This is a genomic window from Siminovitchia fordii DSM 16014 = CIP 108821 (assembly GCF_000374565.1).
Taxonomy (GTDB): Bacteria; Bacillota; Bacilli; order Bacillales; family Bacillaceae_C; genus Siminovitchia; species Siminovitchia fordii.
In genome coordinates, this window is the sequence record NZ_KB894697.1 from 1 (window position 1) to 57,671 (window position 57,671).

The window sequence follows — 57,671 nt, forward strand, 5'->3', positions numbered from 1 at the left end:
TCCAGAGAGCAAGCTCTCTTTCATCCGCTCGACTTGCATGTATTAGGCACGCCGCCAGCGTTCGTCCTGAGCCAGGATCAAACTCTCGTATAAGAAGTTTGTCAGCTCAAAAGCTGGCAATGGATATTATCCATTGTTTTAATCAAAATTATTGACGTTTCGTTTCGTTCAGTTTTCAAAGATCAAACTTACTTCTGTTTCACTGTCGTTCTCTTGAGCGACTTTTATATCATATCAAACTATCGAAAAGGTGTCAACTGTTTTTTTGAAAAAGTATTTTTTTGAAGACAACCTGTTTGGACAGCGATTAATAATATATCACCTTTTATTGGTTCTGGCAATGCTTTTTAAAAACTTTTTTTGCAAAAAAAAAGAAGCGCCGATTATCTCGGCTCTTCTTAATTCTATGATTCATATAATTCTTCGCCTGTGATTTCCTCGTCACTAGGGGTAGTTGAAATTTCTTCGATACCTTCAGTTTTTTCTACTTTTGCCACAGTGGCGACAGATTCTTCTTCGTCCAGCCTGATCAAAATAACACCTTGAGTATTCCGGCCAAGGACCGAAATGTCTGCAACATCCATTCTGATAAGCACACCGCCTGCGGTAATAAGCATGAGATCTTCATCGCCCTTCACCGTTTCAAGGGCAACCACTGTTCCTGTTTTTTCTGTAATATGACATGTGATGATCCCTTTTCCGCCTCGAGACTGAATTCTATAGTCTGCGGCAGGTGTTCGTTTTCCATAACCATTTTTTGTTACAACGAGGACATCATGATCCTCTTCAAGGATTTCCATGCCAATGACTTCATCCTCATCCGATAAATTGATGCCTTTTACTCCTGTAGCCGTTCTTCCCATTGAGCGTACATCTTTTTCATGGAAACGGATAAGAAGGCCATTCTTTGTTCCTATCACGATATTTTTACTGTTGTCCGTCAATTTAACCGAGATCAACTCGTCATGTTCCCTGAGATTAAGGGCGATTAATCCATTCGTTCTAATATTGGCAAATGCCGAAACTGGCGTCCGCTTTACCACGCCCTGCTTTGTTGCAAAGAACAAATACCAATCTTCAAGAAATTCTTCGACACATATAATTGTATTGATCCATTCGCCTTTTTCTATACCAAGCAAGTTAATGATTGGCAGCCCTTTGGCAGTTCTGCTGAATTCAGGAATCTCATATCCTTTTGTCCGATACACTTTCCCTTTGTTCGTAAAAAATAAAATCGTATCGTGGGTCGATGTTGTGATCAAATGCTCAACAAAATCATCTTCATTCGTCCCCATTCCCTGTACGCCGCGGCCGCCGCGTCTTTGGCTCCTATATGTTGAGATCGGAAGCCGTTTAATATAGCCGTTATGCGTAAGCGTGACAACGATGTTTTCTCTTGGGATTAGGTCTTCGTCTTCCAAATGGCCGACTCCGCCGGAAACAATTTCAGTACGGCGGCCATCGTCAAAGCGCTCTTTGATTTCAAGAAGCTCTTCTCTGATAATTTCAAGAATTTTTTCCTCTTCAGCCAAAATTGCCTTCAGCTCGGTAATCAACTTCATAAGGTTCTGATATTCTTCTTCAATCTTTTCTCTTTCCAGTCCGGTCAAGCGCTGGAGTCTCATATCGAGAATAGCTTGGGCCTGTTTCTCACTCAGGCTGAATTGTTCCATCAATCCAGCTCTTGCGATATCTGTAGTCTTTGATCCTCTGATCAGACTGATGATCGCATCAATATGGTCCAAAGCGATCCGGAGACCTTCAAGAATATGAGCACGAGCTTCAGCCTTGCGCAGTTCGTATTCCGTCCGCCTTCTGATGATGACTTTCTGATGTTCCAAATAGTAGTAAAGGCATTGTTTTAAATTTAAAACCTTTGGCTGGCCATCCACTAGTGCAAGCATATTGATACCGAAGGTCGTTTGAAGGGCAGTCATTTTATACAAGTTGTTTAAAATGACATTGGCATTTGCATCCCTGCGAATTTCCATGACTATCCGCATTCCCACACGATCCGACTCGTCTCGGAGCTCAGTGATTCCATCGAGCTTTTTCTCACGCACAAGTTCGGCTATCCGTTCAATTAATCTTGCTTTATTAACTTGGTAAGGGAGTTCATTAACAATGATTGTCTCCCTTCCGTTCGCTTTTGTTTCAATTTCAACTTTACCGCGCATTATGATGGATCCGCGACCTGTTTCATAAGCTCTCCTGATCCCGCTTCTGCCGACAATCAAGCCAGCAGTCGGAAAATCAGGCCCATGAATATGCTCCATCAATTCCTGAATGGTGATATCAGGATCCTTACTCAAAGAAATGATGGCATCTATGACTTCCCCAAGCTGGTGAGGGGGGATATTTGTAGCCATTCCAACAGCGATTCCCGACGTACCATTGACAAGCAAGTTTGGAAAACGCGAAGGCAATACAGCAGGTTCTTTTTCCGATCCATCATAGTTATCTTTGTAATCAATCGTATCCTTATTCAGGTCTCTTACAAGCTCCATCGAGATTTTTGACATTCTCGCTTCGGTGTACCGCATGGCGGCCGCCGAGTCGCCGTCAATCGAACCGAAGTTACCGTGCCCGTCCACAAGCATATACCGGTAGCTAAAATCTTGAGCCATCCGGACCATTGTTTCATAAACGGCCGAGTCACCGTGTGGATGATACTTCCCGATTACCTCACCGACTATCCTTGCCGATTTTTTATATGCTTTTTCACTCGTCATTCCAAGATCATTCATTGCATATAAAATCCGGCGATGAACCGGTTTTAAACCGTCCCGGACATCGGGAAGGGCGCGAGAAACGATGACACTCATCGCATAGTCAAGGAACGATGAACGCATCTCCTGGCTTAAATTAATTTCCTTTACGTTATCAGGCTTGTCTGTCATAAAAGCTCACAACCTTCCTTCCTTAAAAAAGCGAGTGAAGCAGCAATCTATTTTACTGCATCACTTGCTTTCAACCGACTAGCTATATATCAAGATTCTTAACATTCAACGCATTTTCCTCAATAAACAAGCGCCGCGGCTCCACTTTTTCTCCCATCAGCATATCAAACGTTTCGTCCGCTTCGATAGCATCTTCAAGGCTCACCTGCAAAAGTGTTCTTGTTTCCGGGTTCATCGTTGTTCCCCACAGCTGTTCAGGGTTCATTTCCCCCAAACCTTTATAGCGCTGGATGCCCGGAACCGGCTGTTTTGGAAGCTCCGCCAAAGCGGCTTCCAATTCACGATCCGAATAGACATACTTGTCTTTTTTGCCCTGGCTGATTTTAAATAATGGTGGCTGGGCAACATATATATATCCTGCTTCAAGAAGCGGCCTCATATAACGGTAAAACAGTGTAAGAAGCAATGTCCGGATATGGGCGCCGTCTACATCTGCATCCGTCATGATAATCACTTTATGGTATCTCGCTTTTGATATATCAAACTCTTCACCAATTCCTGTTCCCAATGCCGTTATGATGGTCCGTACCTCAGCATTAGAGAAAATACGGTCCAACCTAGCCTTTTCAACGTTGATGATTTTACCTCTCAAAGGCAAAATCGCCTGAAAATGGCGGTCGCGTCCCTGCTTTGCTGAGCCTCCTGCCGAATCCCCCTCAACGATATATAATTCGCTGATCGATGCATCCCTTGAGGAACAATCCGCCAGCTTACCGGGAAGATGGGAAACTTCCAGGGCGTTTTTCCGGCGAGTCAATTCCCGTGCCTTCCTTGCCGCTATACGTGCTCTGGCCGCCATGGAGCCCTTTTCAACAATCTTTCTGGCCAAAGACGGATTTTCCAATAAAAACTTCTCAAAGTGTTCAGAGAAAAGAGCATCTGTTATGGCACGTGCTTCCGAGTTTCCGAGCTTTGTTTTCGTTTGCCCTTCAAATTGAGGGTCAGGATGTTTGATGGAGATAATGGCTGTCAATCCTTCACGGACATCTTCCCCCGACAAATTGCTGTCATTTTCTTTAAAAATTTGATTTTTACGCGCATAGTCATTGATGACCCTTGTCAAAGCAGCCTTAAATCCGGATTCATGCGTTCCACCTTCATACGTATGGATATTGTTTGCGAAAGAGTAAATGTTGCTCGCATACCCATCGTTATACTGCATGGCGATTTCGATGGAAATCTCTTCACGCTCTCCCTCAATGTAAATGGGATCTTCATGAAGAACTTCTTTGGACCTGTTCAAATGTTCAACATAAGAAATGAGTCCGCCTTCGTAATGGTACTCCTTTCTGACCGGCTCTTCCTCGCGCTTATCCTCTATTACCAATTTTAGGCCTTTGTTTAAAAAAGCCAGCTCCCGGGTACGGGAAGAAAGAGTTTCAAAATCATATATCACTGTTTCCGTAAAAATTTCAGGATCAGGTTTGAAATGAATCGTTGTTCCTGTCCGATCGGTATCCCCGATAACTTTCAAATCAAAAAGAGGGACTCCGCGTTCATATTTTTGATAATGGATTTTTCCATTCAAATGGACATATACTTCCAGTTCGCTGGACAGCGCGTTTACTACGGAAGCACCAACCCCGTGAAGGCCGCCGGACACTTTATAACCGCCGCCGCCAAATTTTCCGCCTGCATGAAGCACCGTCAGAATGACTTCTACAGCCGGACGGCCCATTTTTTCCTGGATGCCGACAGGAATTCCGCGTCCATTATCTTTGACAGTGATACTGTTGTCATTTTCGATGGATAGCACTATCTCATCACAATATCCCGCCATGGCTTCATCAATACTATTATCGACAATTTCCCATACAAGATGGTGAAGCCCTTTGACACTCGTGGAGCCAATATACATTCCAGGACGCTTACGGACCGCTTCAAGTCCTTCCAGCACCTGGATTTGATGTTCATCATACGTTTGTTCCTGCAATGCTTTTTGTTCCATTGACATTGAGGATTCACCTGCACTTTCCATCTATTTCATCATGAACCTTAACCGTTCATCGGTACGCCGTTTAGCGCTTTTTTCTTTAATGTGGCAATCGCAATGGGTGAGATATACATGTGGGTGGGGGTAATGACAAGAGACTTAAAGGTGCCGTTTGAAATATTCACTAATTCGGACTCTTTTCTTTCGAGCAGCTGTTGCATTTCTTTAGAATCCATGACCGTCTGCTTATCTAAAATAGTGATGATTTCACTGGAGCGGATCATCACATCATCCCCCAAATGGACATACATTGGTGTTCACCTCATTGCGCTTTTGTAATGGTCCCGTTTTGCACAAAAAAACTGTCCGCTTCTTTGATCGTCTGATGGTCAATTCCACTTGTCGTTGTAGTCGTGACAAAAGTCTGGACTTTCCCCTGAATCGTGTTCAGTAAATGCGATTGGCGGTAGTCATCCAGCTCCGAAAGCACATCATCCAATAGAAGAATCGGATATTCTCCAATCTCCGAATGTATCAGTTCAATTTCAGCCAATTTTACGGAAAGGGCGGTTGTCCGTTGTTGGCCCTGCGAACCGAACGTATGCACATTACGCCCGTTCACGAGAAAATTTACGTCGTCCCGATGGGGGCCGATTAGACTGATTCCACGGTCAATTTCCCTTTCTCTGATCGATGAAAGTTTTTCTTCAAATATAGTAATCATTTTGGACGAATCGAAAGTTTCTGATACGTCCAGAGAGGGTTTATATTGAATGCCCAACGTTTCCAACCCGCGGGAAATGCCGGAATGAATCGGTTCGGCCCACCCTTGCAGCAGATGGATGAATTCGAATCTTTTTTGGATGATTTTGATAGCTATATTAATAAATTGCTCATCTAAAATATCCAAGAACGTCTGATCTGTCTGCCGTTTTGTCTGCAGCTGCTTCAAATAGTGGTTTCGCTGTTGAAGGACCTTTTGATACTGTCCGATATCATAAAGATAAACCGGCGATACTTGGCCAATCTCCATATCAATAAAACGACGCCTTGTTTGAGGGCTCCCTTTGACAAGACGGAGATCTTCAGGCGCGAACATAACGACATTCATATTTCCTACATAATGGCTTAATTTTCTCTGTTCAATATGATTGAATTTTGCCTTTTTCCCTTTTTTGGAAATAATTAACTGTAAAGGGACAGATCCGTTTGTCTTTTGGACCCTACCCTCTATTTTAGCATATTCCTCATCCCAGCGTATCAAATCTTTATCATTGGACGTTCTGTGGGATTTTGCCATTCCCAGCACATAGATCGCTTCCATGACATTGGTTTTGCCCTGGGCGTTTTCTCCGACAAATACATTTACTTTATTTTCAAAAGATAGTGAGAGTTGTTTGTAATTCCGGTAATTTTCCAGTTCCAGCTCTACAATATACATTAGGTCAACATCCTCTAACGGATAACAAGGAAACTTCCAACTCCTATAATTTCAAGCAAATCGCCCTCTGCAAGTTTCCTTCCTCTTCTCTGCTCCTGCTCTCCATTTACCAGGACTGTATACTCGCTTAAAAACCACTTGGCCATTCCTCCGGATTGGATAAGGTCTGCAAGTTTTAAAAACTGTCCCAACGTAATGGTATCCGTCTCGATTTTAATTTTCGTTTCCACATTCTCACTCTTTTCATATAAAGTAATCTCTTAACTTTATTTTACTAAAGATTTGCCTGCATGACAAAGTTTAGAAGGGTTCTCAACAGGAAAAAACCTGCCGGAGAGGCAGGCTTAAGCAACATATAAAGAAAGTTTAACTTACTGCGGTATATTTTATCCGAAAATGATTTTTCTTTGTCCAGCTCCAGCGACTCCCAAACTATCCTTTCCTCGAAAAACCTTGGTGTGGCTGTTTATTCGAAAAGTTGCTCAGGGCACTATGATAAGCCAACGTCAACCAAGGCCTATGCTGATCGCTGCCAAAGCCAACTTTGCCTTATATTTTTCGGAGATGATCAAAGCGTCTTAGCCATTCTATTCAGTTTGTACGTCGCTAAGCGGGCGCTTGCTCTTTCCTTAAGCAGTACGAACAGGAAGAATTAACTGTAATATTGACGGATCTTCTTCTGAGCGGATGATAAACGGCCTCATGGCGCCTGTAAAACTGATCGTAATATCTGTCCCATCTATCGCTCTTAGAGCTTCCATCATGTATTTAGCGCTAAACGAAATAGTCAATTCTTCCCCTTGAAGTGATTCAATTGGAATTTCTTCTGAAACATTGCCGATTTCGGGGGTGTTAGATGATATTTCCAGCATGTTTTCCCCTTGGGAAGCAAGTTTAACAACATTATTTCTTTCTTCTCTTGCCAATAAAGAGGCACGTTCAATTGCATCATTGAATACTTTTCCATCAAGAGTGATATTTGTTTTGTAATCGCTAGGGATCAGTCGGGAAGTATCAGGGTAATTTCCTTCCAATCTCCTTGTGAAGAAATGAATATTCTTCGTTTTAAAAAGTATTTGATTCTCAGTAATCACAATATTAACCGGATGGTCACTGTCATCCAATATTTTACTCAGCTCGAGAAGACTTTTTCCCGGAATGACTGTTTGGTAGCTGACATCCCCAGGAACATCGATTGGCGATGATTTTTTCGCAAGCCGATGGCTGTCTGTTGCTACACATATAAGATTCCCATCTTCTATTTGCCAGTTGACACCTGTCAAGATGGGGCGTATTTCTGAGGTGGACACTGCAAAAACAGTTTGTTTAATCATCATTTTCAAAAGATCACCAGGAATTGAAAAGACATCTTCTTCTGATATTTGAGGCAGAAGCGGATATTCCGAAGGATCAAAACCGTTCAGGTTGAATTCCGCTTTTCCTGACTTGATAAGTACATGCTGGGTATCTTCCGCAAATATTTCCACTGTATCCATTGGAAGTTTCCTGACAATATCCCCGAAAAATCTTGCATTAAGGACGATACTTCCCGTTTGTTTCATTTCAATCAGTTGATCGCCATCTTCTTCAACAGGAATGAAAGATTCGATGGATATGTCGGAATCGCTCCCTGTGAATGTGATTCCATTACTGTCTGCAACAATTTTTATTCCGGTCAAAATGGGTATGGTCGTTCTTGAAGAAACGGCCCTCATGACATGTTGAACACTATTGATCAGCCGATTTCGCTGAATGATAAATTGCATGATTCCTTCCCTCGTTTCAGCCTTTATATATTTATCTTTTAAAAATAAAAATAGTAGTAATAGTAGTAGGGGTTGTGGATATGTTGATAAGTATGTGAATGAATGAAAATTGCTAGTTATTCACATGTGGACATCGTGTGCAACAAATAGGCTCACTTATACACATCGTCCCCATCATGGATTTTTTAAAGAATTGCGGATGCCATTAATAATGTTTTGAAAATCTGTATCTGATTCCATCATTTTTGAAATTTTATCATAGGCGTGAATGACTGTTGTATGGTCCCGCCCTCCAAATTCCTCCCCGATTTTTGGGAGAGAGAGGTCGGTCAGTTCCCTTGAAAGGAACATGGCAATCTGCCTTGGAAAAGCGATGGATTTTGTCCGCTTTTTCGCTTTAAAATCTTCCAGTTTGACGTTAAATTCGGCACCGACCGTTTTTTGGATATCTAAAACGGTAATGACCTTCGGTTTCGAACTAGGAATAATATCCTTTAATGCCTCGGCAGCAAGGTCTGCATTAATATCCTTATTGATCAGCGATGAATAGGCGACAACCCGGATTAAAGCTCCTTCCAGCTCTCTGATATTTGTATCGATCTGGTTGGCTATGTATAGCATGGCTTCATTGGGGATGTCCAGGCCGTCCGCTTTTGCCTTTTTCCGTAAAATGGCTATTCTTGTCTCCAAATCAGGAGGTGTAATATCTGTAATCAAGCCCCATTCAAAGCGTGATCTTAGCCTGTCTTCCAAAGTTGGTATCTCTTTTGGGGGCCTGTCGCTTGAAATAATAATTTGCTTACTTTCTTCATGTAGGGTGTTGAATGTATGGAAAAATTCTTCCTGTGTTTGTTCTTTTCCGGCTATAAATTGAATATCGTCTATTAAAAGTACATCTACATTTCTATATTTATCCCTAAAATCAACTGCTTTATTATCCCGGATCGAGTTAATGAACTCGTTGGTAAATTTTTCAGAAGATAAATAAACCACTTTTGCCGACGGATTGTGTTCGAGTACATAATGCCCGATCGCATGTAGTAGATGGGTTTTTCCCAAACCGACGCCTCCATAGATGAAAAGCGGATTATATGCGTTTGCGGGCGCTTCGGCGACCGCAAGTGACGCTGCATGGGCAAAGCGGTTACCCGCTCCGATGACAAAAGTGTCAAATGTATATTTTGGGTTAAGCATGCTCTGGTATGTTTCTTCCCTTTTTATTTCCTGGATGACGCTTGGGTTGGGAGCTTGTTCCTTTTTCAGCTCTTCTTCCGCATCAGGAGGAATAATGAACTTAATATTTAAGTTCTCTCCGACCAGTTCATATAGAATTTTGGAAATTAAATTTGTATAGCGGCCTTCAAGCCAGTCTCTGGCAAACTCGTTGGGAACAGCGATTGTCATTGTATCGCCATGGAGTTCATGTGCTTCAGTAGATTTCAACCATGTATCAAAACTTGGTTTACTAATCTTCTTTTCTATCTTTTCAAGCACTTTCTCCCAAAGATCAGACAGGTTTTCCAATACTTTACCTCCTTTGCTTCAACTGATATGGGACATTGGATTTCATTTTGAGGTTCTGGTAAATGTGGAAAAGTATATATATAGTAGAGATAGTCCTTTTCGACAATATCCACCAAATGTGGACAACGCTATTCATAACGAGTGTATAAACAATCCACATGTTATTCACAATCTGTGGATAACACAATGGATAAGAACGGCTTTCCACAGTAAAAACAATTTTATCATACCAAATAAAGTGTAGGACTGCAATGAACGGAAGGTATTATCCACATTATTAAATATTGCCATGAAATAAATTATCAACAACCGCAGAATATGTGAAAAACTTGTCGATAATTGCTGTGAATATGAATAAATGATTTCACAAATAATCCACAAGGGAAAATCAATCGATTTCGATGAAGGGGGACGGCGGAAAAAATAAAAATGAGAGGTTGACAATCATTGAATCGCATCTTTATAATTAGAAAGACTGTCTAACCTGTGATTGTTCAAATCCTCGAGGAGGTGTCATAAATTGAAAAGAACATTCCAACCAAATAGAAGAAAAAGAAGCAAAGTTCACGGCTTCCGCTCAAGAATGAGTTCAAAAACGGGCCGTAGAGTTTTGGCAGCGCGTCGTCGTAAAGGAAGAAAAGTATTGTCAGCGTAGACCACTGAAACGTCTCAGTGGTCTTTTTTCTAATGAAAATATTTTTTAGGATTAAAAAGTGTTTTTCGCTTTTCTCTGTTGAGGTGGATGTATGAAAAAAGCATTTAGGATCAAGGAAAATGCAGAGTTTCAAACAGTATTTAAAAAAGGGAGATCAGTGGCAAACAGGCAGTTTGTCATATATATACTGGAGAAGGAGGGACAGGTCCATTTCAGGATCGGTCTTTCTGTAAGCAAAAAGATTGGAAATGCGGTTACGAGAAATAGGATCAAACGCTATATCCGCCAAGTGTTTCATGAGTTCGAGGAGCAAGTGAGCCCTAATAAAGATTTTGTTATCATCGCCAGGAAACCGGCGGCCGAAATGGATTACCATTCAGTAAAAAAAAGCTTGGAACATGTCCTCCGGCTTGGGAAAAGTCTGAAAAAGACAAAACATGCGAAAAATAAACATGATTTTAATCAACAGGGACAATGAAAAGTGTTAAAATAACCGATAGACCATATCTAACTGCCCGTACAGGGTATTTTCATACACAGGGAGGATATGAAGTTTGAAAAAAAGAATTCTACTCGTGGCTGCATTGCTCGGATTTGTAGTAATCGCAGCAGGATGCTCGACAATCAATGACCCTGTGCCCATCACAGCTGAAAGCACTGGTTTTTGGAGCAAGTATATCGTATATCCTTTATCATGGCTCATCACAAGTACAGCTGAATTATTTGGGAACAGCTACGGCTTGGGAATTGTGATTGTTACATTACTGATACGTTTAGCGATCCTGCCACTTATGATCAAACAGACAAAGAACTCAAAAGCGATGCAGGTACTGCAGCCCGAAATGCAGAAACTGAGGGAAAAGTACAGTTCAAAAGATGCACAGACACAGCAAAAACTTCAGCAGGAAATGATGCAACTTTTTCAAAAGCATGGAGTTAACCCGCTTGCAGGTTGTTTTCCACTGCTGATTCAAATGCCGATCCTTATCGGTTTTTACCAAGCGATTATCAGGACAGAAGAAATTGCCACCCACACATTTCTATGGTTTGACTTGGGTGCACCTGATCCCTTCTACATATTACCAGTCGTTGCAGGGGTTACGACTTTCCTCCAGCAAAAGCTGATGATGGCAGGTACAGAGGGTGTCAATCCGCAGATGCAGATGATGCTTTACATCATGCCGGTTATGATTATGATTTTTGCAATCAATTTCCCAGCAGCGCTTTCTTTATACTGGGTAGTCGGTAATATTTTCATGATTGTTCAGACTTATTTTATTAAGCCACCGGTCGTTGAAGGTGAAAAGGCCAATGATGGAAAGGTGAGGGGAGCTAAAAAGTGAGACAAGTCACTGCAACCGGATCAACCGTGGAGGAAGCAGTACAATCGGCTTTGGCTCAACTAGAATCTACAGAAGAACAAGTGGAAGTCAAAATTATTGACGAGGGAAAAAAAGGATTATTCGGACTGTTTGGATCACGCCCGGTTGTCGTTGAAGTGACGGCAAAACCGGGCGCTGTCGAATCAGCGAAGAAATTTTTACAAAACATTGTAAAAAATATGGGCATTGATGCTGAAATTGACATTGACGAAAAAGACGGGCGTAACGTTATGTTCAATATTTCAGGAGAAAAAATGGGGTTGCTGATCGGAAAAAGAGGGCAAACGCTTAATGCGTTGCAATACTTGACACAACTTGTAGCCAACCGTCATTCTACCCATTACGTAAGAGTGATTCTGAATCCTGAGGATTACAGGGAAAGACGTAAAGAAACGCTCGTACGTCTTGCCGAAAGGCTGGCATCCAAAGCAAAGCAGCTCGGTGAGCCAGTTTCACTGGAGCCTATGCCTAATTACGAACGAAAAATTATACATACAGTACTTGCTGAAAACGAAGATATCGAAACGGTTTCCAAAGGGGAAGAGCCGAATCGATATGTCGTCATCCAGCCGAAATGACATCTCCCAAATGAGGAGATGTTTTTTTGTGGTTATTATGATGATTATGCGGCCAATCAATTGTCTAATGGGACAAATTGGGCTTTTAAAATGGTTTCAAGTGGATCCTGGTCCTGCAAAAGAGATTAATGCTTCCTTAATAGGACTCTTAACACGAAAAAGCTTCTGAAAAGAATTTAGGAACCTGGCCAAGTGGCGAAACCATAAATTCATAATCAAGACCAGCACGAGCAACATGTTGTTGATTGATCATCAGGATAGTCCCAATGACCTATCACGGCACTAAGAAAAGGCTGCTTGCGTCACATTTGCTAAAGGAAAAGAATGGGCTGTATCATCGCTCTGTGTTCTTTTTATTTTTTGGAAAAAACGTAATTGCACTGCGTTGTTATTCACATGTGGATAAGTTAAAATAAAGAGTACGGCTTTTCGCTTGTGGATAGAACCGGATGTTTAGGAATGAAAGGCTTTGTGGATTATTTAGATGTGGAATCAATTTAAATATATATTTTTTAAGAAGTGGTGAACATGATGGATTTTGATACAATAGCAGCAATATCCACGCCGCTTGGCGAAGGCGGAATCGCCATTGTACGGATCAGCGGGGAGGAAGCAGTTGATATAGCGGATAAAATCTTTCGAAGCGCAAGCGGAAAGAGGTTGAAAGAGGTCGCTTCCCATACGATTCATTATGGACGGCTTATCCGGCCTAAAACAGAGGAAATGATAGAGGAAGTAATGGTAAGCGTCATGAGGGCCCCCCGGACCTATACAAAAGAGGACGTAGTGGAAATCAATTGCCACGGAGGGATGGTATCCGTCAACCGAGTTCTACAGCTTGTTTTAAACAATGGGGCTGCACTTGCGGAACCTGGGGAATTTACGAAAAGGGCATTTCTTAATGGAAGAATTGATTTATCCCAGGCAGAAGCTGTAATGGATCTGATTCGTGCGAAAACGGATAAGGCGATGAATGTGGCTTTGGATCAAATGGAAGGGCGTCTTTCCAAATTAATTAATTCCTTGCGCCAGGAAATACTAGAAACCCTTGCGCATGTGGAAGTGAACATTGACTATCCTGAATATGATGATGTGGAAGAAATGACACACCGTATGTTGACAGAAAAAGCGGAACATATTCAAAAAGAGATAATCAAATTACTAAAAACGGCTGAACAAGGTAAAATATTGCGTGAAGGATTGTCGACGGCCATTATCGGCCGGCCGAATGTCGGCAAGTCATCATTGTTGAACAGCCTTGTTCAGGAAAATAAAGCGATCGTTACAGATATCCCGGGAACAACAAGGGATGTCATTGAAGAATATGTGAATGTCCGCGGAGTACCTTTGCATCTTGTAGACACAGCGGGCATAAGGGAAACGGAAGATATAGTGGAAAGAATCGGTGTCGAGAGGTCAAGAAAGGTTCTCAAGGAAGCGGATCTCATTTTACTTGTACTGAATTCGGCTGAACCGTTCACTCCGGAAGATGAACAGTTATTTGCGGCAGTGGAAGGTATGGAAGTAATCGTGATTGTCAATAAAGCAGATCTGCCAAGGAAAATAGATATGGAGCAGGTTAAGAAAGCAGCCGGCAAACATAAAGTTATTACCACTTCCTTGCGTCAGGAAGAAGGAATTGATGATCTGGAACAGGCGATTGCGGATATGTTCTTCCGTGGGGAATTGGAAGCCGGCGATATCACGTATGTATCTAACAGCCGTCATATTGCTCTTCTGTACCAGGCGCTTCAGGCCATCGAAGATGTACAGGAGGGTATTGCAGCAGGTACTCCGATTGATATAGTCCAAATCGATATGACGCGAACATGGGAACTGCTTGGAGAGATTATAGGAGACACGGTACAGGATAGTTTGATTGATCAGCTATTCTCCCAGTTTTGTTTAGGTAAATAAATTAAAGGAGGTTAATGACATGCAGCAATTTGAAGCAGGCCAATATGACGTCATCGTAGTGGGAGCGGGGCATGCGGGCTGTGAAGCGGGCCTGGCGGCCGCCAGAATGGGGGCCAAGGTGTTGATGATCACGATCAACCTGGATATGGTCGCTTTCATGCCGTGCAATCCGTCTATCGGAGGTCCGGCTAAAGGGGTTGTCGTCAGAGAAATTGATGCACTTGGCGGTGAAATGGGAAAAAACATCGACAAAACCGCTATTCAAATCAGGATGTTGAATACAGGAAAAGGGCCGGCAGTTCAGGCTTTGCGCGCTCAAGCCGACAAATTCCAGTACCAGCATGAAATGAAAAATACACTTGAAAATGAGCCGAACCTTACATTGCATCAGGGAATGGTCGACGAGCTGCTTGTGGAAGACGGAGTGTGCAAAGGTGTCATCACGATGACAGGAGCCATTTACCGTTCCAAAGCTGTCGTCATCACAACGGGGACATTTTTGCGCGGTGAAATCATTTTGGGTGAATTAAAATATTCTAGCGGTCCGAACAATCAGCAGCCATCCATCAAGCTGTCTGAACATCTTCAAGAGCTTGGATTTCAAATGGAGCGCTTCAAAACAGGGACTCCCCCGCGTATCAACAGCCAGACAATCGACTACAGCCTGACGGAAATCCAGCCGGGCGATGAAGAGCCAAGGGCATTCAGCTATGAAACAACAAAAATGATCACAGATCAGCTCCCTTGTTGGTTGACATATACAAATGAACATACTCACAGGCTGATCGATGAAAATTTGCACCGTTCCCCGATGTTTTCAGGGATGGTCAAAGGGACCGGCGCCCGTTACTGTCCTTCCATTGAAGACAAGGTCGTCCGTTTCAATGACAAGCCGCGTCATCAGATTTTTCTAGAGCCGGAAGGGCGGCATACGAATGAAGTTTATGTTCAGGGTCTTTCAACAAGTTTGCCGGAAGAAATCCAGCATGAACTGCTGAAAACAATCCCTGCGCTCGAAAATGCAAGGATGATGAGGCCGGGATATGCCATCGAATATGATGCGATTGTACCTACACAGCTATGGCCTACACTTGAAACGAAAAAGGTTAAAAATCTTTACACAGCAGGACAAATCAATGGAACATCCGGTTACGAAGAAGCTGCGGCCCAAGGATTGATGGCTGGGATAAACGCGGCTAGAAATATTCTTGGAAAAGAGGAAGTCATTCTAAGCCGTTCGGATGCGTATATTGGTGTTCTGATTGACGATCTAGTCACAAAGGGAACGAATGAGCCGTATCGTTTGCTGACTTCACGCGCAGAATACAGGCTATTGCTTCGCCAAGACAATTGCGATCTTCGTTTGACGGAACTAGGACATGAAATCGGATTAATTTCCCCGGAAAGATATGAGAAATTCACGGAGAAAAAAGCGGATATAGAAGCGGAAATCAAACGCCTCCAAAAGACCATCCTAAAACCGAACGAGCAAACACAGGCACTCATCCGGGAAGCAGGCGGCAGTGAATTGAAAGACGGGATCCGTGCATCTGACCTGTTGAAGCGTCCGGAAATGAAATACTCACATATCGTCCAGTTAATACCTGCGGAAAAAGAATTGTCAGAAGATGTGATCGAGCAAGTGGAAATTCAGATCAAGTATGAAGGTTATATCGAAAAATCTTTGCAGCAGGTCGAAAAACTTAAGAAGCTTGAGAATAAAAAGATCCCCGAAGATATTGATTATGATGCGATCAATGGAATTGCAACAGAAGCACGCCAGAAACTGAACAAAGTGCGCCCGCTGTCCATTGCTCAAGCATCCCGTATTTCGGGAGTCAATCCGGCGGATATTTCCATCCTTTTAGTGTATATTGAGCATGGAAAAATTGCCCGGGTATCGGGAGATGAATGATTTAAGAAAAGTGTAAGCTCCTACCCATCGATGTACAGACTGTCCGAAATGCAGAAATGTCCTAGCAAGATCCGGCAAACATAAGAATAAATTCTCGCGAGAAGGCAGTCTTTCATCTGCCATAGGGAATAGTAGGCTTTTAAGTTAGAAGGAGAGTCTCTGACGGGGTAGGAAACACAGCGACTGGGGCCGCCTCAGGTCGTATCCTGTCCGTCGGAGGCGATATTTCCTTATGGGGGGAAAATATCCTCATGTGTATTTTACATAAGTCGGTGTGATGAAACTTATCACAAGGTGATTGTTACAATCTCGGATAAGTTGCACTGCAGGAGTACATTTAGGCTCGAAGTTTGCCAGTCGATAGGAGCTGGAGTTAGACAATCATATCTATAAATATAAGTTTTCCAATGCTTAAGAAAGGATCAGCCGATGAATATAGAGCAATTTACGGAACAATTAAAGAACAAAGGAATCGAATTAAGCGCCCGACAGTTGGAGCAATTCGAACTGTACTACAAACTGCTTGTCGAGTGGAATGAAAAAATGAACCTGACAGCGATCACTGATCGTGATGAAGTCTATTTAAAGCATTTCTATGATTCAGTAACCACAGCTTTTTTTCTCGATTTACATCACCCTCTGTCGGTTTGTGATGTGGGAGCAGGCGCCGGATTTCCGAGTATTCCGCTTAAAATCTGTTTCCCGGAAATCAAGGTTGCCATCGTTGATTCGTTGAAAAAACGGATCACTTTTTTGAATGAGCTCGCAAAAGAATTGGAGCTTGAAGACACATTCTTTTACCATGACAGGGCGGAAACTTTTGCAAAAAAAGAAGAATTCCGGGAGCAGTTTGATATAGTGACGGCACGAGCTGTTGCTAGGATGTCCATTTTGACTGAACTTTGCCTGCCGCTCGTCAAGCAGGGTGGCCTGTTCGTTTCATTAAAAGCGGCCAACGCCAAGGAGGAGCTTGCTGCCAGTAAAAAGGCGATTACACTGCTTGGTGGGAAATTAGCGGATGTCCATTCTTTTCAACTGCCGATTGAAGAAAGCGAACGAAATATTGTCATTGTGGAAAAGGTGAAAAAAACACCTAATAAATATCCCCGTAAGCCGGGAACTCCAAATAAAATGCCGCTCGAATAATTGACGAACTAGGGCCAGTTTAAGTACTTAGTAGATTTGCACCTATCGGATTCAAGGCATGGCTTTTCGAGGACCAAAAGCTGTCGAAAAAGGATTCACACGATATTCTTGAAAACAGCACTTTTCCTATGATAAATCTACATGGGCCCCAACAGACAGGACGTCCCAGAGCAACTGACATACAGGAAGTACTAGTGAAAATTAAGCGATAGGGATGCTGTATTCACAAAATATGGTATGTTCAGATATCGGATAAAGGACAGGTCTGAAGGGTTCTTGTCCAGCTTGGCACTGATATAAAAGCACTCTCGTATTACCTATTTTTTATTTCATTTAAGCTATTCCAGTATGTACGTTGAAGGGCTGGCGCTTACGTTTTTTAAACAGAGCAAAAGTTCGGCAGGAAAAATAGAAGAAAAAATAGTATGATGTATAAAAGGGAGTTACTATTTCAAGGTGGTGTAGAAGGATGAAACATCCTTTCTCGCGTTTTTTTGGATTGGGTGATAAAGAGCTGCCGGTAGAGAATGAGATAGAGGCAGAAGCAGAGGTAGAGGACCTAGAAGAACGGGAAGAAGTAAGAACTATTTCTGTTTCCGCCATTTTTCCGAACCGGTTCCAGCCACGGACCATTTTTGATGATTCAAAGATAGAGGAATTGGCCCGTACGATCCATACACACGGAATCATCCAGCCGATTGTCGTCAGAGAAGCAGGGAATGAACAATTTGAAATTATAGCAGGCGAACGAAGGTTCCGCGCTGTAAAGATGCTTGGCTGGGAAGAAATACCCGCTATTATTAAAAATTTGAATGATACCGAGACAGCCTCCGTCGCACTGATTGAAAACCTGCAAAGGGAGGAATTGACTCCGATTGAGGAAGCCATAGCATATGGAAAGTTGTTGGAACTTCATAATTTGACCCAAGAAGCGTTGGCCCAGAGGCTTGGCAAAGGCCAATCCACTGTGGCAAACAAACTTCGACTTCTTAAGCTTCCGGAAGAAATACAGGAAGGACTCTTAAAAAAAGAAATTACCGAGCGCCATGCTCGTGCTCTAATTCCATTAAAAGAAGCGGATAAACAAATTAAATTGATGGAAATGATCATTGAAAAAAATTTAAATGTCAAACAGACAGAAGAGCAAGTAACCAAAATGCTTTCTGCTGAAAAGCCCAAGCCGGCAAAAAGACAGAAAGCCATCAGCAAAGATATGAGGATTGCCGTCAATACGATTCGCCAGTCCCTTTCAATGGTGGCTGACACTGGAATTAAGCTGGATTCCACGGAGGAAGATTTTGATCAATATTATCAAATCACTATTAAAATTCCAAAAAAATAAGAAGTTTGGGTTTATTTGCCCTCAGTTTTAATTAGGCTTAATTATTAAAGTAAATTTTAATATTTTGTATTCCTTTCGGATAGATTAGAATCCTGATAATGTATTTATCAGGATTCCTTAATTGTGTAAATGAAAACCATTCGTTAGGCGTATGGTTCCGGATAGCTTATAGCGAGTTATTAAAAAAGCCACTCCTGGTGTTACAATAAATTTTGGTTCGCCAACCAAATTATGTAACAAGGAGGGGCTTATTATCTCTTCTGGCGTAAGCAGTTAAGCACATACGAAATGGAATTGTAAGTATCACATAGTTTTTGCACCCAAACATAGAAGGCAGATTATTTATGGGAAACTAAAATAAGATATAGGACAAATATTACGGCAATTATGTGAAAGAAAAGGCGTAAAAATTATTGAAGCTACGGCATGTAAAGATCATATTCATATGTTGGTGAGATTCCGCTGAAAATAAGTGCCTCTTCTTTCGTGGGATATTTAAAGGGAAAAAGCAGCTTAATGATTTTTGACCGGCATGCCAATTTAAAATATCGGTATGGGGATAGGAAATTTTGGTGTATATGTTGATACAGTAGGAAGAAATAAGAAAGTAATTGAAGAGTACATTCAAAAACAAATACAAGAAGATAGAGGTCGCATAACAATTAAGTATGGCGAAATTCAGCGATCCGTTTACTGGTGAAGAAGTAAAGAGAAAAAATAAAAAGAAATAGGAGAACCCTTTAAGTGTTAGCCGGAAGAGTAGTGCGGTTGACGAACCTTTCAGTGCACTTTTAGGGCTGGCCAGCAGAGCAAACCATCCGTTCACACGGGTGGTTTTGATTTGTTTATAAGAGATGGGATACTGACTCTATTTTTAGAGGATGATTGATAGGAGTTTTTATACTTATGAACCTCCCATACATGAGCTTTTTTCTACGAAAAAAATGATACTTGAAATATTTTAGGATATGAGATTAAATGCGGAGTATTATTTGTTAAAATAGATTAGGTGCGAACAATTTTCGGAGGAAGTAAGGGGTAGGTGAAATTGTTGGGAAAGATCATTTCCATAGCCAACCAAAAAGGGGGCGTCGGCAAAACGACAACCTCTATAAATTTAGGGGCCTGTTTGGCTTACATCGGAAAAAAGGTACTAATTGTAGATATAGATCCGCAAGGAAATGCGACAAGCGGAGCGGGAATTGATAAAGGGGATGTCAATGAATGCGTGTATGACGTGCTCGTTGATGATACGGATATTAAAAAGGTGATCCAAGAGACTGCAGTGGAAAATCTGTCGGTAGTCCCGTCAACCATTCAACTGGCGGGTGCTGAAATTGAACTTGTTCCGACTATTTCAAGGGAAGTCCGTTTGAAACGGGCTTTGGACGAAGTAAAGGACCAATATGATTTTATTCTGATAGACTGCCCTCCTTCGCTCGGATTGCTGACAATCAATGCCTTGACGGCATCGGACTCAGTCTTGATCCCAGTACAATGTGAATATTATGCACTGGAAGGGCTAAGCCAGCTTTTAAATACGGTTCGGCTAGTACAAAAACATTTAAATCAAGATCTTATGATAGAAGGTGTACTCCTTACTATGCTGGATGCCCGGACAAATCTTGGTCTCCAAGTGATTCAGGAAGTGAAGAAATACTTTCAAAATAAGGTATATCAAACGGTGATTCCAAGAAATATACGTCTGAGTGAAGCGCCTAGTCACGGGCAGCCGATCATCATTTACGATCCAAGGTCAAGGGGAGCGGAAGTTTACTTAGAACTCGCAAAGGAAGTGGCTGAAGTTGGCTAAAGGACTGGGAAAAGGCATTAATGCTTTGTTTGCGAACATAGATGTGGATGTGGGGAAAGAGGAGACGGTGCGAGAAATTCAATTGAACGAAATTGTGCCTAATCCCTACCAGCCACGGAAGGTTTTTTCCGCCGAAGCAATTAATGAGCTGAAGGATTCTATTGAGGAACATGGTATTTTACAGCCGATCATCGTAAGAAAAAGCGGAAAAGGGTACGAAATTGTTGCGGGAGAAAGACGGTTTCGTGCAGCAAAAGCAGCTCATTTAAAAAGAATTCCTGCAGTGGTAAGAGAGTTTAATGATTCCCAAATGATGGAGCTTGCTGTCTTGGAAAACCTTCAGCGGGAAGATTTGACGCCAATGGAAGAAGCGGCTGCCTACCAAACATTGATGGACAAGCTCGGTGTTACGCAGGAAGATCTTGCCAAAAGGCTGGGCAAAAGCAGACCTTATATTGCCAATCATGTCAGGCTGCTTACACTGCCGCCAAAAATCCAAAAGCTCATTACAGAAGGAAAATTATCCATGGGTCATGGCAGGACATTGCTTGGGCTCAAACAGAAAAACAAGATGGTTTCTGTCGCTGAACAAGTGATAAAAGAAGGATTGAATGTTCGCCAGTTAGAAAGGCTGATCCAAAAAATAAATGAAAATGTTCCACGTGAAACAAAAAAGAAAACTATTAAAAAAGACGTTTTTATTAGGGAAAGAGAAGACCTTTTGAGAGAAAAGTTTGGAACCACCGTTACTATAAGTCAAACAAAGAAGAAGGGGAAGATTGAAATCGAATTCCTTTCTCCGGAAGATCTGGAACGTATTTTGGAAATAATGGAGTTAAGCGAGTAAACAGATGCTTCTTCATTATAGGAAGAGTCGGGTGAATTCATGGTTTTAATGGGCACGATTATCAATGGAATCTGTATTATCATCGGGACGCTTCTTGGAAGATTCCTCCAATCCATTCCGGAAAAAATGAAGGAAACGGTCATGTATGGAATAGGATTGGCAGTCATTGTTCTCGGGCTGCAAATGGGGTTTAAGAGTGATAACTTTTTAATTGTTATCATTAGTCTTGTTGTTGGTGCAGTACTGGGTGAATGGTGGGCGCTCGATGATAAGCTTGTTGCTGTGGGCAAATGGCTGGAAAAAAGGATAGGATCAGGTGGCACTGGGAGTATCGCTCAGGGATTTGTCACTGCCACGCTGATTTTTGTGATTGGAGCTATGGCAATTATTGGTGCGCTTGACAGCGGAATCCGGAATGATCACAATGTGTTGTATACGAAGGCAATCATTGATGGATTCACTGCCCTCATTTTATCGACGACACTTGGAATAGGAGTCATTTTTTCTGTCATCCCAGTCGTTCTTTATCAGGGGACGATCGCTTTGTTTGCGACTCAGATAAATCGGCTTGTACCCCAAGAATTAATGGATGTTTTTATACTGGAAATGACAGCAACCGGTGGAATCATGATTTTCGCAATCGGCCTGAATTTGGTTGGCTTGACGAAAATTCGCGTGGCAAACTTGCTGCCAAGCATTCTGGTAGTGGCAGTGATCGTAACAATAATGCATATATACCATGTGAAAATAATGTAAAAGAAACAGGAACGAAGGCACCTGTTTCTTTTTTATTTTATTAGGGGTCTAACCCCATTTTAACCCCTTTTCGCTATTTTGCCGATTTCCTTTTTACAAAATTGAAACTGATTGGCTGGAAGGTTCTTTTTTTGTCATATATCCTATCTGTTTCGACAAGGGCTGCAGAAATCTTTTTCGCCAGCTTCATAACAAGGTTCAGACGTGTATTTTGGAGTACGACAAACTCCATATGGCCGGCCATATTGACAATCCCGGTAATAAAAGCGTCCCCCACTTCAGGAAGCTTTTTATTTACCCCCGCTCCTGGCTTGACAGGCCCTATTCCGACCTTAATTTCACCGATGTTGGCAATCCTGCCCAGACAAGCGTCAATGCCGATGATGAACGGATTTTTGTATGTTTTTTTCACATGTTGTAAAATATCCTTCAAGTTCATGGCATGAACAGGGTTCTCCAATGTTCCGTAAACATGAAAAAAGTTCATTCCCGCTTCAGATAAGAAAGATCCGATTAACGGTCCAAGCGAGTCGCCAGTTGACCGATCTGTTCCAATACATACAATGACGACAGGCTGATTTTTCTGTGAGGGAAGAAGGTCCAAAAGAGCGTCGGATATTTTATGAACAGCGGTTTGATCCTCAAAATGTACAATCGTATTAGATAAATTTTGTTGCTCCACCCCAATCCCCCTTTGGCTCAGTCGTCTTATGTGAAAGACCGCTCAATTATTTTCTTATTTGATAATCAGTATACGAAGAACAACTGATTTCTATACATGGTGTTGGGAATAAGAGGGATTTTTAATGTGTCATTGGAAAGGGGCATGATTTATTGGTAAAATGAAAAATAATTCAAGAACTGGGTCAGGTGACAAAATGGACGAACAACTGAAAGAATTTAAAGATCTTGAAAAGAATACAAACATATTTTTAGATAAGCTGACCAACCCCGATTTATGGATTAAATATGGATTTATAGCCTTGAAAATCATCATCATAATAATTTTGTCTTCTATCATCATCCGAGTGGGAAAGGCAGCGATCGGAAGAATTTTTAAAAGAAGATCAAATGTACCGCTGCAATTTTCAGAGAGGCGTGAAGCGACTCTTATCAAACTTTTGCAGAACATCTTGACGTATACTGTTTATTTTATTGCTATCGTCATGATTCTTTCATCTTTGAATATCGATGTGACGGGAATATTGGCTGGTGCGGGTATTCTGGGACTTGCCGTCGGCTTTGGCGCTCAGAACCTTGTGAAAGATGTTATTGGCGGATTTTTCATCATCTTTGAAGACCAATTTTCCGTCGGTGACTATGTCCGAATCGGAGAATTTGAAGGAACTGTCAATGAAATCGGTCTCCGGACAACGAAGATATTGAATTGGACAGGTGAACTATACATTCTTCAAAACGGCAATATTACGGAAGTGACGAATTTTTCCTTACATAACAGTGTAGCTGTTGTGGATATTTACCTTGGCTATCAAGCGGATCTGAAGAAAGTGGAAAGCCTGATCGAAAATTTGCTTGAAACGATGCCGGAAAAATATGAACAAATCGTCGAGACACCCACTGTCCTGGGAATTCAGCAAATGGGTGCTTCAGAAATTGTACTCAGAGTAACAGCGGAGACATTGCCGCTTCAAAACTGGTTCATTGCAAGAGAACTGCGCAAGGCAATCAAGCTGGAATTAGATGCGCATCGGGTGGAAATCCCATATCAGCGAATTGTGATGATGAGAGGGGACGACCACCAACAGAACGATCATTTTGGTGACCGACAAGGGGGATAAGAATGGAGAAAAAGGATTTTAACCTTCATGACGTTGTTGAAATGAAAAAACCTCATCCATGCGGAACCAATCGTTGGCGGATTATCCGGATGGGGATGGATATCCGCATGAAATGTGAAGGATGCGGACATAGCGTCATGCTGCCAAGGCGGGAATTCACTAGAAAAATGAAAAAGATTTTGGAAAAGCATGAGGAGTAACTTCATGCTTTTCGTTTGGAAGAACAAGGTGCCTGCGCTTTATCTTCATGAACTAAATATGAAATTGGTTGCAAATGCTGCTGGGTGACCCAGTAATTCACCTTGCGCTTTTTTCACCCAGTCTCTATAATTATGAATGGATTGGGGGCAGAGTCTGCCCCGACGAAGAGGAGTGACCGAAATGGCCCTAACGGCAGGGATTGTTGGTTTGCCAAATGTAGGCAAATCGACCTTATTTAATGCAATTACAAAAGCAGGAGCGGAAGCGGCGAACTATCCATTTTGTACGATTGACCCAAATGTCGGAATTGTAGAAGTTCCGGACGACCGCCTCCAAAAATTGACCGAACTTGTCAAGCCGAAGAAGACTGTACCAACGGCTTTTGAATTCACTGATATTGCTGGAATTGTCAAAGGAGCAAGTAAAGGGGAAGGACTTGGGAATAAGTTCCTGTCCCATATCCGCCAAGTGGATGCTATTTGTCACGTTGTACGTTGTTTTGCAGATGGTGACATTACCCACGTATCTGGAAAAGTGGATCCCATTGATGATATTGAGACAATTAATCTCGAATTGATTTTGGCAGATTTGGAATCCGTTGAAAAACGTATTGGCCGAGTAGAAAAAATGGCGAAGCAAAAAGACAAGGATGCCATGGCAGAATTTGAAGTCTTGAGCAAATTGAAGAGTACATTTGAATCAGATCAGCCGGCAAGAGCAGTTGACTTTTCCGATGATCAGCTTAAAATTGTCAAACAGCTTCATCTGCTGACAAGCAAGCCTGTTTTATATGTGGCGAATGTCGGAGAAGACGATTTGACTGATCCATCAGGTAACGAATACGTAAAAAAGGTTATGGATTACGCGAAAAATGATAACGCGGAAGTCATCATCATCAGTGCCAGAATCGAAGAAGAGATTGCTGTCCTTGACGATGATGAAAAAGCGATGTTCCTTGAAGAATTAGGGATTGAAGAATCCGGATTGGATCAATTGATCCGTGCAGCTTATCATCTTTTGGGACTGGCCACTTATTTTACTGCAGGTGAACAGGAAGTCCGGGCTTGGACATTCAAAAAAGGGATGAAAGCCCCGCAATGTGCCGGAATCATTCATACTGATTTCGAAAAAGGTTTTATCCGCGCCGAAACAGTTTCTTACGACGATTTATGGGATGCCGGATCAATGGCTGCAGCCAAAGAGGCGGGAAAAGTCCGGTTGGAAGGAAAAGAATATTTGGTACAGGATGGCGATGTCATTCATTTCCGCTTTAATGTATAAGTAAGTGTACAAGAAAGTCTGTAAACAAACGTTTGCAGGCTTTTTTCTTTTTTATAAGGAGGAAAACGGAAGGAGTCCATCGAAATGAGGGAGTAAGCGCTTTCTAAAGGCTAAGGGGGAGAATTGTTTGAGGGAAGTTGTCATTGTTGAATCCGTAAGAACGCCAGTTGGAAAAAGAAACGGCTTATTAAGCCACATACGTCCGGATGAACTTCTTGCCATGGTTTTAAAGGAAGTTATAGAAAGGGTCGGAGTGGAAGCAACACACGTGGAGGATGTCATTGCCGGATGCGTGACACAGACAAGTGAACAGGCGAATGATATTGCAAGGCTTGCAGCTTTGATAGCGGGATTTCCGATGACGGTTCCAGGAGTCACGATTGACAGGCAGTGTGGTTCAAGCCAGCAGGCTGTCCATTTTGCATGCCAGGCCATTTTAAGTGGAGATATGGATGTGGTCATAGCTTGTGGAGTGGAAAGCATGTCCCGCGTACCCATGTTCTCGAATTTGCAGGGAGCGAAAAACAGCAGCCTGTTAACAGAGCGTTATGAAATGATCAATCAAGGTCTTTCAGCAGAACGGATTGCAGAACAATGGGGATTTTCAAGGGAAGAACTGGACCGCTTTTCCTTGGAGAGCCATGAAAAAGCTGTAAGAGCAATGAAGGAAGGGCGATTTGACCGTGAGATCATGGAAGTGAACACAGAAAATGGAACTATAAATAAAGATGAAGGCCCCCGTGAAAATACATCAATGGAGAAACTGGCAGCTTTGGAGCCTCCTTTTTTAAAAAACGGAAAAATTACTGCAGGCAATGCAAGCCAAATTAGCGATGGGGCTGCAGCCATATTGCTTATGTCCGGTGAAAAAGCGGAGGAGCTTGGATTAAAACCACGATTCCGGGTCAATTCAAGATCAGTGGTGGGGTCTGACCCCACCTTGATGCTGACGGGCCCGGTTGCCGCAACGGAACAAGCACTGAAGAAAGCTGAAATGGATCTTTTTGATATTGATTTATTTGAAGTGAACGAAGCCTTTGCTTCAGTCCCTCTTCATTGGTTGAAGGAAACAGGGGCGGACCCAGGAAAATTGAATGTGAATGGAGGTGCGATCGCATTAGGACACCCGCTAGGCGCAAGTGGAGCCAGAATTATGACTACGCTGCTCCATGAATTGGAAAGGCAGCAAAAAAATTTCGGACTTCAGGCGATTTGTGAAGGTTTCGGCATGGCAAACGCAACGATTATTGAAAGGTTGGAGCATCAATAATTTTCAATACGGGGAGTGGTATACATGGGAGGGCCTACACTCAGGGATGTGTTTGAGCAGACTGTTGCAAAGTTTCCCTTTAAAGAAGGGCTTGCAGATCGGCGACTGGGAAAAAGCTGGACTTACAGTGAATGGGATCGGGAGGTAAATCATCTTGCTAATGCATTCAGACAATCAGGAGTAAAAAAAGGGGACAGAGTATCCACAGTTTTATACAACACGGCTGAGTTTGCAACGGCTTTGTTTGCCTGCATGAAAATCGGTGCAGTTTTCAATCCGATCAATTTTCGCCTGATGGGAAAAGAAGTGGAGTTTATTTTACGTGATGCGTGCCCGAAAATCGTACTGTATGAAAAAGCAACAAGCGGTCCGGTTGCACATGCTGCCAAGTCAGTCTCAAACATACAGTTTTGGTGTATTGACGAACCTGATTCATTTGCTAAAAACTATTACGAAGAGACGTCTAAAGCTTCATCTGAGAGACCGGATTGTGAACTCGATGAAAATGATCCATACGCGATCATGTATACATCAGGGACAACGGGGATGCCAAAAGGTGTCATGCATTCCCATCGTAATATGGTGGATCAAAGCCTGATCATGTCAGCCGTCATGCGAGTGACAAAAAATGAAAGGGGCCTGTGTATAGCACCTATGTTTCACTGTGCCGAGCTCCATTGTGCCTTTCTTCCCCGCCTTATGATGGGTGGGACAAATATCATTATGCACCATTTTGATGCAAAAGAACTTGTACAGGCTATCAAAGAAGAGAAAATCACCCATTTTTTTGCTGCGCCAACGATGTGGAATATGATGTTGCGTGAAGATTTAACTGATGCCGATTTTTCCAGTTTGCGTGCGGGGCTGTATGGGGGTGCTCCCATGGCTCCGGCTCTTGTTAAAGAAGTCAACAATACCTTGGGTATCGATTTATTTCAAGCATATGGAATGACCGAAATGGGTCCCGCCATTTCAGTATTATATGATGATGAGCAATTAGCAAAGTCGGGAGCAGCAGGAAAAGCCTTGATAAATCATGAAATAAGGGTGATCAAGATAAGAGAAGGAACGCCATCCGATCCCGAAGATATTTGCGCTCCCGGAGAATTGGGAGAAATCATTGTGAGAGGACCAAGTACTATGCTTGAATACTTCAATCGTCCGGATGCCACAAAAGAAGCACTGTATAAAGGATGGTACCATTCCGGTGATGTTGGGTATTTGGACAAAGAGGGATTTCTGTGGGTGAGTGACCGCGTAAAAGATATGATCCTATCCGGTGGGGAAAACATCTATTCAAGGGAAGTCGAAGATGTCCTGTTCGAGCATCCCGGTGTTTTGGATGCGGCCGTAATCGGAGAGCCCGATGAATTATGGGGAGAAAGGGTGGTTGCTTTTGTGGTGAAAAAAGACTTTTCTTTGTCGGCCGAGGAACTTGATAAATTTTGTACGGAAAATGATCGGCTTGCACGGTATAAAAGACCGCGCCGTTATGAATTTATGGATGAACTTCCAAGGAATGCTAGTGGTAAGCTGCAAAAGTTTATATTGAGAGAGCAGGCTGCCACTCAAAAAAAAATAAAAGGTATTCTCCCGCTATATATTCAGTTTTCACCTGTTTAATGGTATAAAGCCCCTCATTTCTTCGAATAATAGAACAGAATCAATAGCAAAATATGCTGTTGGTCTTTCCTTTGAAGAAAAGGGGGTGTTCCGCATGAACACATTACGGAAGATTGCTTTGGCTCTGGTTATTGTCGGTGCAATTAACTGGGGATTGATTGGTTTATTCAGGTTCGACCTGGTGGCTGCCATATTTGGCGGACAAACTGCAGGATTGTCGCGGTTAATCTATACTTTAGTCGGATTGAGCGGTCTCATTTGCTTGTCATATTTCTTCGATCGGGAGACAGTCGATGAGAAGGAAGATTATACAAGCCCAATTCAAGATGAAAGAACTGCCATCCGGCCAAACTATGGTACGGAATTTGCTGAAGACCCGGATCTTGATCATGCATTCAATCCATCCAGGGATGCGTACGATAAAGAGGAAGAATAATTTATAAGCCATGCAAGCCATAAAGGCGAGCATGGCTTTTTATTTTGAAAACCCATTAATAAGTTGATTTATGGGAACTAATGTTCTATAATGGAAGAAAGATCTGAGAATGATTCTTGACAGCGTCCGATACACTAAAATGATATTTGTTTTATTCGGTCCTTTATGTTATAATTTTTCTCTGTGAGTAATGAAAGTTGCTCCTTGCCCTCTATTTTTTTGAGGGCCGCACAGACCATAAGGAGGTGGATCATTGATGAGAAAGTACGAAATCATGTACATCATTCGCCCTAATATTGAGGAAGAAGCGAAGCAATCTGTAGTAGAGCGTTTCGATAATATTCTTGCTTCCCAAGGGGCTGAAATCATCGAATCAAAGGATTGGGGCAAACGTCGTTTGGCATACGAGATTGAGGATTTCCGCGAAGGTTACTATCGCTTAATCAACGTAAATGCAAACGCTGAAGCAGTTCAGGAATTCGAACGTCTTGCTAAGATTAACGATGATATCATCCGTCACATTGTGATTAAAGAAGAAGAAAAATAAACAGAAAAATTGTTCCACGTGGAACAGTATAAGAATAGTAAATCGGGAAGAGGTTGATTCTGATGATGAACCGAGTAGTATTAGTTGGCCGATTAACTAAAGATCCGGATTTGCGCTACACTCCAAACGGTGTGCCTGTTGCGAACTTCACATTAGCTGTTAACCGTACGTTTACAAATCAGCAGGGTGAACGTGAAGCAGATTTTATCAACTGCGTAGTGTGGCGCCGCCCGGCGGAAAATGTTGCCAACTTCTTGAAAAAGGGGAGCTTGGCAGGGGTGGACGGCCGTTTACAGACACGCAGCTATGATGATCAGGATGGTAAACGAGTGTATGTAACTGAGGTAGTTGCAGACAGTGTTCAATTTCTGGAACCAAGAGGTGCTGCTTCACAAGATCGCGGCGGTGACTTTGGCGGAAGCCAATTCGGTGGCGGCGGTCAACGCAGCCAAAGCCCATCCTACGGTGACCAAAGGAATCAGGGCTATACTCGGACAGATGAAGACCCATTCTCAAATGATGGACAACCAATCGACATCTCAGATGACGATCTTCCATTTTAATAAAATTGTGAAGGAGGGTTTTTAATGGCAGGTGGACGCAGAGGCGGACGTAAACGCCGGAAAGTGTGTTTCTTTACATCGAACGGAATTACACACATCGACTACAAAGATGTAGATCTACTTAAAAAGTTCATTTCCGAACGTGGAAAGATTCTTCCACGTCGTGTGACTGGAACAAGTGCTAAGTACCAACGTAAATTGACAGTAGCTATCAAACGTGCTCGTCAAATGGCACTTCTTCCATTCGTATCAGGTGAATAATAAAAAGGAAGCAGTGAGGAGAAATCCTTGCTGCTTTTTTTATGATTTAGGAAATGATAGAAAGACTATGTTTTAGATATTAAGATCGGGTCATGCTCAATCCAGGTCCGCCGGACAGGCAGTCCAAGTGCAAGAGAGGCGACAGGACGTCGCAGTTCGAGCCCTGCCGCCGGACAGGAGGTCCAAGTGCAAGCGAGGCGACAGGACGTCGCAGTTCGAGCCTGCCGCCGGACAGGCAGCCCTTGTGCTATTTTGAGTTTTCCTCGATGTCATCGGTACAAGGTACAAGGATTAAGCCGTCCGGTGAAGAAGTAAAGGCAGACTACGTCGATACACAGGCTCTTATGCTTTTGATCTGGCAGGTAAAAATCTCACCTGTTCTTTTACAAATTGTCTTTCAGGGAATTGTCTTGGTTACTCGTGAGACTTATCGGGGGTTTTTTGTTAAAATAGACTGGTACATACTTAATGAGGTGACAAAGTGAAGAATACCCGCATGCTCACAGAAGGGGCGTTACTGCTTGCTGTTTTTACAGTTCTTTTGATTCTTTCTGTCTACGTTCCAATGGCGACTCTCGCTACTCAATTTTTTTTAATAATGCCTTTTCTCTTATACAGTTCGAAATATCCTTTAAAAAATGCAATTGTTCTGGTTGTGGGCGCCATTTTTATGGCTATGGTTGCAGGGACGGTGCTTGCGGCTCCAATGGCCATTATGTATGGCTCAACCGGCACAATTATGGGTTATTGTATTCGAACTGGAAAAAGCAAAATGGTTACCTATGCGGCTTCGAGTTTTGTGTTTTTGGGTAATATTGTATTATTCTATGTAATTGCAGCCCAGCTATTTGGCATGAATTTCTTGGATGAACTCGTTCGGATTTTTTCAAGTTCAGTCGACCAATATGTCAATATGATGAGAACTCTTGGTCAGACTCCCGACCCGAACATGGTAAAGCAGCTTCAGGATATGATTGGAATGATGAAAACGTTGGCTCCGAGTCTCTTGTTGGGTGGTGCGTTTTTATCCGTCATTTTATTTATGGTGATTAACTTCCCTATTATCAAAAGATTTGGGGTTGATGTACCCAAATTCCCACCTTTCAGAATGGTAAATTTTCCGAGAAGCATCTTATGGTATTATTTAATCACCTTGATCGTATCTCTCTTTATCAAGCCTGAAGAAGGAACATTTTTGCATATGGCGATTATCAACGCTGCCTATATTTTGCAGGTTTTGCTGCTGATCCAGGGTCTGGCCTTTATCTTTTACTACGGTTATGTAAAAAATTGGCCGAAAGCCATACCGATTATTGCCACGGTGATGACGCTTTTATTGCCTTTGTTTTTCTCTCTAGTGAGGTTATTGGGTATAATTGATTTAGGTTTCGATTTAAGACAGCGACTGGCAAAAAAGTAATGTTATGAAAAAATATTAATGGAGTAAAGGGAGCTGAAAGGATGCCGCCATATATGAATAAAAAGAAGAGCTTTCCTCCTATCATTGGGATTGTCACTTTAAGCGCCGTTCTTCTTGTAATTATCAGTCTCCAATACTGGTGGGCAGGCGTGATAGGAGCTCTCTTGCTTATCATTTTCCTGATTTTATTTTTAAAATCCCAAAAGGATAGGCTAAGGGAAATCGAAAGGTATATTTCCACGCTTTCCCACCGTGTGAAAAAGGTGGGAGAAGAAGCATTACTGGATATGCCAATCGGAGTGATGCTGATCAACGATGATTACATCATTGAATGGACTAATGCCTATATGGCATCGCGGCTGGGTGAGACTTCCCTTGTCGGCTGTTCACTCTACGAGATAGCGGAGTCGCTCATTCCTCCTATTCAGCAAGAAAAAGAATCTGAAATTATTACATTGAATGAACGAAAGTATCGTGTCTTATTGAAAAATGAAGAACGCCTTCTTTATTTTTTTGATGTAACTGAAGAAATGGAAACGATGAAGCGATATCAGGATGAACGCCAGGTTATCGCCACAATCTTACTCGACAACTATGATGACGCGACACAGGGAATGAATGACCAGACGAAAAGTGAACTGAATAGTACAGTCACCGCTTTATTGAATGAATGGGCTTTGGAACACGGTATTTTCTTGAAAAGAACGTCTTCCGACCGTTTTATTATTTTATTGAATGAAAAAACTTTGCATGAGTTGGAAAAAGATAAGTTTTCCATTCTGGATGTTGTAAGGGAAACCACGGCAAAGCAGCATGTGCCGATTACTTTAAGCATCGGTGTAGGCCTTGGAGTTTCAGATTTCCCTGAACTTGGAGCGCTTTCTCAATCAAGCCTTGATTTGGCCTTGGGACGCGGAGGAGACCAGGTTGCAATGAAACTGCCAAATGGAAAATTGAAATTCTACGGTGGAAAAACAAATCCGATGGAGAAAAGAACCCGGGTCCGTGCCCGTGTCATCTCGCATGCCTTGAAAGATTTGATTCTTGGAAGCGATAAGGTCATTGTCATGGGACATAAGTTCCCTGATCTTGATGCAATCGGTTCTGCTATAGGGGTCAGAAAAGCAGCAGAGATGAATGAAAAGGAAGGCTATATTGTCATAGACTACAATGAAATTGATACAAGTGTCAAAAGGCTTGTGGAGGAATTGAAAAACGAGCCGGAGCTTTATTCCAGGCTTATATCTCCGGAAGATGCATTGGAAATCGCAACTGAAGATACACTTCTTGTTGTTGTTGATACACATAAACCTTCTTTAGTAATTGAAGAAAAACTGCTCAATAAAACCGACCGGGTCGTAGTCATCGACCATCACCGAAGAAGTGAAGATTTTATCAACAAGCCGCTGCTTGTTTATATGGAGCCATACGCATCATCTACATCCGAGCTTGTGACGGAGTTGCTCGAATATCAGCCGAAGGGTAAAAAGCTGCACATGTTGGAAGCAACAGCCCTTTTATCAGGTATTATTGTAGATACGAAAAGTTTTACATTAAGGACCGGATCTCGGACATTTGACGCGGCTTCCTATTTGAGGGCCCGCGGTGCGGATACGATACTTGTACAAAGCTTCATGAAGGAAGATGTCGGCTCTTATATTAAAAGAGCCAAACTAATTGAAACAATGGAATTTTACAAGAACGGTGTAACAATTGCCACCGGCAACGAAAATGTGGTCTACAGTCCGGTCATGATTGCGCAGGCGGCTGACACCCTGTTGACAATGGATGGCGTGGCTGCTTCATTTGTCGTTTCCAAGCGGGCTGAGGACGTTGTGGGAATCAGCGCTCGTTCCCTTGGAGAAGTGAATGTACAGATTATCATGGAAATGCTCGGAGGTGGAGGGCATTTGACGAATGCGGCGGCGCAGCTCCCGGGAGTCACCGTGGTAGAAGCAGAACTGCAGCTAAGGCAGGTGCTGGATGAATATTTTGAAGGAGGTCAAACATCGTGAAAGTCATTTTTTTAAAAGATGTAAAAGGTAGAGGAAAAAAAGGCGAAGTGAAGGATGTTGCTGTCGGTTATGCACAAAACTTCCTTTTCAAACAAGGTCTGGCAATTGAAGCAACTCCTGGGAATATGGCCAATCTAAAAAACCAGCAAAAGAAAGAGCAGAAGCTGGAAGAAGAAGCATTGCAGGAAGCCAAAAACCTGAAAGAAGAAGTAGAAAAGCTTAAGGTAGAGATTAAGGCGAAATCCGGGGAAGGCGGACGGTTATTCGGCTCAATCACAAACAAGCAAGTGGCAGATGAACTGAAAAAGACACATAATATCAAGGTGGACCGTAGGAAAATTGAAATGGATCAGCCAATCAGAACTCTCGGTGTGACAAAAGTGCCAGTCAAACTTCATCATGAAGTGACTGCGACGCTTAATGTTCATGTAGTAGAGCAAAAATAATATATGTCTATTGAAAGATTCATGATAGAATAGAATAAACGATAAAAATGTGATCTGGTTTTTGCCGGTCACATTTTTTACTGCTTAGTAAATGATAAAACATTTTTTTATCCTAATATGCTTTGTCCAATTTCAGCGCCTATCTCCTCAGGATCACAGGCTTGCAAGAAAGATGGTGATCCAGGGGATAGCTTATTCGAGTTTCAGCCCCGTCACATAGCTGTATGAAGTATCATCCAAGAGGTATCCATTTAAAGTAATTGAAATTGGTAATGGATGAAGAACTGCCTCATTGGGAATCGTCTTGTACGGCTGACGCTTTTGTTTTGGGTCAACGAGGTTGAAAAGGGGAGGTGACCTGTACATTGAATGAGTTGATGATTGACCGTACACCGCCGCAAAATATAGAAGCTGAGCAGGCTGTGATCGGTGCGATTTTTCTTGATCCTGCGGCTATTGTATTGGCATCCGAAATACTGCTTCCAGAAGATTTTTACCGCAGTGCCCATCAGAAAATATATGAAGTCATGCTCCATTTAAATGAAACAGGACATGCCGTTGATTTGGTTACTGTCACGGAACAACTCGCTGCCTCCAAACTGCTGGAGGATGTAGGCGGAATTTCCTATTTGAGTGAGCTTTCTGTATCTGTCCCGACAGCAGCCAACGTCGGCTACTATGCCAGAATCGTCGAAGAAAAGGCTTTGCTGCGCCGTCTGATCCGTACAGCCACTGATATTGCGACAGAGGGTTATACACGAGAAGATGAAGTGGAAGCCCTGCTTGATGAAGCTGAAAAAAGCATCATGGAAGTGGCCCAGCGTAAAAATTCAGGTGCTTTTCAAAATATTAAAGATGTCCTTGTCCGTACATATGACAATATTGAATTGCTTCATAACCGGAAAGGGGAAGTGACGGGGATACCGACGGGATTCTCGGAATTGGACCGGATGACCGCGGGGTTCCAGCGAAATGATCTGATCATCGTTGCGGCGCGGCCGTCTGTTGGAAAGACAGCCTTTGCACTGAATATCGCCCAAAATGTTGCCACAAAAACCGACGAAAATGTGGCTATCTTCAGTTTGGAAATGGGAGCGGAGCAGCTTGTAATGAGGATGCTCTGCGCAGAAGGGAATATTGATGCCCAAAATTTGAGAACAGGCTCCCTTACAGATGAAGACTGGCGAAAACTGACGATGGCAATGGGAAGTTTATCAAATTCGGGCATTTATATAGATGATACGCCAGGAATACGGGTTAGCGAAATTCGGTCAAAATGCCGGAGACTGAAGCAGGAAAGTGGACTGGGAATGATCTTGATCGACTACTTGCAGCTGATTCAAGGGAGCGGCCGGTCAAAAGAAAATCGCCAGCAGGAAGTATCCGAAATCTCCCGTTCACTAAAGGCGCTCGCCCGTGAATTGGAAGTTCCAGTCATCGCGCTATCACAGCTTTCCCGGGGGGTCGAGCAGCGACAGGATAAAAGGCCGATGATGTCCGACATCCGGGAATCCGGGTCCATTGAGCAGGATGCCGATATCGTTGCGTTCCTGTACCGTGATGATTATTATGACAAGGAAACGGAAAATAAAAATATCATCGAAATCATTATCGCAAAACAGCGTAATGGTCCAACAGGAACTGTATCGCTGGCATTTGTAAAAGAATATAACAAATTCGTCAACCTTGAACGAAGGTTTGATGAGATGGACGCTCCACCCGGAGCGTAGTTTCGAGCACCTCTTCGGAGGTGCTTTTTTTCTTCTCCGGAACCTTATGAGCTCTGTACCGTACATAATACAAGAGGTGAGCAGATGTGAAGAAAATTCTTTGGATCATAGCCGGTGCACTGTGTATCATCCTATTGATTATTGGATTCGGGATTTGGTTCATCCAAAAGGAGTTCAAGGAGGATGATCCTGAATTTGTCATGCAGTTGATCAAAGACCAGGCGGATTCAAAAGATGTTGCTTTATCAATCGTACATAACGGAACTCGGATTGCCGATGTAAACAGTGACCAGCCTTTGCCGCTGGCCAGTACGATGAAGATCATTGTTGCAATTGAATACGCGAAGCAGGCAGCGGAAGGAACGGTTGATCCTGAAGAGAAGGTAAGCATTAAGGAATTAGACAAGTACTACCTTCCTAAGACCGACGGCGGCGCACATAAGGCATGGATGGGCTCCTTAAAGGATGATAATGATACAGAGATTGAGCAGGTGCCCATCAGTGAAGTCGCCAATGGAATGATTACCTTCAGCTCCAACGCAAATACTGATTTTCTCATAAAACGTTTAGGGCTCGATAACATCAATGAGGTGCTTATACAGACGGGGCTATTTCAACATGAACAGATTTATCCAATCGGTGGCGCGATGTTTATTCCCTTTACGTTGATGGAAGAGGAACAAATGTCCAAGAAGAAAGCATTAAAGGTTCTTCAAGATATGTCGTTGGATGAATATCGGCAAAGAGCAACTGAAATAGTGAATCAATGGGATGTGGAGCCACCGACGGCCGAGCAAAAGAGAAAAGCAGCATCTGCATTGGATATGAAATTCCAGAAAATCTGGTCCGACAGGCTGCCGAGAGCAACGACAGGAGATTATGTTTCTCTGATGGAAAAATTAAATAGCAAACAGTATTTTTCCAAAGAAATACACACTTTTCTTGACCCTGTTATGGAAGGATTGATGCAAAATCCACAAAATCGCGAGTGGCTCAAACATGCGGGACAAAAAGGTGGTTCGACAGCCTTTGTATTAACGAAAGCCATGTATGCAGAAGATAAAAAAGGCAACCGGACAGAGCTTGCTTTTTTTGCCAATGATCTGGGTACGATTGAACAAATGCAGCTGACAAAAAAATTGAACAGTTTTCAACTTGAAATTTTGACAAATCCTTCTTTCCGTTCAAAAGTGGAAAAAGAATTTGGAACTTCGAATTCTGTTAATCAAACTGAATTATAGGTTATAATATGATTGGAGCAAAAATACAATTGTAAAAGCGAACAAATAATATGAAAACTGTCAAAAATGTTCGCTTGTGCGAAATCTGCACTGATAAAATGTATATGTTCCACATCAGGGTTCGTCACGAACCATCGGAGGTGCTTTTTGTATGTCATCAGTAGTAGTTGTCGGTACACAATGGGGAGATGAAGGAAAAGGGAAGATTACAGACTTCTTATCCGAAAACGCAGAAGTGATTGCCCGTTATCAGGGGGGCAACAATGCCGGCCACACAATCCAATTTAACAATGTTACATATAAACTGCATTTAATTCCTTCAGGGATTTTTTATAAAAATAAAATCAGTGTGATCGGAAACGGAATGGTTGTTGATCCAAAAGCGCTTGTTCAGGAGCTTGAGTATTTGCACGGACATTCCATTTCCACCGATAATTTGAGAATCAGCAACAGAGCCCATGTCATACTTCCATACCATCTTAAGATTGACGAAGTAGAAGAAGAACGCAAAGGCGCAAATAAAATTGGCACTACCAAAAAAGGGATCGGTCCCGCATACATGGATAAAGCTGCCCGTATCGGTATCCGTATCGCCGATCTGTTGGACCGTGAAGTTTTTGAGGAAAAATTGACTCGCAACTTGAAAGAGAAAAACCGTCTGTTGGAGCGTTTTTATGAGACAGAGGGCTTTAAACTGGAAGACATCCTGGATGAATATTATGAATATGGGCAGCAGTTCAAGGACTATGTGTGTGATACATCCGTTGTGCTGAATGATGCGCTTGATGAAGGTAAACGCGTTCTTTTTGAAGGAGCACAAGGCGTCATGCTTGATATTGATCAGGGAACTTATCCGTTTGTCACATCATCCAACCCGGTTGCGGGAGGAGTAACAATCGGTTCTGGTGTCGGACCAACGAAAATTGACCATGTTGTCGGTGTATGTAAAGCTTATACATCCCGTGTGGGAGACGGCCCGTTCCCAACAGAATTGAAAGATGAAGTCGGTGACAAAATCCGTGAAGTCGGCCGTGAATACGGTACAACGACAGGACGCCCGCGCCGTGTCGGCTGGTTTGATAGTGTCGTTGTCCGCCATGCCCGCAGAGTCAGCGGATTGACTGACCTTTCGTTGAACTCCATCGACGTGCTGACAGGAATTGAAACGGTAAAAATCTGTACAGCATATGATTATAAAGGTACATTAATCAAAGAATATCCCGCTAACCTAAACATCTTAAAAGATTGCAAGCCTGTGTATGAGGAACTTCCTGGCTGGACTGAAGATATCACAGGTTGCAAAACATTGGATGAACTGCCTGCGAATGCACGCCATTACCTTGAGCGTGTATCGCAATTGACAGGTGTACCTCTTTCCATCTTCTCCGTGGGACCGGATCGTTCACAGACAAATGTAGTCAAGAGTGTGTGGAGATAATAAGACTTCGTTTAGTGACGTAAAGTCTAGGTGACTCCTGACGAGATAAAGAATTTCGGAAGCGCCCTTGGCCCGCTTCAACAAGCATAAGACAGTGCTTTTCCTCAGGGAATGGGCTTGTGACTTAAGGGATAGGTACTGCAACCGGGCAAAAGAAAAGTGTAGGCGACAAAAATGTAATAAACTCTAATAAGGTATAGGGGCTGTCAGACTCCATGCCTTTTTTTTTAGGTGGATGCTATCCCAATAAGCATGCCGTGCAATTATGTTCTGGGCTCGTACAATTAACATATGAACTCGTGCAATAGATCATTGAACTTACAAACAGTTGGTTCGAAACCACTATTGTCAGCAGTAAGTGTAAAGTCCTGAGGAGATCAACTTTTTACCTAATTCCCTCAGGTTTTTTTGTAGTAAAAAAGAATGATTCCCTCCACTTGCGCTATTCGTTTCCAAAAACCAAAGTTAAAATTAGAATATGCTTAGACTTCTATGGAAAGGAAGAAGAAGGTGAAAAGAATACTGTTTGTCATTTTGGCTGCCGGGGTAATTGTAGCAGGCTGCGGCAAAACTCAGGAGACGGAGACGAAAAAGGAGCCGGAACCTGATCAATCTGTTGAGGCAAAGGCCACAAAGGCCACAAAGGAAACCAAGGAAGACACTTGGTGGGAAAAAGAGCCAGAAGTCTATGAAGCGGCGGATTTGCCGAGGGAAATGACGGAGGATGAGAAGGGACTCATGAGGAAGCCCGGTGAATTCAGCGGGGATAAGTATGATGAAACTGCTGCAATTGAAAAACTCAAGGAGCTTCCGGATGATCTGACTGATGACCAATATGCGGAAGCAATCCTGAAATTGATAGCTGAAGATTATCACGAAGAAGTTCAAGACTTAATCAAGTTCGATCCAACTGTTGAAGCAACGGGCAGCCGCCCAGATGAGGAAATCGACGAACCGGCCGTGAACGGTGTCCATTATGCCATTTTATTGGATGCAAGTGGCAGCATGAACGCTCAAAACAAAGGCGGTACGAGAATGGAAGAGGCCAAAAGCGCCATTATGAGTTTCATAGATGTCCTGCCGAAGGAAAGCACTGTTTCCCTTCGTGTATACGGCCATGAAGGCACCGGCAGTGATGCGGATAAAGAACGATCCTGCGCTTCCACTGAAACGCTTTACAGCGGTGGAAATGATGCGAAAAAAATCCAATCTGCACTGGATGAAGTGAACCCTGCAGGCTGGACCCCTATTGGACAGGCAATTGCCGAGACCCGGAACGATATACCGGAAGACGCTGGTTCCGCCATAGTATACGTGGTCAGCGACGGAATTGAAACGTGCGGGGGAGATCCGGTAAAAGAGGCCAAACAATTGGCTGCAGAGGGAATTGAACCGATCATCAACATCATCGGTTTCCAGGTGGATAACGAAGCTCAACAGCTTTTAAAAGAAGTAGCCAAAGCCGGAAATGGGGAATTCACACTTGCCAATTCAAAGCAGGATGTGGAGAAATACTGGAAGGAAGAATACCGGCGCCTGATGGACGCATGGGAAAAGTGGCGGAATGAAAGCCTGAGAGAAGTGGAAGCCAAGCGGCGGGATTTACTTGATGAAGCGGAAGGTCTTGGACGATCTGTCATGGATAAATCGGAATTGGAGTTCAGGCATGCTGAAGCCCTTCAGTCAGCTTTGTCAAAAGAAGGCATTGTCAGTGAAGACTATAACACAGGAAAAGTTTGGAGCCTTTTATATGACCGAAAGACAAAAGTCTGGCGTTACGGTTATAAAACGAGTACGTCTGCCTGGCGAGATGCCTATGAAGGCGGCAGTAAAGCCTGGAGAGAAATTTATCATGAAGGCAGCCATAAATGGCAGGAATATTATCATAAACAATAAAGACCTGCATAGAATGTGTTAAACAGAATAGACAACCGTTCAAATTGTAAACATTATGTGACAATGTGGAAAAATAGGTTTATTTTTTGTAATTTCATGTCGGCATCTGTTGCACACTGAAAAAACCTATGATAATATATGATTTATTATATTATCCATCAAAAAGCATTGCGACGACATTGCCTCTCGCAGTGCTTTTTTAATAGAAATTAGGTATGGGGGCTAACCATCAGGTGTAAACGGTGTGAGAATCAAGTCTAATAGCCGTGGTGGTCCTCCCGAATTCGCCTTGCACTTTGCTTATATTCCTTTATAAAAAATTGTATCAGTTCTTTGATAAGATTGGTCCTGACGGATTTTAACCGCGTTTGGACCAGTCTCTTTTTTTATGGTAAAATAGTAAGATTAAGAGATGAAAAATTACTTCGTAAATATAGATGATAATTAAAACATGATGGGAGGAAACGGGGCTGTGGAAAAGAAGATTTTAGTAGTTGATGACGAGAAACCGATTGCCGATATTCTGCAGTTTAACTTAAAAAAAGAGGGATTTACGGTACAATGTGCCTATGATGGCGATGAGGCACTTGAACTTGTTGAGGAAATGCAGCCTGATATGGTTTTACTGGATATCATGCTCCCAAACCGTGATGGAATGGAAGTTTGCAGGGAAATCCGGAAGAAATATGAAATGCCGATTATTATGCTGACTGCCAAAGACTCCGAGATCGACAAAGTTCTGGGACTTGAGCTCGGCGCGGATGATTATGTGACAAAGCCTTTCAGCACAAGGGAACTGATTGCACGGGTGAAGGCAAATCTGCGCCGCCATGCACAGATTGCCGATCAGTTGACAGAAGAGGAAAATGATGAAATCACCATCGGTTCGCTAACCATTCATCCAAATGCCTATGTTGTGTCTAAAAATGGGGAAACCATCGAGTTGACACACCGTGAATTTGAACTTCTCCATTACCTGGCGAAGCACAGCGGACAAGTGATGACACGCGAGCACTTGCTGCAAACGGTTTGGGGCTATGATTATTTCGGGGATGTCAGGACAGTGGATGTAACCGTACGGCGCCTCAGGGAAAAAATAGAGGACAATCCGAGCCACCCTACATGGATTGTTACAAGAAGAGGAGTAGGCTACTATTTACGCATACCTGAACAGGAGTAGTCCCATATGGAAAAAGTAGGTTTTTTTCGATCGATTCATGTAAAGTTTGTAACAATCTATTTATTGCTTATTTTGATTGCCATGCAAATCATCGGCGTTTACTTCATAAATAAATTGGAAGATCAGCTGATCCGGAATTTCCAGCAATCTATCGAAGGAAGGCTTCCTTTGCTGGAATACAGTCTGGTCGAGGAGATGATGAAGGACAGGACGGATGAAAACATTCCCCCGCTGGAAGAGGAAGTAGGAAAGCTCCTTGCAGACTTTTCAGCACAGGATATTTCTGAGGTTCGCGTCATCAATAACAGAAGCATGATTATCGGAACTTCCGAACGGAATAATCAGAGCATTGTCGGCCAGAAAACAACCGATGTCATGGTGAAAAGGATTTTGGCCGGCGGAAAAAAAGAAGATAAAATTTTTATAGATAAACAGTCCCAGAACCGTGTCTGGATTTTGGCTACACCAATTAAAATTGGCGGGGAAGTGGCTGGTTCCATCTATCTTGTCGCAAAAATAGAAACGGTTTTTGATCAATTGGAAGAAATCAACCAGATTTTTATTTCTGCTACATTGATCGCCATGGTGATTACCGCAGTACTCGGTATCCTTGTGGCTAGGACGATTACAAGGCCGATCTCTGACATGAAGCGTCAGGCGGTGGCGATGGCGAAGGGGAACTTTTCTCGAAAGGTCCGTGTCTATGGCGAAGATGAAATCGGTCAGCTCGCCTTTTCATTCAACCACTTGACAAGAAAGCTGCAGGAAGCGCAGGCCATGACCGAAGGGGAACGACGAAAGCTTTCCTCGGTCCTTTCCAATATGACGGACGGCGTTATTGCGACAGACCGGAAAGGGCGTGTCATCTTAATCAACGAACAGGGTTCCAAGATGCTGAATGTTTCACGTGAAACAATGGTTTCCCAGCCGGTGACAGAGCTGCTTCTTTTGGATGACCAATACAGCTTTGAAGATCTGCTTGATCAGCAGGAACCGATTATTCTTGATTACAGCACGGATGATTCACCCTTCATATTACGGGCCAATTTTTCAGTTATCCAAAGGGATACAGGCTTCGTTAACGGGCTTATAGTTGTACTGCATGATGTAACGGAAGAGGAAAAAATTGAAGCGGAGCGAAGAGAATTTGTGGCGAATGTTTCGCACGAATTGAGAACGCCGCTTACCACAATGAGAAGTTATCTAGAGGCGCTAGCTGATGGAGCAATGCATGACAAAGACCTGGCTCCCCGTTTTCTTGATGTGACACAGAATGAAACGGAGCGGATGATCCGCCTTGTAAACGATCTGTTAAAGCTCTCGAAAATGGACAGCAAAGATTATGAAATCAACAGGACGTGGGTTGATTTTATATCATTTTTCAATCATATTATTGACCGCTTTGAAATGACGAAAGAGCGCCACATCACTTTCAAACGGGAGTTGCCCAACAGGGCGGTGTTCATCAAAATTGATGAAGATAAACTAACTCAAGTAATAGACAATATCATTTCAAATGCGCTCAAATATTCTCCGGAAGGCGGCTGTGTCACCTTCAGGGTGAAAATGCTCAATGACCAGATTGAAGTCAGTATCAGCGACCAAGGTTTGGGTATTCCGAAAGAAAATCTGGAAAAGGTCTTTGAGCGTTTTTACAGGGTGGATAAGGCCCGGACGAGACGCCTTGGAGGAACAGGGCTCGGACTTGCGATTGCAAAAGAAATGATAGGTGCCCATGGCGGAGATATTTGGGCAAGGAGCGTGGAAGGCAAAGGGACGACAATACTGTTCACGCTCCCTTACGATCCGGAACAAGAGGATGATTGGTCGTGAGATACGAAACAATTAAATCAGTGCTGCTTGCTTTTCTTATCGTTACCAGTGGCGTGTTGACTTGGAATCTATGGACTTTTCATCCGAAATATGAGTTGAATGATGAAAAGCATGTCCATGAAGTCTCCATATCCGATCCGAAGGATATAGGGGATGTCATCAGGCCTGTCAAACTCCTGCTTCATATGGACAGTGACCACTTTGGAATAGTGGATGAAAAGAAAGTGGGAGAGACGCTGCAGGAGCTTAACGGCTGGACTTTTTACGATATGGGCGATGAAAGAATATTTTCACAGGATCAGATCAGGTCTTTATCTCAAAGAGACAAAACCTTGGAGCTTATCTATACAGATCTTGTGCCATTCGATCTATATAAGGGAATCCTCAGATTCGAGTCGGAAAATTTGCCCTCAGGCTCTTTTGACCGCTTGGTCATCCATCTGGAAGATGGGGCGAAGGAAGATGGGACCGTCTTTTTCATCTCCAGCAGAGAAGGAAAAGTCTACGAAAGCCATGTTAATCATGACCATATAGAAGCCCTTTTTAAGCGTTTAAAAAAACAGGAAAGCCAATTTCCTAAATTCAAGTCGTATGAGCTGCCGGATGGCAGAGTAAAGTATCTTCCGGCGAAAGAGACGCTCATGTACAGATACAATTATTATGCCGATTATATCGATCCGGATAAGTTTAGAAGGGCTCTGTTCAAGGATCCTACCTTGGTAAGAAAAACCAACGATGATTCGACCAGTGAAAAATTTACTGACGGGACAAGCCTGATGAATGTGGATAAAACAATCAGCATGATCTTTTATGTGAATCCAAGCCAGGCAATAGATCCGGAAATCGCCCAGGCGGATACGGATCTTTTGAAGAAAAGTATTGACTTTATCAACGAGCATGCGGGCTGGACGGATAACTACAAATATTTCAGCGTGGATCCAGCTACTCAGAAGGCGACTTTCCAGTTGTTTCTGAAAGGATACCCGGTTTTCAATGTTGAAGGCATGTCCGAAATCAAACTGTATTGGGGCAAGGAAGAAGTCTACCAATACCGCAGGCCTTATTACAGCCTGGATATCCCGCTGCCTCACCCTGAAAAGGTCTATATGGCCTCCGGGGAAGAGGTGATGGATACATTGTTGGCGGATCCGAGTATTGACATCAATAAGCTTCAGGAGTTGATCCTTGGTTACAGAATATACAAGAACCCGGAAAATCCGAAAGTGATTATCCTGGATCCTTCTTGGTATTATTTATACGAGGGCACTTGGGAGAGGTTTGAAACAAAGGAAGTTAGGGGGAATTTACGTGGATTGGGGTAGGTTGAAGACCATTTTCATCATCGCATTCTTGATCCTCGACATTTTCCTCCTGACTCAATTGATGAATAAACAAAAAGATAATAAGCTTGAAGTGAAAACAGATGTCTCTTTGGAGGAAAACCTGAAAAACGATGGCATTGATTACAGCAACATTCCGAAAGATCCAATAAGAGACCAATATATGAGTGCAAATACGAAAGTTTTCAGTGAAAAAGAGGTTGATAAACTGAAGGACCAATCAGTGACCATTGTGGATGGGGCCATCATTTATTCCGAACTTGCGCACCCATTCAAAATACCGGAAAAACTCAATGTTCAAGAGTTGGAGCAGTATGTAAAAAATACAGTCCTTTATGGGGATCAATATGGCTTCGGTAATTATGACGAGAAGGCGGGAACCATCACCTTTTATCAAAAACACCAAGATAAGTTGCTTTTTAAAAATAGAAGCGCACACCTTGTCTTTTATGTGAAAAAAGATAAAGAAATCGATTCATATGAGCAGACGATGCTTGAGATGATTGAGCCGATCAGTGAAAAAGAAGAGGTGTTACCGGCAATGCGGGCAGTGGAAGCCATTTTCCGGAATAAGCTTTTAAAGTCGGACAGCAAAATTGTCCGAGCTGAATTAGGATATTATACGGTTGTCAATATGGAGGCATCCCAGGTGTTGACACCGACTTGGCAGGTGGTCATCGAGCATGATGGCGAACAAGAATCGATGCTTGTCAATGCATTTGAAGGACAGATTATCCAGGAAAACACGGGAAACGGGAAAACGGTACTAGAGGTGAAATAAATGTCAATGCAATTTAGCGTACTTGCAAGTGGAAGCTCGGGAAATGCTTTTTATATAGAGACAAAGGAGCATTCTTTTCTGGTGGATGCCGGGTTGAGCTGCAAAAAAATTGGAGAGCTGATGGAACAGATTGACCGCGACCCTGCCAAGCTGGACGGAATTTTCATCACTCATGAACATAGCGACCATATTAAGGGGCTCGGTGTCATGGCAAGAAAGTACAAGCTTCCCATTTACGCTAATGAACGAACATGGAAAGCAATGGACGGACTTATCGGAGAAGTTGCCGTCGATCAAAAATTTACTTTTGACATGGAGACAGTGAAGTCCTTTGGTTGTCTTGACATTGAATCGTTCGGCGTGTCGCATGATGCGGCTGAACCGATGTTTTATATTTTCAGGAGTGGAGAAAAGAAGCTTGTTCTGATTACGGACACGGGATATGTCAGTGATCGTATGAAAGGATTGATTTCGGACGCCGACGTCTATATTTTTGAGAGCAACCATGATACGGAGATGCTTAGGATGGGAAGATATCCCTGGAATGTCAAACGGAGGATTTTAAGCGATGTTGGCCATGTCTCCAATGAAGATGCCGCCCTTGCTATGTGTGATGTCGTTGGTGATCGGACTAAGAGGATTTATCTTGCCCACTTAAGCAAGGATAACAATATGAAAGACCTGGCAAGGATGAGCGTGACGCAGACGCTTGCTACAAGAGGAATAGAAATTGGCACCCAGTTTGGTCTTTTTGATACAGACCCGTACATACCGACGGCGCTGACCGCTGTATAAAAGGTTTAATTTCTGGCCAATAGGAAAAAAGAAATGAAGATAAACGGTTTAATGTCCGCTTGTTTTCATTTCTTTTTTACATTTTTTTGAATTAAAACGTTTTTTTATGTGCTTTCCGGGCAGGCGGATTATAATTATCCTTATAGAAGGGAATCTTATCTTCATGGATGCTAATGAAAGGAATGGTGAGCAGTGGGATTATACGATGATCACAGTCCAAACCGTTTCAAAAACCGAGGCGGCAGAGGAGGATTTTTTACAGGATTGATCGGTGGGCTGATCGGAGCATTGATTATTGCCGTACTGGCTCCATCCATTTTTGGGGTGAGCAGGAACGAAAATCCAAATAGTGCAACAATCCAGCAAAATGAAGACAAGACCACGAAAGAGCAGGTTTCGCTGGATGTAAGTACAGACGTCACGAAAGCCGTAGAGAAAGCTGGAAAAGGTGTCGTGGGAATTACAAATATCCAAACGGCCAACTTCTGGTCGACTGGACAGGAGAGCCAGCAGGCAGTAGGAGTCGGTTCTGGCGTGATTTATAAAAAGGAAGGCGACAAAGCTTATATCGTAACAAACCACCATGTTGTGGAAGATGCCACTGAGCTGGAAGTGACACTCTCGGATGGAAGAAAAGTCCCAGGTAAACAGCAGGGAAGCGATATATGGACGGACCTGGCTGTCGTTGAAATTAACTCTAAGGACCTTGGAGAGGGGTTTGTGACGGAGTTTGGAGACTCTGATGCTTTACATATCGGGGAGCCAGTCCTCGCAATCGGAAATCCACTTGGTCTGGAATTTGCCGGTTCCGTAACACAGGGAATCGTATCCGGTGTGAACCGGGCCGTTCCTGTCGATATCAATAAAGACGGCGTTCCTGATTGGAATGCGGAAGTCATTCAAACCGATGCCGCCATCAACCCTGGAAACAGCGGTGGAGCGTTGGTCAATATTGCCGGTCAGGTTGTCGGTATCAACTCAATGAAAATCGCTACGCAAGCCGTTGAGGGAATCGGATTTTCCATACCGATCAATTACGTTATCCCTATCATCGAAGATCTGGAGAAATACGGTGAGGTGAAACGTCCTTCTATGGGTGTTACACTGCGGGATGTGGCTGAAATCTCCGCCTATCACCAAGAGCAGACATTAAAGCTTCCAAAAGATATAACATATGGGATCATGATCGAGAAAGTGATGGCAAATTCACCAGCAGCAAAAGCAGGGTTGAAAGAACTTGATGTCATCGTAGCACTTGATGGAGATAAAGTCGAAGATGTCGTAAGTCTTCGCAAATACTTGTACAACAAGAAGAAGGTCGGCGACTCCATGAAAGTCACATACTACAGAGCCGGCAAAAAACAAGATGCAGACATCCAATTGACGGATGAAACAAGATTATAATGGGAAAGCGGGAAGGCTTGTGAGGCTTTCCCGCTTCTTTGATTATTATGGTAAAATGGTGTGGATAAGAAATCGGACGTAACGGCGGGATCGTGCAATTAAAGGTAGATCTGCACAATTTAACCTGAGGCTCGTTCAATTAAGAAGTAGCTATGAAATAAACAAGTTAAACAGGAAGAGGGCAAAGAATGATCTATTGCTGCAAAGAACACGTAGAATTGGCGTTGGATATTGTTGTAGATGAACAGGAAACAGCACCTGTATTGGAGAAGCTGGAGACAGAGAGTGAGTTACCCACACCCTGTAAATATTGCAAAAATCCGGCAGAATATATAGTGGGGAACTAATATTCCCACACCAAATGTGGGTGAGTAATGTGGATATGTGGATAACTTCTGTGGATAAAGTGTTTGTTATGTGTTTGTAACTTGTGTGTAATCTAAAGGAAGGAATCAAGCAACATGAATATCACCATCGTATCAGTTGGAAAAATAAAAGAAAAACATATGAAACAGGGTATTGATGAATACCTCAAACGCCTCTCGGCCTACACAAAAATCAACATCCTTGAACTCCCCGACGAGAAAGCTCCAGAAAACCTAAGCCATACCCAAATGCAACAAATCAAGAAGAAAGAGGGAGACCGTATCCTCGATAAGATCCATCCCGATGCCTACGTCATCGCTTTGGCCATCGAAGGCAAACAGGCGAGCAGCGAACAATTTGCGGAACGCCTAGGCGGCCTCTCGGCATCCGGGAAAAACAGCGTTGTCTTTGTTATCGGCGGATCCCTTGGATTAAGCGACGAAGTGATGAAGCGAGCGGATGAAGCACTGTCATTTTCAAAAATGACCTTTCCTCACCAGTTAATGAGGTTGATTTTGGTGGAGCAGGTGTATCGAGCGTTTAGGATATTGAGGGGGGAACCGTACCATAAGTAAATGAGGTTTTTAAATGCAATACTCTTCTTATGCAAACTATTTAGATAGAATTCCAATGTAATAATGGTAGTCGCTTGTTTTTATTCTGCTTCAACGTTGCTGTGGGTATCTTGCTAGATATTCAATTAATCTACTTAGATTGAGTGTTTGGATAAAAAAGCAAGGCAAGAATGGTCAAATTAATTACCGTATAAAATCCGCATTGTTTTAAGCACAATGCGGATGTTTGGTTAGATAGCTTGTTATCGTATTAAGCCAAATGTCTCAATGCTAAGACACAAGCAATATTTCCAAAAATACATGAGACTCGAAATAAGTTCATCTCTTCTTTGTAAAGGATGACTCCGACAGCAGCTCCTACTGTACCAATTCCCGTCCATACAGAATAGGCACCGGACAGATCAATGGTTTCCATAGCACTTGATAAGAAGGAGAAGCTAATGATAAATCCACCAATTAAGATGAGATTATTAAATAGGTTATCTTTCTCCGCTACTCTCTTTATGCCGATTACGCCGACGATCTCCATAAAACCTGCAATAATTAAATGAATCCAATCCATTTTTTATTTCTCCCCCTCGCTTGTCATTTTGAGACCGATGATGAACACAAGCATCAATAAGATAATCCCTATTTTAAGAACTACTATTAGATAACGTAAAATCCCAAAAGGTTCCTTGAATTAATGAACTTATCCCGGAGTTTTATTAGATTTTCTGCTATTATAAAAAATTGGTTTTACTTTACCTATTTCATTGACTCAGATGTTTCATACTCAAATGGCTTTTATCTTTCCTTTAAAACTGAGTAACAAAAAAAGAAGATTACTGCTTGCGTATGACGTTACGTAATAGATTATATTAAGACCAAATATATTACGGGGTTGAGTTTATGAAAAAGAAATTGATAAAGTCAGTAATCAGTATAGTGGGAATCCTGTTTGTCTTGCTTATAGCTGTTGGATTATTATTTCGTGATGATGATAAGTTGGGAGGTTTTACAACCGAAGAAGGAGAAAGCGAGTTTATTGAGGCATACGATACTGCTATGGAGGATTTGCCCAAACCAACGAAAGAATTTTGGATAGAAACTGAATTCGGAAAGGTGAAGGTTTATAAATTTTTAGAAGAAGGAACAGAATCAAAAACACCATTATTACTGCTACCAGGAAAGTCAGCACCTACCCCAATGTGGGAACCAAATTTGAAAGATCTTATGAAAGATAGACCTATATACACAATAGATCTTTTAGGAGAACCTGGATTAAGTGTTCAAACAAAAAGTATAACAAGCGCTACTGATCAAGCCGTTTGGTTAAACAACGTAATTGAACAATTGCCAGAAGAAACGATCCATCTGGCAGGCTTATCTTTTGGTGGATGGAATGCAGTAAATGTCACATCATATAATTCAGCAAAAATTACATCTTTAACCTTGATAGACCCAGTATATGTGTTTGGATCCATCCCTTTAAAGATGATTTTAGCCTCCATTCCGGCTTCTATTCCAGTTGTGCCAAAACCAATTCGAGAGAAAATGCTAAGTTATATCGCTGGCGGTGCAGAAACAGATGATAGTGTACCCATAGGTAGGCTTATTGAAACAGGTATGAGAACCTATAAAAGTAAACTCCCTTTACCGAAGAAAATAAAAGAAGAACAGTTGCTAGAATTAAAAATGCCAGTATTGGGTATTTTAGCTGAAGACTCAACAATGCATCGTTCAGAAGAATCGATGGATGTTGGAATAGAAAACTTGAAAAATCCCTTAAGTGATATGTTAATGTTTCCAAATGCCTCTCATGCAATTAATGGTGAATATCCAGAAAAGCTAGCTAAAAATATAGTAGATTTTTTACAGGAAGTAGATAGAAATATGAATAAATAAAGGAGCTCGGAGTAGTGAAAAAGGAACGCTATTATGTAAGTGATATTTCCAACATATCAGGGTTAACAAAGCGAACCATTCAATACTATGATAATGAAGGGGTATTAAAACCTGCAGGTCGGGATGAAAACAATCGACGTTTTTATACTGATAAGGAATTGAGTATATTGGAACAGATCATTTTTTACCGTAATATAGGTTTCTCTCTTAAACAGATAAAAGAAGAAATCAATTATAATGATCGAAAAGAATCATTACTAGATATACTATCTAAACAAGAAATCTATTTGTATTCGCAATTAGAAAAGATTCAGGGAAGAATCGATGCCGTAACCACTTCAAAGCAATTAATTGAAGAGGGATATACCCCTCCTTGGGAGTTATTATCTAAAATTATGAGGGACATCAATAAAGTGGATATTTCCATTTGGAGTAACTATCCTTTTTCAGAGACTCAGTTAACCATATTTGAGGATGTATTTGATTCTCAACAACTTGTTTTAAATTTTTATAATACCTTTCGAAAAATATCCATAAAGGCAGTTTCATATAAAGGTGCTGGCGTACCTGTAAACTCAAGTCTTGCAATTGAATTAGCCGAAGAGTGGATTAATATGGTTGAAAAAGTGACAAAAGGTGAACCAGAGATAATTAATTCTTTTCTCCAAGTAGATAAGCATCGAGAAAGATGGAATAAAGGTGAAAAAGCCCTGCTTGAAGAAGCAGAACCTTATTTAGAAGACATTCTTAAATCATATTATGAGGGTAGAATTGACTAACTACAGGTACCCTCAAAGGTTTAATTGGATAAATTTGTTGTTCTAGTAGCGAACATATTAAAAAAACTACTAAAGCTATGTAAAGGTATTAGACCTCACTTAGATTCAATACGGTTAACCGTATCATAAGTGATAGAAAGAGATTTGTGTGTGTCCCTTATCTCTTTATCCGTCGGATTTTGTTTGTCTAATGATGATAAATCAACCTATTTATCAGGAACATAACTTCCCATGATCCTTATGAGGTCTTTGGAATTTTTTTTATCCCTTGCGGCGTGAAGCAAAGTGGAGATGGATCTTAGTGATTTTGCGTCCTTCTTTTCGTGAGACAGCCGAAGGCGTTATTTCAATCTCCTGAATAATCATCTGAAGTAATTCTTTCTTTTCTTCACTGCCCGCCTGCTTTAAAATCCTATCAATGTTCTTAACTAGGTAATTCAAAGCGCTAATTGTGTTCACCAATTTTTCCTCTGTTTCTTCAAGTTGTTGCAGAAAAGATAGTTTTTCTTGTTGCTGCTCTTTTAATTTCTCTGAAAAGAGTGGCATCAACTCAGGATCTTTCATCAGGTGGTCGGGATACTGCGAGGCCATGGACATCCCTTATATTTACAGCGACCCAGAGTCCTCGGACCTCCACCGGTTCAATGTCATGGAAGGGGATATGGACGATGTGGCGGAAGCCACCGCTGCCGTCCTGCAGAGCCTGTTCGGAAAACAGGAGGCATTTTTCCAGACCGTGCAGGAGTTGTCGACCGAAACATCACCAGGCTGCTGAAGGAACTGCACGGGGACGACATGGATCTCTTAGATGTATTGGAAACCATGCGGGATCCCAGGGTGCTGGAAACAAAGGTGCAGCGCCTGAAGGACCGGCAAGGACATACGGACCTCGTCGATTTCTTCGAGAACGAACTGCTCGGGTCCATGTCGGAGAAATACCGGCAGTTCGTGATCGGCCTGAGGGCCCAGCTGGAGTACCTCACCGGAAACTGCGGCACATCCTTACCGGCAGCAGCGACATCGATATTGACCAGCAAAAGAACCTTTATTAACGATTCTTCCGTAGGTGATTGAGCCAAACGGACATAGTTTAGAAAGTAAGGAAAAATATGTTGAAATCGATAACGATAATAATATTAATAAAAAAACATCTGTTTTAAAAGATCATAAAGGCGGGCTATTGAGTGGCAACAAATTGTATACTAAACCAAGTAAAGCTCAATTTCTCTCAATGAGAAATTGAGCTTTCAATATTTGGATAAATTAGGAATAATAGATTTCGTCCCTGATAAAGATGGTCTTTCCGTTCAATTCCCTATTGGAAAGAGAATGACATGGAGATGATGTCAACAAATATTCAGCTTTTAAGCACCTGCTCCAGTAAATACTAGTTTACTGTCCGGTATGTTCGACTTATTAGGATACACAAAGAACATCGTCACCATTCAATAATCACGGCAACAGCAACTGCCGCCTAAAAGTGTTAGCTGGATTAGGCTAGAATGAGTCATCAAGATACTGTCATGGCATCAATTGACGAACGTTGCCTTGACGCGCCGGGATCTGATAAAATACCCTATCCAAACGGCACTGAATAGTATAGTAATCCAGTCGATTGCCGCTCCTACAAACATGAAAGGCAGACTCAATAAAACGTCGATGGTATAAGTGGCTATCATAAGCTTTGGCAAAATCATTTTCCGTTTAACCCATGTATATAGAGTGAATAGATAAAAGAAAACCAGAATGAAGTCCGTTATATATATAAATAAGTCATAACCCCCTAAATGAGCCGGATTGAACGTTAAGATAACATACATAACTGTAACAAGATTGAATAGAATTGTAAGTGCCGGGATAATAAGCCATCCTGCTACGATGGCATAACGAAAATTAGTTTCAAATTGAGGCTGATTTCTTGCCGTTTCTTCAATCACAGATGCTCCCTCTTCCTTCTTTACACAATAGTTTCAATTTTAATGTTTCAAGGATATTTTTTCAATGATTTAATGGGGGTATCTACCAAACTTTTGAAACCGGGAATGGAGAGATTAAATTTTTTACAAAAATCGAAATAATGTTAGACATTGAAAAGTCCCACGGATGGGCGAAGGGAACATAAGGAGCCCGCTGAGAAAGGGAGAACTATAAGGATTATCCCCGCTTCTAATATTATCGATGGAAAATCAAAGAAGAAGACCTACTCGAATTATTCAGCCCTTGCAGATGACAAGAAATTGGAGACAAGCTTAAGCATGAAAAAAATAAATAGACAATGGAGTCCGCCTTAATTCTTGTCTGCACAAGAACCGTATCGATATACAGGCGGTATCTGCGGGCGTTGTCGATATGCTTAGAGTGTTGATTGAAAATAAAAACATTAAAATAGAGGTCCGAATCCCAAGCGACTTTCCAAGTGTTGTGGCGGATAAAAACCGCTTGATTCAAATTTTGTTTAACCTTCTTCATAATGCACTGAAATATACGGATGAAGGCACCATTACGATTACTGCGAACATAGAAGATGGAATGGCCCAAATTCAAATTATCGATACGGGCATAGGAATGAATGAAAAAGTACTAAGTACAATATTTGAACCTTATGAACAAGGTGATTCCAGTATTACGGCAATGGGGGGCCTTGGTCTAGGACTGAGTATATGCCGAGAGTTGGTGGAATTGCACGGTGGAGCAATAAAAGCGACATCCGCCCTTGGAGAAGGTTCCATATTCACATTTACCTTACCGCTGGCAGAAGGCTCTTTTGAAGGACAAGAAGTGGCAACTGCCGTATTGACAGATATAAATGAATGTCCTTCTAAAGAAACACAGATTGCCATGCGGGAGATGATTGAAACATTTACTAAGGATGCGCCAACCTTATACAGACCGAGGGTCCTGGCCGTCGATGATGACCCGGTTAATTTAAAAGTGTTGGCCAATATTCTCCCTGAAGATCAATATGAGGTAACAACCGTAACTAGCGGAAAAGAAGCATTAAAGCAACTTGAATGGAAAGAATGGGATTTAATTATTTCGGATGTTATGATGCCGACCATGTCCGGGTATGAACTAACCCGTTCCATCAGGAAGAAGTTTTCCATATCTGAGCTTCCCATTCTTCTTTTAACAGCACGAAGTAAACCAGAGGATATCCATACCGGCTTTTTAGCAGGTGCAAATGATTACGTCACAAAACCTGTCGATGCTATGGAGTTAAACATTCGGGTACTTGCTTTAACGGACTTGCAAGCTTCGATTAATGAACGGTTGGGAATGGAAGCGGCATGGCTTCAGGCGCAAATTCGCCCTCACTTTTTATTTAACACGTTGAATACAATTGTTTCGTTAAGCGAGATAGATACGTATAGAATGGCTCGTCTTCTTGAGAGGTTTGCACATTATTTGCAAAGTAGTTTCTATCATAAAAACTTAGACAAGGTCATTCCTCTTGAAGAAGAACTGGAATTGGTGGAATCTTATTTATATATTGAAAGGGAGAGATTTGGGGATCGCCTACATTTAAAATGGGAATTAGATGAGGTTAATGATGTATTGGTTCCCCCTTTATCTATCCAAACATTAGTGGAAAATGCGGTCAATCACGGTGTGTTGAAGCGAATCACTGGAGGCCTAATTACAATACGTATCCGCAAAGAAAGCAGCCATACCGCTATTTCTGTGATTGATGATGGAATCGGAATGGATGAAGAAAAAATAAAACAAATTCTTACCATCCAACCCAATCGAAAGAAAGGCATTGGACTGGTCAATACCGAACAACGTTTGAATAGATTGTACGGCAAAGGTCTTCAAATTATAAGCACTCCCGGTGTTGGAACAACGGTCACTTTTACTGTTACTAAGTTGGATAACGTCGGCAAGATACGCCATGGTTAGAAGCTATCGAAGCAACATTTAAAAGGTAAAAGAAAGTAACCATACATTCTATCAAAAGTGAGCCTAAAAGATAAAATTTAGCTACCTTTTGGTACACACGACAAACAGCCGTCTACTTGATGATTATTTCATCAAGTAGACGGCTGTTTTGTAGTTTTGATAAGGTAGCCTGCATGTAACAAAGCCACAAAAGGTGATCCAAGCCTTACGGGAATAGATGGACCTTCAATTATAGCTTCACCAAAAAATATGCGTCAATACAGTTTAATGGTATGGGGAGAGTTTTGATATTCTCTACACACCCGTCTGTAGACAGAAGAATAAAATGCATTGAACTAACGGGTTCAGTTACGGGAGAGAAAAACTTTAATAACAATATGATTAAAATCGTGTTCAGCATATAAATAGCATACAAAAAAGCTCAAGTTCAATTCCGAGCTTTTTAAATTATTGATGACTATTCTACAACCGCTCCTGATTGATGAATAAGAACATTTACATTTAATTTAGTAAACTTTATTACTGTTTAATTATAGTGAGTCAAAAAGAGAGCATAGCATTTTTATAAGCACGTTTTTCTTTCGAGCACCCGCCCAGTCTATAAAAATAGGACAGAGGAGTTACTCTCCCTTGTCCTATAAGTTTCGTTGATTTTCCTGGAAACGCTTATTTTGTGTAGTTGTCGAAGTAGCCTTGAATAAAGACAATCGGTGTCCCTTTATCTCCGCTGCCTGAAGTAAGATCGGAAAGTGAACCGATAAGGTCTGTTAGTCTTCGAGGAGTAGTTCCTTGTGCTTCCATCGCTCCGACTAAGTCATCCTGTTTCTCATCAATGTATTGAGAGATGGCTTTTTTTAGTTCTTCACCTTTTAAGTCAGCAAATTGATTGTCAGCCAAGTATTTTAATTTAATTTCATTTGGTGTCCCTTCTAATCCAGCAGTATAAGCAGGGGAAACAACCGGATCTGCCAGCTCCCATATCTTTCCTACAGGGTCTTTGAATGCACCATCACCATAAACCATGACCTCAACCGTTTTACCTGTCTTTTCCTTTAGGATTTCTTGAATGTTATCAACGACAGGCTGGCAATTGCGCGGGAATAACTTTACACTATCTTCAGTTGCCTTATTCGAGCCTAATAAGCCATAGTCCTCATTGAAACCACTTCCGTCAATTGATTCAGAAAGAATATTATCGAGACTATAAATTTTTTCGCCGCCATTAGCCTTTAAAATTCTTTTCGTTCTATCCCGTGAATGAATATCACAACAAAGTACACTCTTTGTATACTCTAAAATCGTCTTTGGATGATTTGAAAAGATTACTTCGCATTCTACTCCATATTCTTCAACCAGAGACTTGTAATAATCGATATAATCTACGCCCGTGAAGGTATGTTTGTTGTAACCAAAATAATCACGAAATTGCTTTTCCGTTAAGACATCTGTCCAAGGATTTATCCCTTTTTCATCAAGTGTGTCTAAATCCACTAAATGATTGCCTACTTCATCGGAAGGATAGCTTAGCATTAACACAATTTTCTTTGCTCCTTTTGCTATACCGCGAAGACAAACAGCAAAGCGGTTACGGCTAAGGATAGGGAAAATCACACCGATTGTATCATCGCCAAATTTGGCTTGAACATCATTGGCAATATGGTCAATGGTGGCATAGTTTCCTTGCGCACGTGCCACAACCGACTCCGTAACGGTTACAATATCTTTGTCCTGAATTGTAAAGCCTTCAACTTCTGCTGCTTTTATTACGCTATCAACAACGATTTCTTCGATGCGATCTCCCTTATTGATGATGGGACAGCGAAGTCCTCTGGCTATTGTTCCTACAACTCTTTCCACAATAATCCGCTCCTTCTTCGTAATCCAACTATATTCGATAAAATGGTTCACTTTTAAAAAAGGATATTATACTTATACATTAACAATCCAAACGTCCCTCCTTGTAATATACGGGTTTTGGTGATATAAGTAAAATTAATATATCTAATACAGGGTATAAGGGTGGTTTATATGGTAAGTAAATTGGATTTATATCATCTTTTTTATACAGTTGGCAAAAATAAAAGCTTCTCCAAAGCGGCAAAAGAGCTATATATGTCACAGCCGGCAATAAGTCAATCAATTGCACAATTAGAGAAGGAATTAGCTACAAGACTTTTTAACCGGCTGTCTAAAGGTGTAACATTAACCGATGAAGGAAATTTATTGTTTGAATACGTCAGTTCAGCACTTCAATTTATACAAGCTGGTGAAGAAAAGCTTTTAGAATTTAAAAATTTAATGATTGGTGAGTTTAAAATAGGGGTTAGCGATACTATTTCGCGGTATTTTTTACTTCCTTATTTAGAAACTTTTCATAATCGGTATCCGAATCTTAAATTCAAAATAGTCAATGGGACAACGTGGGAAATTATAGCTGCCTTAAAAGCGGGAGAAGTGAACATCGCCATCTGTAATCTTCCCATCGATGACAAGTCATTAGAAGTAAAGCCTTTACTGGAAATCCAAGATACCTTTGTATATGGTGAAAAATACCGAAAAGTATTTTCTAAGCCGATGAAACTTGAGGAATTGGTTAAGTTCCCGCTTATTTTATTAGACAATTCCAATTCTCGGAGATATGTTGAAGAATTTTTCCTCACAAAGGGAATCAAAATCCGGCCGGAATTTG

54 protein-coding genes, 1 rRNA gene and 1 pseudogene (1 of these 56 running past the window's edge) are annotated in these 57,671 nt (G+C 42.0%); 43 read left to right on the plus strand and 13 right to left on the minus strand.

Going from position 1 to position 57,671, the window contains the following annotated elements:
* From C509_RS0115730 to dnaA, 8 genes are all read right to left on the minus strand, one after another.
* Positions 1-93, minus strand: a 16S ribosomal RNA gene (locus C509_RS0115730); the annotation flags it as partial.
* Between the two features lie 311 nt (positions 94-404).
* Positions 405-2,900, minus strand: a complete 2,496-nt coding sequence (gene gyrA / locus C509_RS0115735; RefSeq protein ID WP_018707889.1) for a DNA gyrase subunit A — start codon at positions 2,898-2,900, stop codon at positions 405-407.
* 82 nt (positions 2,901-2,982) lie between these two features.
* Positions 2,983-4,908, minus strand: coding sequence for a DNA topoisomerase (ATP-hydrolyzing) subunit B (gyrB, locus tag C509_RS0115740; protein ID WP_026319900.1), 1,926 nt, complete (start codon positions 4,906-4,908; stop codon positions 2,983-2,985).
* 47 nt (positions 4,909-4,955) lie between these two features.
* Positions 4,956-5,204 (minus strand): extracellular matrix regulator RemB, encoded by a 249-nt coding sequence (remB, locus tag C509_RS0115745; protein WP_018707891.1) that lies wholly within the window; start codon positions 5,202-5,204, stop codon positions 4,956-4,958.
* A gap of 11 nt (positions 5,205-5,215) precedes the next feature.
* On the minus strand, positions 5,216-6,334 hold the full coding sequence (recF, locus tag C509_RS0115750; protein ID WP_018707892.1) for a DNA replication/repair protein RecF: 1,119 nt from the start codon (positions 6,332-6,334) through the stop codon (positions 5,216-5,218).
* A 14-nt stretch (positions 6,335-6,348) separates the two neighbouring features.
* Complete coding sequence (gene yaaA, locus C509_RS0115755) at positions 6,349-6,564, minus strand: S4 domain-containing protein YaaA (protein WP_018707893.1); 216 nt, start codon at positions 6,562-6,564, stop codon at positions 6,349-6,351.
* Between the two features lie 399 nt (positions 6,565-6,963).
* Positions 6,964-8,100, minus strand: coding sequence for a DNA polymerase III subunit beta (dnaN, locus tag C509_RS0115760; protein ID WP_018707894.1), 1,137 nt, complete (start codon positions 8,098-8,100; stop codon positions 6,964-6,966).
* Positions 8,101-8,274: 174 nt separating this feature from the next.
* A complete protein-coding gene (gene dnaA / locus C509_RS0115765; RefSeq protein WP_018707895.1) occupies positions 8,275-9,624 on the minus strand; it encodes a chromosomal replication initiator protein DnaA in 1,350 nt (449 codons plus the stop codon).
* Positions 9,625-10,144: 520 nt separating this feature from the next.
* Between dnaA and rpmH the strand changes: the two genes are divergently transcribed.
* The 12 genes and pseudogenes from rpmH to C509_RS0115825 all read left to right on the plus strand — a co-directional run bounded on the left by rpmH (position 10,145) and on the right by C509_RS0115825 (position 21,975).
* Positions 10,145-10,279 (plus strand): 50S ribosomal protein L34, encoded by a 135-nt coding sequence (gene rpmH, locus C509_RS0115770; protein WP_018707896.1) that lies wholly within the window; start codon positions 10,145-10,147, stop codon positions 10,277-10,279.
* Positions 10,280-10,370: 91 nt separating this feature from the next.
* Positions 10,371-10,757: a ribonuclease P protein component gene (rnpA, locus tag C509_RS0115775; RefSeq protein ID WP_018707897.1), complete on the plus strand. Its 387-nt coding sequence runs from the start codon at positions 10,371-10,373 to the stop codon at positions 10,755-10,757.
* Between the two features lie 76 nt (positions 10,758-10,833).
* A complete protein-coding gene (spoIIIJ, locus tag C509_RS0115780; RefSeq protein ID WP_018707898.1) occupies positions 10,834-11,622 on the plus strand; it encodes a YidC family membrane integrase SpoIIIJ in 789 nt (262 codons plus the stop codon).
* The gene (jag, locus tag C509_RS0115785; protein WP_018707899.1) at positions 11,619-12,239 is read left to right on the plus strand and encodes an RNA-binding cell elongation regulator Jag/EloR; all 621 of its coding nucleotides are present in this window, start codon (positions 11,619-11,621) and stop codon (positions 12,237-12,239) included. Before spoIIIJ ends, jag begins: the two co-directional genes overlap by 4 nt.
* A 531-nt stretch (positions 12,240-12,770) precedes the next feature.
* Complete coding sequence (gene mnmE, locus C509_RS0115795; protein WP_018707901.1) at positions 12,771-14,156, plus strand: tRNA uridine-5-carboxymethylaminomethyl(34) synthesis GTPase MnmE; 1,386 nt, start codon at positions 12,771-12,773, stop codon at positions 14,154-14,156.
* Between the two features lie 19 nt (positions 14,157-14,175).
* Positions 14,176-16,071, plus strand: coding sequence for a tRNA uridine-5-carboxymethylaminomethyl(34) synthesis enzyme MnmG (mnmG, locus tag C509_RS0115800; protein ID WP_018707902.1), 1,896 nt, complete (start codon positions 14,176-14,178; stop codon positions 16,069-16,071).
* Between the two features lie 429 nt (positions 16,072-16,500).
* Complete coding sequence (gene rsmG, locus C509_RS0115805) at positions 16,501-17,217, plus strand: 16S rRNA (guanine(527)-N(7))-methyltransferase RsmG (RefSeq protein ID WP_018707903.1); 717 nt, start codon at positions 16,501-16,503, stop codon at positions 17,215-17,217.
* 469 nt (positions 17,218-17,686) lie between these two features.
* The gene (gene noc / locus C509_RS0115810) at positions 17,687-18,559 is read left to right on the plus strand and encodes a nucleoid occlusion protein (protein WP_018707904.1); all 873 of its coding nucleotides are present in this window, start codon (positions 17,687-17,689) and stop codon (positions 18,557-18,559) included.
* A 307-nt stretch (positions 18,560-18,866) separates the two neighbouring features.
* Positions 18,867-19,290 (plus strand): annotated as a pseudogene (tnpA, locus tag C509_RS25665) (IS200/IS605 family transposase).
* Positions 19,291-19,610: 320 nt separating this feature from the next.
* The gene (locus tag C509_RS0115815) at positions 19,611-20,372 is read left to right on the plus strand and encodes a ParA family protein (RefSeq protein WP_026319902.1); all 762 of its coding nucleotides are present in this window, start codon (positions 19,611-19,613) and stop codon (positions 20,370-20,372) included.
* Positions 20,365-21,219, plus strand: coding sequence for a ParB/RepB/Spo0J family partition protein (locus C509_RS0115820; protein WP_018707906.1), 855 nt, complete (start codon positions 20,365-20,367; stop codon positions 21,217-21,219). Before C509_RS0115815 ends, C509_RS0115820 begins: the two co-directional genes overlap by 8 nt.
* A gap of 39 nt (positions 21,220-21,258) precedes the next feature.
* Positions 21,259-21,975, plus strand: coding sequence for a DUF554 domain-containing protein (locus C509_RS0115825; RefSeq protein WP_018707907.1), 717 nt, complete (start codon positions 21,259-21,261; stop codon positions 21,973-21,975).
* Between the two features lie 73 nt (positions 21,976-22,048).
* Here C509_RS0115825 and yyaC read toward each other — a convergent pair whose 3' ends face one another.
* The gene (yyaC, locus tag C509_RS0115830) at positions 22,049-22,657 is read right to left on the minus strand and encodes a spore protease YyaC (protein WP_018707908.1); all 609 of its coding nucleotides are present in this window, start codon (positions 22,655-22,657) and stop codon (positions 22,049-22,051) included.
* A gap of 160 nt (positions 22,658-22,817) precedes the next feature.
* On the opposite strand from yyaC, the gene C509_RS0115835 reads away from it, so the two are divergent.
* The 25 genes from C509_RS0115835 (at position 22,818) to rlmH (ending at position 48,416) form a co-directional block, all read left to right on the plus strand.
* Positions 22,818-23,774, plus strand: coding sequence for a mechanosensitive ion channel family protein (locus C509_RS0115835; RefSeq protein WP_018707909.1), 957 nt, complete (start codon positions 22,818-22,820; stop codon positions 23,772-23,774).
* Positions 23,775-23,776: 2 nt separating this feature from the next.
* Positions 23,777-23,974 carry a DUF951 domain-containing protein gene (locus tag C509_RS0115840; protein ID WP_018707910.1) on the plus strand — a complete coding sequence of 66 codons (198 nt, stop codon included), beginning with the start codon at positions 23,777-23,779 and terminating at the stop codon, positions 23,972-23,974.
* Between the two features lie 181 nt (positions 23,975-24,155).
* Positions 24,156-25,256: a redox-regulated ATPase YchF gene (gene ychF, locus C509_RS0115850; RefSeq protein ID WP_018707911.1), complete on the plus strand. Its 1,101-nt coding sequence runs from the start codon at positions 24,156-24,158 to the stop codon at positions 25,254-25,256.
* Between the two features lie 127 nt (positions 25,257-25,383).
* Complete coding sequence (locus C509_RS0115855) at positions 25,384-26,526, plus strand: thiolase family protein (RefSeq protein ID WP_018707912.1); 1,143 nt, start codon at positions 25,384-25,386, stop codon at positions 26,524-26,526.
* A 24-nt stretch (positions 26,527-26,550) separates the two neighbouring features.
* Positions 26,551-28,149: a fatty acid--CoA ligase gene (locus tag C509_RS24090; protein ID WP_018707913.1), complete on the plus strand. Its 1,599-nt coding sequence runs from the start codon at positions 26,551-26,553 to the stop codon at positions 28,147-28,149.
* A gap of 94 nt (positions 28,150-28,243) precedes the next feature.
* A complete protein-coding gene (locus C509_RS0115865; protein WP_018707914.1) occupies positions 28,244-28,585 on the plus strand; it encodes a DUF378 domain-containing protein in 342 nt (113 codons plus the stop codon).
* Positions 28,586-28,841: 256 nt separating this feature from the next.
* Positions 28,842-29,132, plus strand: coding sequence for a 30S ribosomal protein S6 (gene rpsF / locus C509_RS0115870; protein ID WP_018707915.1), 291 nt, complete (start codon positions 28,842-28,844; stop codon positions 29,130-29,132).
* Between the two features lie 62 nt (positions 29,133-29,194).
* On the plus strand, positions 29,195-29,695 hold the full coding sequence (gene ssb / locus C509_RS0115875; protein ID WP_018707916.1) for a single-stranded DNA-binding protein: 501 nt from the start codon (positions 29,195-29,197) through the stop codon (positions 29,693-29,695).
* A 24-nt stretch (positions 29,696-29,719) separates the two neighbouring features.
* The gene (gene rpsR, locus C509_RS0115880) at positions 29,720-29,956 is read left to right on the plus strand and encodes a 30S ribosomal protein S18 (RefSeq protein WP_018707917.1); all 237 of its coding nucleotides are present in this window, start codon (positions 29,720-29,722) and stop codon (positions 29,954-29,956) included.
* 266 nt (positions 29,957-30,222) lie between these two features.
* Positions 30,223-30,441 carry a hypothetical protein gene (locus tag C509_RS0115885; RefSeq protein ID WP_018707918.1) on the plus strand — a complete coding sequence of 73 codons (219 nt, stop codon included), beginning with the start codon at positions 30,223-30,225 and terminating at the stop codon, positions 30,439-30,441.
* The gene (locus C509_RS0115890) at positions 30,438-31,376 is read left to right on the plus strand and encodes a YybS family protein (RefSeq protein ID WP_018707919.1); all 939 of its coding nucleotides are present in this window, start codon (positions 30,438-30,440) and stop codon (positions 31,374-31,376) included. The genes C509_RS0115885 and C509_RS0115890 overlap by 4 nt, the downstream gene beginning before the upstream one ends.
* Positions 31,377-31,417: 41 nt before the next feature.
* Positions 31,418-33,391, plus strand: coding sequence for a DHH family phosphoesterase (locus C509_RS0115895; RefSeq protein WP_018707920.1), 1,974 nt, complete (start codon positions 31,418-31,420; stop codon positions 33,389-33,391).
* Positions 33,388-33,837 carry a 50S ribosomal protein L9 gene (gene rplI / locus C509_RS0115900; protein WP_018707921.1) on the plus strand — a complete coding sequence of 150 codons (450 nt, stop codon included), beginning with the start codon at positions 33,388-33,390 and terminating at the stop codon, positions 33,835-33,837. The genes C509_RS0115895 and rplI overlap by 4 nt, the downstream gene beginning before the upstream one ends.
* Before the next feature lie 377 nt (positions 33,838-34,214).
* Positions 34,215-35,567 carry a replicative DNA helicase gene (gene dnaB, locus C509_RS0115905; protein ID WP_373315345.1) on the plus strand — a complete coding sequence of 451 codons (1,353 nt, stop codon included), beginning with the start codon at positions 34,215-34,217 and terminating at the stop codon, positions 35,565-35,567.
* Between the two features lie 86 nt (positions 35,568-35,653).
* Positions 35,654-36,808, plus strand: a complete 1,155-nt coding sequence (locus tag C509_RS0115910) for a serine hydrolase (RefSeq protein WP_018707923.1) — start codon at positions 35,654-35,656, stop codon at positions 36,806-36,808.
* A 151-nt stretch (positions 36,809-36,959) separates the two neighbouring features.
* Positions 36,960-38,246: an adenylosuccinate synthase gene (locus tag C509_RS0115915; RefSeq protein ID WP_018707924.1), complete on the plus strand. Its 1,287-nt coding sequence runs from the start codon at positions 36,960-36,962 to the stop codon at positions 38,244-38,246.
* A gap of 510 nt (positions 38,247-38,756) precedes the next feature.
* Complete coding sequence (locus C509_RS0115920; protein ID WP_018707925.1) at positions 38,757-40,142, plus strand: vWA domain-containing protein; 1,386 nt, start codon at positions 38,757-38,759, stop codon at positions 40,140-40,142.
* A 454-nt stretch (positions 40,143-40,596) separates the two neighbouring features.
* Positions 40,597-41,322, plus strand: coding sequence for a response regulator YycF (gene yycF, locus C509_RS0115925; RefSeq protein ID WP_154654439.1), 726 nt, complete (start codon positions 40,597-40,599; stop codon positions 41,320-41,322).
* 6 nt (positions 41,323-41,328) lie between these two features.
* The gene (gene walK / locus C509_RS0115930) at positions 41,329-43,155 is read left to right on the plus strand and encodes a cell wall metabolism sensor histidine kinase WalK (protein ID WP_018707927.1); all 1,827 of its coding nucleotides are present in this window, start codon (positions 41,329-41,331) and stop codon (positions 43,153-43,155) included.
* Complete coding sequence (locus tag C509_RS0115935; protein WP_018707928.1) at positions 43,152-44,477, plus strand: YycH family regulatory protein; 1,326 nt, start codon at positions 43,152-43,154, stop codon at positions 44,475-44,477. The genes walK and C509_RS0115935 overlap by 4 nt, the downstream gene beginning before the upstream one ends.
* Complete coding sequence (locus C509_RS0115940) at positions 44,464-45,276, plus strand: two-component system regulatory protein YycI (protein WP_018707929.1); 813 nt, start codon at positions 44,464-44,466, stop codon at positions 45,274-45,276. The genes C509_RS0115935 and C509_RS0115940 overlap by 14 nt, the downstream gene beginning before the upstream one ends.
* A complete protein-coding gene (locus C509_RS0115945) occupies positions 45,277-46,071 on the plus strand; it encodes an MBL fold metallo-hydrolase (protein ID WP_018707930.1) in 795 nt (264 codons plus the stop codon).
* A gap of 192 nt (positions 46,072-46,263) precedes the next feature.
* Positions 46,264-47,475 (plus strand): S1C family serine protease, encoded by a 1,212-nt coding sequence (locus C509_RS0115950; RefSeq protein ID WP_026319904.1) that lies wholly within the window; start codon positions 46,264-46,266, stop codon positions 47,473-47,475.
* A 188-nt stretch (positions 47,476-47,663) separates the two neighbouring features.
* On the plus strand, positions 47,664-47,822 hold the full coding sequence (locus C509_RS25670) for a CxxH/CxxC protein (protein WP_018707933.1): 159 nt from the start codon (positions 47,664-47,666) through the stop codon (positions 47,820-47,822).
* Between the two features lie 114 nt (positions 47,823-47,936).
* On the plus strand, positions 47,937-48,416 hold the full coding sequence (rlmH, locus tag C509_RS0115960) for a 23S rRNA (pseudouridine(1915)-N(3))-methyltransferase RlmH (RefSeq protein WP_018707934.1): 480 nt from the start codon (positions 47,937-47,939) through the stop codon (positions 48,414-48,416).
* A gap of 250 nt (positions 48,417-48,666) precedes the next feature.
* Here the strand turns inward: rlmH and C509_RS0115965 are convergent, their stop codons facing one another.
* Positions 48,667-48,978 carry a DMT family transporter gene (locus tag C509_RS0115965; protein WP_018707935.1) on the minus strand — a complete coding sequence of 104 codons (312 nt, stop codon included), beginning with the start codon at positions 48,976-48,978 and terminating at the stop codon, positions 48,667-48,669.
* Between the two features lie 329 nt (positions 48,979-49,307).
* Here C509_RS0115965 and C509_RS0115970 point away from each other — a divergent pair, with 329 nt between their 5' ends.
* Together C509_RS0115970 and C509_RS0115975 are read left to right on the plus strand one after the other, a co-directional pair.
* Positions 49,308-50,303, plus strand: coding sequence for an alpha/beta fold hydrolase (locus C509_RS0115970; RefSeq protein ID WP_018707936.1), 996 nt, complete (start codon positions 49,308-49,310; stop codon positions 50,301-50,303).
* 14 nt (positions 50,304-50,317) lie between these two features.
* Positions 50,318-51,082 (plus strand): MerR family transcriptional regulator, encoded by a 765-nt coding sequence (locus C509_RS0115975; RefSeq protein ID WP_018707937.1) that lies wholly within the window; start codon positions 50,318-50,320, stop codon positions 51,080-51,082.
* 261 nt (positions 51,083-51,343) lie between these two features.
* Here the strand turns inward: C509_RS0115975 and C509_RS0115980 are convergent, their stop codons facing one another.
* On the minus strand, positions 51,344-51,646 hold the full coding sequence (locus tag C509_RS0115980) for a hypothetical protein (protein WP_154654437.1): 303 nt from the start codon (positions 51,644-51,646) through the stop codon (positions 51,344-51,346).
* Between the two features lie 25 nt (positions 51,647-51,671).
* On the opposite strand from C509_RS0115980, the gene C509_RS0115985 reads away from it, so the two are divergent.
* Entirely contained in the window at positions 51,672-51,857 is a 186-nt protein-coding gene (locus C509_RS0115985; protein ID WP_018707939.1) for a hypothetical protein, read from the plus strand.
* A 20-nt stretch (positions 51,858-51,877) separates the two neighbouring features.
* A complete protein-coding gene (locus C509_RS0115990; protein ID WP_018707940.1) occupies positions 51,878-52,156 on the plus strand; it encodes a hypothetical protein in 279 nt (92 codons plus the stop codon).
* Positions 52,157-52,611: 455 nt separating this feature from the next.
* Here C509_RS0115990 and C509_RS0115995 read toward each other — a convergent pair whose 3' ends face one another.
* Complete coding sequence (locus C509_RS0115995) at positions 52,612-53,019, minus strand: DUF2569 family protein (protein WP_018707941.1); 408 nt, start codon at positions 53,017-53,019, stop codon at positions 52,612-52,614.
* A gap of 421 nt (positions 53,020-53,440) precedes the next feature.
* Between C509_RS0115995 and C509_RS24095 the strand changes: the two genes are divergently transcribed.
* The gene (locus C509_RS24095; RefSeq protein ID WP_425423168.1) at positions 53,441-54,982 is read left to right on the plus strand and encodes an ATP-binding protein; all 1,542 of its coding nucleotides are present in this window, start codon (positions 53,441-53,443) and stop codon (positions 54,980-54,982) included.
* Between the two features lie 666 nt (positions 54,983-55,648).
* Here C509_RS24095 and C509_RS0116005 read toward each other — a convergent pair.
* On the minus strand, positions 55,649-56,839 hold the full coding sequence (locus C509_RS0116005; protein WP_018707943.1) for a coenzyme F420-0:L-glutamate ligase: 1,191 nt from the start codon (positions 56,837-56,839) through the stop codon (positions 55,649-55,651).
* A 171-nt stretch (positions 56,840-57,010) separates the two neighbouring features.
* On the opposite strand from C509_RS0116005, the gene C509_RS0116010 reads away from it, so the two are divergent.
* Positions 57,011-57,671: the 5' portion of a LysR family transcriptional regulator gene (locus C509_RS0116010; RefSeq protein WP_018707944.1), read on the plus strand. It continues 236 nt past the right edge of the window; only the first 661 of its 897 coding nucleotides appear in the window; it begins with the start codon at positions 57,011-57,013; the stop codon falls past the right edge of the window.

Excerpts from the sequence above, each read along its gene's own strand:
- mnmG (WP_018707902.1), top strand. The coding sequence starts at position 14,176 with ATGCAGCAATTTGAAGCAGGCCAATATGACGTCATCGTAGTGGGAGCG.
- walK (WP_018707927.1), top strand. The coding sequence starts at position 41,329 with ATGGAAAAAGTAGGTTTTTTTCGATCGATTCATGTAAAGTTTGTAACA.
- C509_RS25670 (WP_018707933.1), top strand. The coding sequence starts at position 47,664 with ATGATCTATTGCTGCAAAGAACACGTAGAATTGGCGTTGGATATTGTT.
- gyrB (WP_026319900.1), bottom strand. The coding sequence starts at position 4,908 with ATGGAACAAAAAGCATTGCAGGAACAAACGTATGATGAACATCAAATC.
- ychF (WP_018707911.1), top strand. The coding sequence starts at position 24,156 with ATGGCCCTAACGGCAGGGATTGTTGGTTTGCCAAATGTAGGCAAATCG.
- rpsF (WP_018707915.1), top strand. The coding sequence starts at position 28,842 with ATGAGAAAGTACGAAATCATGTACATCATTCGCCCTAATATTGAGGAA.
- C509_RS0115825 (WP_018707907.1), top strand. The coding sequence starts at position 21,259 with ATGGTTTTAATGGGCACGATTATCAATGGAATCTGTATTATCATCGGG.
- C509_RS0115990 (WP_018707940.1), top strand. The coding sequence starts at position 51,878 with ATGGATCTCTTAGATGTATTGGAAACCATGCGGGATCCCAGGGTGCTG.
- rnpA (WP_018707897.1), top strand. The coding sequence starts at position 10,371 with ATGAAAAAAGCATTTAGGATCAAGGAAAATGCAGAGTTTCAAACAGTA.
- rsmG (WP_018707903.1), top strand. The coding sequence starts at position 16,501 with ATGAATATAGAGCAATTTACGGAACAATTAAAGAACAAAGGAATCGAA.
- rpsR (WP_018707917.1), top strand. The coding sequence starts at position 29,720 with ATGGCAGGTGGACGCAGAGGCGGACGTAAACGCCGGAAAGTGTGTTTC.
- remB (WP_018707891.1), bottom strand. The coding sequence starts at position 5,204 with ATGTATGTCCATTTGGGGGATGATGTGATGATCCGCTCCAGTGAAATC.
- recF (WP_018707892.1), bottom strand. The coding sequence starts at position 6,334 with ATGTATATTGTAGAGCTGGAACTGGAAAATTACCGGAATTACAAACAA.
- rlmH (WP_018707934.1), top strand. The coding sequence starts at position 47,937 with ATGAATATCACCATCGTATCAGTTGGAAAAATAAAAGAAAAACATATG.
- yycF (WP_154654439.1), top strand. The coding sequence starts at position 40,597 with ATGGGAGGAAACGGGGCTGTGGAAAAGAAGATTTTAGTAGTTGATGAC.
- C509_RS0115885 (WP_018707918.1), top strand. The coding sequence starts at position 30,223 with ATGTCATCGGTACAAGGTACAAGGATTAAGCCGTCCGGTGAAGAAGTA.
- noc (WP_018707904.1), top strand. The coding sequence starts at position 17,687 with ATGAAACATCCTTTCTCGCGTTTTTTTGGATTGGGTGATAAAGAGCTG.
- C509_RS0115895 (WP_018707920.1), top strand. The coding sequence starts at position 31,418 with ATGCCGCCATATATGAATAAAAAGAAGAGCTTTCCTCCTATCATTGGG.
- C509_RS0115835 (WP_018707909.1), top strand. The coding sequence starts at position 22,818 with ATGAAAAATAATTCAAGAACTGGGTCAGGTGACAAAATGGACGAACAA.
- C509_RS24090 (WP_018707913.1), top strand. The coding sequence starts at position 26,551 with ATGGGAGGGCCTACACTCAGGGATGTGTTTGAGCAGACTGTTGCAAAG.
- C509_RS0115965 (WP_018707935.1), bottom strand. The coding sequence starts at position 48,978 with ATGGATTGGATTCATTTAATTATTGCAGGTTTTATGGAGATCGTCGGC.
- gyrA (WP_018707889.1), bottom strand. The coding sequence starts at position 2,900 with ATGACAGACAAGCCTGATAACGTAAAGGAAATTAATTTAAGCCAGGAG.
- C509_RS0115980 (WP_154654437.1), bottom strand. The coding sequence starts at position 51,646 with ATGAAAGATCCTGAGTTGATGCCACTCTTTTCAGAGAAATTAAAAGAG.
- mnmE (WP_018707901.1), top strand. The coding sequence starts at position 12,771 with ATGGATTTTGATACAATAGCAGCAATATCCACGCCGCTTGGCGAAGGC.
- dnaB (WP_373315345.1), top strand. The coding sequence starts at position 34,215 with ATGATTGACCGTACACCGCCGCAAAATATAGAAGCTGAGCAGGCTGTG.
- C509_RS0115945 (WP_018707930.1), top strand. The coding sequence starts at position 45,277 with ATGTCAATGCAATTTAGCGTACTTGCAAGTGGAAGCTCGGGAAATGCT.
- C509_RS0115865 (WP_018707914.1), top strand. The coding sequence starts at position 28,244 with ATGAACACATTACGGAAGATTGCTTTGGCTCTGGTTATTGTCGGTGCA.
- C509_RS0115915 (WP_018707924.1), top strand. The coding sequence starts at position 36,960 with ATGTCATCAGTAGTAGTTGTCGGTACACAATGGGGAGATGAAGGAAAA.
- C509_RS0115840 (WP_018707910.1), top strand. The coding sequence starts at position 23,777 with ATGGAGAAAAAGGATTTTAACCTTCATGACGTTGTTGAAATGAAAAAA.
- C509_RS0115970 (WP_018707936.1), top strand. The coding sequence starts at position 49,308 with ATGAAAAAGAAATTGATAAAGTCAGTAATCAGTATAGTGGGAATCCTG.
- C509_RS0115985 (WP_018707939.1), top strand. The coding sequence starts at position 51,672 with ATGGACATCCCTTATATTTACAGCGACCCAGAGTCCTCGGACCTCCAC.
- ssb (WP_018707916.1), top strand. The coding sequence starts at position 29,195 with ATGATGAACCGAGTAGTATTAGTTGGCCGATTAACTAAAGATCCGGAT.
- dnaN (WP_018707894.1), bottom strand. The coding sequence starts at position 8,100 with ATGCAATTTATCATTCAGCGAAATCGGCTGATCAATAGTGTTCAACAT.